Origin of the sequence: Escherichia sp. E3659, assembly GCF_005781135.1 — a bacterium.
Taxonomy (GTDB): Bacteria; Pseudomonadota; Gammaproteobacteria; order Enterobacterales; family Enterobacteriaceae; genus Escherichia.
Window position 1 is genome coordinate 1 of record NZ_VATQ01000028.1, and the last position, 56,560, is coordinate 56,560.

At 53.2% G+C, this 56,560-nt stretch carries 58 protein-coding genes and 5 tRNA genes (1 of these 63 cut by a window edge); 23 read left to right on the forward strand and 40 right to left on the reverse strand.

What is annotated here, in order from left to right; genetic code table 11:
- Positions 1–160 (forward strand): autotransporter outer membrane beta-barrel domain-containing protein (locus FEK47_RS18795; RefSeq protein WP_138183319.1); only part of this gene is annotated, 160 nt, incomplete at its 5' end.
- 109 nt (positions 161–269) lie between these two features.
- On the opposite strand, the gene luxS is transcribed toward FEK47_RS18795, so the two are convergent.
- The 14 genes from luxS to pncC form a co-directional block, all read right to left on the reverse strand.
- Positions 270–785 carry an S-ribosylhomocysteine lyase gene (gene luxS / locus FEK47_RS18800; protein WP_001130211.1) on the reverse strand — a complete coding sequence of 172 codons (516 nt, stop codon included), beginning with the start codon at positions 783–785 and terminating at the stop codon, positions 270–272.
- Positions 786–934: 149 nt separating this feature from the next.
- Positions 935–2,491 (reverse strand): glutamate--cysteine ligase, encoded by a 1,557-nt coding sequence (gene gshA / locus FEK47_RS18805; RefSeq protein WP_135487400.1) that lies wholly within the window; start codon positions 2,489–2,491, stop codon positions 935–937.
- A gap of 72 nt (positions 2,492–2,563) precedes the next feature.
- Positions 2,564–2,992, reverse strand: coding sequence for a YqaA family protein (locus FEK47_RS18810; RefSeq protein WP_064529936.1), 429 nt, complete (start codon positions 2,990–2,992; stop codon positions 2,564–2,566).
- Positions 2,989–3,555 (reverse strand): fructose-1-phosphate/6-phosphogluconate phosphatase, encoded by a 567-nt coding sequence (gene yqaB, locus FEK47_RS18815; protein ID WP_000273309.1) that lies wholly within the window; start codon positions 3,553–3,555, stop codon positions 2,989–2,991. Before yqaB ends, FEK47_RS18810 begins: the two co-directional genes overlap by 4 nt.
- Positions 3,556–3,833: 278 nt before the next feature.
- A tRNA-Arg gene (locus FEK47_RS18820) sits at positions 3,834–3,910 on the reverse strand.
- 62 nt (positions 3,911–3,972) lie between these two features.
- Positions 3,973–4,049 (reverse strand) — tRNA-Arg (locus tag FEK47_RS18825).
- 62 nt (positions 4,050–4,111) lie between these two features.
- Positions 4,112–4,188: transfer RNA gene (locus FEK47_RS18830), tRNA-Arg, on the reverse strand.
- A gap of 64 nt (positions 4,189–4,252) precedes the next feature.
- Positions 4,253–4,329: transfer RNA gene (locus tag FEK47_RS18835), tRNA-Arg, on the reverse strand.
- A gap of 3 nt (positions 4,330–4,332) precedes the next feature.
- A tRNA-Ser gene (locus tag FEK47_RS18840) sits at positions 4,333–4,425 on the reverse strand.
- 315 nt (positions 4,426–4,740) lie between these two features.
- Positions 4,741–4,926: a carbon storage regulator CsrA gene (gene csrA / locus FEK47_RS18845; RefSeq protein WP_000906486.1), complete on the reverse strand. Its 186-nt coding sequence runs from the start codon at positions 4,924–4,926 to the stop codon at positions 4,741–4,743.
- Positions 4,927–5,160: 234 nt separating this feature from the next.
- On the reverse strand, positions 5,161–7,791 hold the full coding sequence (alaS, locus tag FEK47_RS18850) for an alanine--tRNA ligase (RefSeq protein WP_135487399.1): 2,631 nt from the start codon (positions 7,789–7,791) through the stop codon (positions 5,161–5,163).
- 127 nt (positions 7,792–7,918) lie between these two features.
- On the reverse strand, positions 7,919–8,419 hold the full coding sequence (recX, locus tag FEK47_RS18855) for a recombination regulator RecX (protein WP_135487398.1): 501 nt from the start codon (positions 8,417–8,419) through the stop codon (positions 7,919–7,921).
- Between the two features lie 68 nt (positions 8,420–8,487).
- Positions 8,488–9,549: a recombinase RecA gene (recA, locus tag FEK47_RS18860; RefSeq protein ID WP_000963153.1), complete on the reverse strand. Its 1,062-nt coding sequence runs from the start codon at positions 9,547–9,549 to the stop codon at positions 8,488–8,490.
- Positions 9,550–9,628: 79 nt separating this feature from the next.
- Positions 9,629–10,126: a nicotinamide-nucleotide amidase gene (gene pncC, locus FEK47_RS18865; RefSeq protein WP_130214441.1), complete on the reverse strand. Its 498-nt coding sequence runs from the start codon at positions 10,124–10,126 to the stop codon at positions 9,629–9,631.
- A gap of 181 nt (positions 10,127–10,307) precedes the next feature.
- Here pncC and FEK47_RS18870 point away from each other — a divergent pair, with 181 nt between their 5' ends.
- On the forward strand, positions 10,308–10,547 hold the full coding sequence (locus FEK47_RS18870; protein ID WP_135487397.1) for a hypothetical protein: 240 nt from the start codon (positions 10,308–10,310) through the stop codon (positions 10,545–10,547).
- Between the two features lie 38 nt (positions 10,548–10,585).
- Here FEK47_RS18870 and mltB read toward each other — a convergent pair whose 3' ends face one another.
- Positions 10,586–11,671 (reverse strand): lytic murein transglycosylase B, encoded by a 1,086-nt coding sequence (gene mltB, locus FEK47_RS18875; RefSeq protein WP_135487396.1) that lies wholly within the window; start codon positions 11,669–11,671, stop codon positions 10,586–10,588.
- Between the two features lie 255 nt (positions 11,672–11,926).
- Here mltB and srlA point away from each other — a divergent pair, with 255 nt between their 5' ends.
- The 7 genes from srlA (at position 11,927) to gutQ (ending at position 16,874) form a co-directional block, all read left to right on the forward strand.
- Positions 11,927–12,490: a PTS glucitol/sorbitol transporter subunit IIC gene (srlA, locus tag FEK47_RS18880; RefSeq protein ID WP_000573324.1), complete on the forward strand. Its 564-nt coding sequence runs from the start codon at positions 11,927–11,929 to the stop codon at positions 12,488–12,490.
- Positions 12,487–13,446, forward strand: a complete 960-nt coding sequence (gene srlE / locus FEK47_RS18885; RefSeq protein WP_135487395.1) for a PTS glucitol/sorbitol transporter subunit IIB — start codon at positions 12,487–12,489, stop codon at positions 13,444–13,446. Before srlA ends, srlE begins: the two co-directional genes overlap by 4 nt.
- A 10-nt stretch (positions 13,447–13,456) precedes the next feature.
- Complete coding sequence (gene srlB / locus FEK47_RS18890) at positions 13,457–13,828, forward strand: PTS glucitol/sorbitol transporter subunit IIA (RefSeq protein ID WP_135487394.1); 372 nt, start codon at positions 13,457–13,459, stop codon at positions 13,826–13,828.
- Positions 13,829–13,831: 3 nt separating this feature from the next.
- On the forward strand, positions 13,832–14,611 hold the full coding sequence (gene srlD, locus FEK47_RS18895) for a sorbitol-6-phosphate dehydrogenase (RefSeq protein ID WP_001077351.1): 780 nt from the start codon (positions 13,832–13,834) through the stop codon (positions 14,609–14,611).
- A 105-nt stretch (positions 14,612–14,716) separates the two neighbouring features.
- On the forward strand, positions 14,717–15,076 hold the full coding sequence (gutM, locus tag FEK47_RS18900) for a transcriptional regulator GutM (RefSeq protein ID WP_135487393.1): 360 nt from the start codon (positions 14,717–14,719) through the stop codon (positions 15,074–15,076).
- Positions 15,077–15,142: 66 nt separating this feature from the next.
- On the forward strand, positions 15,143–15,916 hold the full coding sequence (srlR, locus tag FEK47_RS18905; protein ID WP_135487392.1) for a glucitol operon DNA-binding transcriptional repressor SrlR: 774 nt from the start codon (positions 15,143–15,145) through the stop codon (positions 15,914–15,916).
- Positions 15,909–16,874 carry an arabinose-5-phosphate isomerase GutQ gene (gene gutQ / locus FEK47_RS18910; protein WP_001287415.1) on the forward strand — a complete coding sequence of 322 codons (966 nt, stop codon included), beginning with the start codon at positions 15,909–15,911 and terminating at the stop codon, positions 16,872–16,874. The genes srlR and gutQ overlap by 8 nt, the downstream gene beginning before the upstream one ends.
- Here gutQ and norR read toward each other — a convergent pair.
- Positions 16,871–18,385, reverse strand: coding sequence for a nitric oxide reductase transcriptional regulator NorR (norR, locus tag FEK47_RS18915; RefSeq protein WP_135487391.1), 1,515 nt, complete (start codon positions 18,383–18,385; stop codon positions 16,871–16,873). The genes gutQ and norR overlap by 4 nt on opposite strands.
- Positions 18,386–18,571: 186 nt before the next feature.
- Between norR and norV the strand changes: the two genes are divergently transcribed.
- Both norV and norW read left to right on the forward strand, forming a co-directional pair.
- Complete coding sequence (norV, locus tag FEK47_RS18920; RefSeq protein WP_138183320.1) at positions 18,572–20,011, forward strand: anaerobic nitric oxide reductase flavorubredoxin; 1,440 nt, start codon at positions 18,572–18,574, stop codon at positions 20,009–20,011.
- Positions 20,008–21,141 (forward strand): NADH:flavorubredoxin reductase NorW, encoded by a 1,134-nt coding sequence (norW, locus tag FEK47_RS18925; protein WP_135487390.1) that lies wholly within the window; start codon positions 20,008–20,010, stop codon positions 21,139–21,141. The genes norV and norW overlap by 4 nt, the downstream gene beginning before the upstream one ends.
- A 420-nt stretch (positions 21,142–21,561) precedes the next feature.
- Here the strand turns inward: norW and hypF are convergent, their stop codons facing one another.
- The 3 genes from hypF to ascG form a co-directional block, all read right to left on the reverse strand.
- Entirely contained in the window at positions 21,562–23,814 is a 2,253-nt protein-coding gene (hypF, locus tag FEK47_RS18930; protein WP_135487389.1) for a carbamoyltransferase HypF, read from the reverse strand.
- Positions 23,815–23,966: 152 nt separating this feature from the next.
- Entirely contained in the window at positions 23,967–24,494 is a 528-nt protein-coding gene (gene hydN, locus FEK47_RS18935) for an electron transport protein HydN (protein ID WP_135487388.1), read from the reverse strand.
- Positions 24,495–24,642: 148 nt separating this feature from the next.
- Positions 24,643–25,653, reverse strand: coding sequence for a DNA-binding transcriptional regulator AscG (gene ascG, locus FEK47_RS18940; protein ID WP_167854661.1), 1,011 nt, complete (start codon positions 25,651–25,653; stop codon positions 24,643–24,645).
- 259 nt (positions 25,654–25,912) lie between these two features.
- Between ascG and ascF the strand changes: the two genes are divergently transcribed.
- Both ascF and ascB read left to right on the forward strand, forming a co-directional pair.
- Positions 25,913–27,370, forward strand: coding sequence for a PTS cellobiose/arbutin/salicin transporter subunit IIBC (ascF, locus tag FEK47_RS18945; protein WP_135487386.1), 1,458 nt, complete (start codon positions 25,913–25,915; stop codon positions 27,368–27,370).
- 8 nt (positions 27,371–27,378) lie between these two features.
- Positions 27,379–28,803: a 6-phospho-beta-glucosidase AscB gene (ascB, locus tag FEK47_RS18950; RefSeq protein WP_135487385.1), complete on the forward strand. Its 1,425-nt coding sequence runs from the start codon at positions 27,379–27,381 to the stop codon at positions 28,801–28,803.
- 157 nt (positions 28,804–28,960) lie between these two features.
- Here ascB and hycI read toward each other — a convergent pair whose 3' ends face one another.
- From hycI to hycA, 9 genes are all read right to left on the reverse strand, one after another.
- On the reverse strand, positions 28,961–29,431 hold the full coding sequence (hycI, locus tag FEK47_RS18955; protein ID WP_000132961.1) for a hydrogenase maturation peptidase HycI: 471 nt from the start codon (positions 29,429–29,431) through the stop codon (positions 28,961–28,963).
- Entirely contained in the window at positions 29,424–29,834 is a 411-nt protein-coding gene (gene hycH, locus FEK47_RS18960; RefSeq protein ID WP_135487384.1) for a formate hydrogenlyase assembly protein HycH, read from the reverse strand. Before hycH ends, hycI begins: the two co-directional genes overlap by 8 nt.
- Complete coding sequence (gene hycG, locus FEK47_RS18965; RefSeq protein WP_000067399.1) at positions 29,831–30,598, reverse strand: formate hydrogenlyase subunit HycG; 768 nt, start codon at positions 30,596–30,598, stop codon at positions 29,831–29,833. The genes hycH and hycG overlap by 4 nt, the downstream gene beginning before the upstream one ends.
- Positions 30,598–31,140: a formate hydrogenlyase subunit HycF gene (gene hycF, locus FEK47_RS18970; protein ID WP_000493785.1), complete on the reverse strand. Its 543-nt coding sequence runs from the start codon at positions 31,138–31,140 to the stop codon at positions 30,598–30,600. The genes hycG and hycF overlap by 1 nt, the downstream gene beginning before the upstream one ends.
- A gap of 9 nt (positions 31,141–31,149) precedes the next feature.
- Entirely contained in the window at positions 31,150–32,859 is a 1,710-nt protein-coding gene (hycE, locus tag FEK47_RS18975) for a formate hydrogenlyase subunit HycE (RefSeq protein ID WP_001288134.1), read from the reverse strand.
- 17 nt (positions 32,860–32,876) lie between these two features.
- On the reverse strand, positions 32,877–33,800 hold the full coding sequence (gene hycD, locus FEK47_RS18980) for a formate hydrogenlyase subunit HycD (protein ID WP_135487383.1): 924 nt from the start codon (positions 33,798–33,800) through the stop codon (positions 32,877–32,879).
- Positions 33,801–33,802: 2 nt separating this feature from the next.
- Entirely contained in the window at positions 33,803–35,629 is a 1,827-nt protein-coding gene (gene hycC / locus FEK47_RS18985; protein ID WP_135487382.1) for a formate hydrogenlyase subunit 3, read from the reverse strand.
- On the reverse strand, positions 35,626–36,237 hold the full coding sequence (hycB, locus tag FEK47_RS18990) for a formate hydrogenlyase subunit HycB (RefSeq protein WP_059268566.1): 612 nt from the start codon (positions 36,235–36,237) through the stop codon (positions 35,626–35,628). Before hycB ends, hycC begins: the two co-directional genes overlap by 4 nt.
- Positions 36,238–36,361: 124 nt before the next feature.
- Positions 36,362–36,823 carry a formate hydrogenlyase regulator HycA gene (gene hycA / locus FEK47_RS18995; protein ID WP_135487381.1) on the reverse strand — a complete coding sequence of 154 codons (462 nt, stop codon included), beginning with the start codon at positions 36,821–36,823 and terminating at the stop codon, positions 36,362–36,364.
- Positions 36,824–37,034: 211 nt separating this feature from the next.
- Here hycA and hypA point away from each other — a divergent pair, with 211 nt between their 5' ends.
- From hypA to flhA, 6 genes are all read left to right on the forward strand, one after another.
- Positions 37,035–37,385, forward strand: a complete 351-nt coding sequence (gene hypA, locus FEK47_RS19000; protein WP_130207634.1) for a hydrogenase maturation nickel metallochaperone HypA — start codon at positions 37,035–37,037, stop codon at positions 37,383–37,385.
- 3 nt (positions 37,386–37,388) lie between these two features.
- On the forward strand, positions 37,389–38,261 hold the full coding sequence (gene hypB / locus FEK47_RS19005) for a hydrogenase nickel incorporation protein HypB (protein ID WP_135487380.1): 873 nt from the start codon (positions 37,389–37,391) through the stop codon (positions 38,259–38,261).
- Positions 38,252–38,524, forward strand: coding sequence for a hydrogenase 3 maturation protein HypC (hypC, locus tag FEK47_RS19010; protein ID WP_000334874.1), 273 nt, complete (start codon positions 38,252–38,254; stop codon positions 38,522–38,524). The genes hypB and hypC overlap by 10 nt, the downstream gene beginning before the upstream one ends.
- Positions 38,524–39,645: a hydrogenase formation protein HypD gene (gene hypD, locus FEK47_RS19015; protein WP_130207636.1), complete on the forward strand. Its 1,122-nt coding sequence runs from the start codon at positions 38,524–38,526 to the stop codon at positions 39,643–39,645. The genes hypC and hypD overlap by 1 nt, the downstream gene beginning before the upstream one ends.
- Positions 39,642–40,652 (forward strand): hydrogenase maturation carbamoyl dehydratase HypE, encoded by a 1,011-nt coding sequence (hypE, locus tag FEK47_RS19020; protein WP_130207638.1) that lies wholly within the window; start codon positions 39,642–39,644, stop codon positions 40,650–40,652. Before hypD ends, hypE begins: the two co-directional genes overlap by 4 nt.
- Positions 40,653–40,723: 71 nt before the next feature.
- Entirely contained in the window at positions 40,724–42,802 is a 2,079-nt protein-coding gene (flhA, locus tag FEK47_RS19025; RefSeq protein ID WP_135487379.1) for a formate hydrogenlyase transcriptional activator FlhA, read from the forward strand.
- A gap of 36 nt (positions 42,803–42,838) precedes the next feature.
- Here the strand turns inward: flhA and FEK47_RS19030 are convergent, their stop codons facing one another.
- The gene (locus FEK47_RS19030) at positions 42,839–43,192 is read right to left on the reverse strand and encodes a nitrous oxide-stimulated promoter family protein (RefSeq protein ID WP_000015483.1); all 354 of its coding nucleotides are present in this window, start codon (positions 43,190–43,192) and stop codon (positions 42,839–42,841) included.
- A gap of 31 nt (positions 43,193–43,223) precedes the next feature.
- The gene (locus FEK47_RS25770) at positions 43,224–43,403 is read right to left on the reverse strand and encodes a hypothetical protein (RefSeq protein ID WP_135403790.1); all 180 of its coding nucleotides are present in this window, start codon (positions 43,401–43,403) and stop codon (positions 43,224–43,226) included.
- 75 nt (positions 43,404–43,478) lie between these two features.
- Between FEK47_RS25770 and mutS the strand changes: the two genes are divergently transcribed.
- Together mutS and pphB are read left to right on the forward strand one after the other, a co-directional pair.
- Positions 43,479–46,040, forward strand: coding sequence for a DNA mismatch repair protein MutS (mutS, locus tag FEK47_RS19040; protein WP_135487378.1), 2,562 nt, complete (start codon positions 43,479–43,481; stop codon positions 46,038–46,040).
- A gap of 105 nt (positions 46,041–46,145) precedes the next feature.
- Positions 46,146–46,802 (forward strand): protein-serine/threonine phosphatase, encoded by a 657-nt coding sequence (pphB, locus tag FEK47_RS19045; RefSeq protein ID WP_135487377.1) that lies wholly within the window; start codon positions 46,146–46,148, stop codon positions 46,800–46,802.
- A gap of 40 nt (positions 46,803–46,842) precedes the next feature.
- On the opposite strand, the gene FEK47_RS19050 is transcribed toward pphB, so the two are convergent.
- From FEK47_RS19050 to FEK47_RS19060, 3 genes are read right to left on the reverse strand one after another with little or no spacing between them, the layout of a single operon-like run.
- Positions 46,843–47,079 (reverse strand): non-oxidative hydroxyarylic acid decarboxylases subunit D, encoded by a 237-nt coding sequence (locus tag FEK47_RS19050; RefSeq protein ID WP_000562980.1) that lies wholly within the window; start codon positions 47,077–47,079, stop codon positions 46,843–46,845.
- A gap of 10 nt (positions 47,080–47,089) precedes the next feature.
- Positions 47,090–48,517: a non-oxidative hydroxyarylic acid decarboxylases subunit C gene (locus FEK47_RS19055; RefSeq protein ID WP_046081190.1), complete on the reverse strand. Its 1,428-nt coding sequence runs from the start codon at positions 48,515–48,517 to the stop codon at positions 47,090–47,092.
- Entirely contained in the window at positions 48,517–49,110 is a 594-nt protein-coding gene (locus tag FEK47_RS19060) for a non-oxidative hydroxyarylic acid decarboxylases subunit B (RefSeq protein WP_130221533.1), read from the reverse strand. The genes FEK47_RS19055 and FEK47_RS19060 overlap by 1 nt, the downstream gene beginning before the upstream one ends.
- A 146-nt stretch (positions 49,111–49,256) precedes the next feature.
- Here FEK47_RS19060 and FEK47_RS19065 point away from each other — a divergent pair, with 146 nt between their 5' ends.
- Both FEK47_RS19065 and FEK47_RS19070 read left to right on the forward strand, forming a co-directional pair.
- Complete coding sequence (locus FEK47_RS19065) at positions 49,257–49,661, forward strand: MarR family transcriptional regulator (protein WP_135487376.1); 405 nt, start codon at positions 49,257–49,259, stop codon at positions 49,659–49,661.
- 262 nt (positions 49,662–49,923) lie between these two features.
- Positions 49,924–50,673 carry a hypothetical protein gene (locus tag FEK47_RS19070; RefSeq protein ID WP_135487375.1) on the forward strand — a complete coding sequence of 250 codons (750 nt, stop codon included), beginning with the start codon at positions 49,924–49,926 and terminating at the stop codon, positions 50,671–50,673.
- A gap of 59 nt (positions 50,674–50,732) precedes the next feature.
- Here the strand turns inward: FEK47_RS19070 and rpoS are convergent, their stop codons facing one another.
- From rpoS to ispD, 7 genes are all read right to left on the reverse strand, one after another.
- Positions 50,733–51,725 carry an RNA polymerase sigma factor RpoS gene (gene rpoS / locus FEK47_RS19075; RefSeq protein ID WP_000081550.1) on the reverse strand — a complete coding sequence of 331 codons (993 nt, stop codon included), beginning with the start codon at positions 51,723–51,725 and terminating at the stop codon, positions 50,733–50,735.
- Positions 51,726–51,787: 62 nt separating this feature from the next.
- Positions 51,788–52,927 (reverse strand): murein hydrolase activator NlpD, encoded by a 1,140-nt coding sequence (nlpD, locus tag FEK47_RS19080; RefSeq protein ID WP_135487374.1) that lies wholly within the window; start codon positions 52,925–52,927, stop codon positions 51,788–51,790.
- A gap of 141 nt (positions 52,928–53,068) precedes the next feature.
- Entirely contained in the window at positions 53,069–53,695 is a 627-nt protein-coding gene (gene pcm, locus FEK47_RS19085) for a protein-L-isoaspartate O-methyltransferase (RefSeq protein WP_000254703.1), read from the reverse strand.
- The gene (gene surE, locus FEK47_RS19090; protein ID WP_001516955.1) at positions 53,689–54,450 is read right to left on the reverse strand and encodes a 5'/3'-nucleotidase SurE; all 762 of its coding nucleotides are present in this window, start codon (positions 54,448–54,450) and stop codon (positions 53,689–53,691) included. The genes pcm and surE overlap by 7 nt, the downstream gene beginning before the upstream one ends.
- Positions 54,431–55,480, reverse strand: coding sequence for a tRNA pseudouridine(13) synthase TruD (gene truD, locus FEK47_RS19095; protein WP_135487373.1), 1,050 nt, complete (start codon positions 55,478–55,480; stop codon positions 54,431–54,433). Before truD ends, surE begins: the two co-directional genes overlap by 20 nt.
- A complete protein-coding gene (gene ispF / locus FEK47_RS19100) occupies positions 55,477–55,956 on the reverse strand; it encodes a 2-C-methyl-D-erythritol 2,4-cyclodiphosphate synthase (RefSeq protein WP_001219242.1) in 480 nt (159 codons plus the stop codon). Before ispF ends, truD begins: the two co-directional genes overlap by 4 nt.
- Positions 55,956–56,560, reverse strand: the 3' portion of a protein-coding gene (ispD, locus tag FEK47_RS19105) for a 2-C-methyl-D-erythritol 4-phosphate cytidylyltransferase (RefSeq protein ID WP_135487372.1). The gene runs 106 nt beyond the window's last position; the window shows 605 of its 711 coding nt (coding positions 107–711); its start codon lies beyond the right edge, outside the window — the gene reads right to left on this strand; it ends in the stop codon at positions 55,956–55,958. The genes ispF and ispD overlap by 1 nt, the downstream gene beginning before the upstream one ends.

Consider the following 56,560-nt stretch of genomic DNA (forward strand, 5'->3'; position numbering starts at 1 on the left):
CGATGAGATCATCGGCGCGCGCAACACTGGCGAGTTAAAAGCGGGGGTGGAAGGTCAGATTACTCCGCGTCTGCAACTGTGGGGCAACGTCGCCCAGCAGTTAGGTGACAACGGTTACAGTGATACCCAGGGAATGTTGGGCATGAAATATCTCTTTTAATGCCACTTTGCCACCTGTCACGTACAGGTGGCATGCAACCAGATAAGCGTAGCGCACCAGGCAAGCCGGACGGTGCTGTTGCATCTCCGGCTGCTTCTGCACTAACCAACTAAATGTGCAGTTCCTGCAACTTCTCTTTCGGCAGCGCCAGTTCTTCATTGCTGTTGATGCGCACGTCACGTTCCAGAATGCTACGCGCAATATCCTGTGCTTCCTGCAAAGAGTGCATCTGGTAAGTTCCGCACTGATAGACGTTAAGTTCCGGGATCTGATTCTGATCCTGCACTTTCAGCACGTCTTCCATTGCCGCTTTCCAGGCATCAGCGACACGCTGCTCATCAGGCGTACCAATCAGACTCATATAAAAACCAGTGCGGCAGCCCATTGGTGAGATATCGATAATCTCAACGCCATTACCGTTAAGATGGTTACGCATAAAACCAGCAAACAGGTGCTCCAGGGTATGGATCCCTCTTTCTGGCATCACTTCTTTGTTCGGCACGCAGAAGCGAAGATCGAACACGGTGATTGCGTCGCCATGCGGGGTGTTCATTGTTTTCGCCACCCGAACTGCAGGCGCTTCCATCCGGGTATGATCGACTGTGAAGCTATCTAACAACGGCATTTAGCCACCTCCGGTAAATTTTTTTTAAATATTCTGAACTCTTTCTTCCCAGGCGAGTCTGAGTATATGAAAGACGCGCATTTGTTATCATCATCCCTGAATTCAGAGATGAAATTTTGGCCACTCACGAGTGGCCTTTTTCTTTTCTGTCAGGCGTGTTTTTCCAGCCACACCGCAAACGGTTCGGTATCAGCGGCTTCCATTTCCTGCTGACGGCGTTCAGACGCCTCGCGCTCGGCTACAAAATCCTCTTCGCGCAGAATTTCCAGCGGCTCTTCACGCAGCAGATTACGGTACGCTTCAGCAAACGCTTTGCCTGTTCCGCCAATACCAGTATCAATCATAGACCTTAAGATACGGGCAGAGAAAGTCAGATCAGGATTATCGAAGCAGGCGACCAGTTCATCACACACTTTCTGGTACGCTTCGCCGCCGTTAATGCTATCCAGCGTTTGCGCGACGCGTGTTAGATCGCGGAACAGATCTTTCCCCACCTGCGGCAACGGGAACTGCGCGGTTTCGCAACCGATACCCAGCGTCAGGCCCGGTTTGCGACCTTCGAGGATCACCCGGTTCCAGTTAACGCGTGTACAGGCAAGTTCGCTACTGCTCATTTCCGGTGCATCAGCCAGCGCACACCAGACCATAAACAGGTCGAGGAAACGCACCTGCTGTTCATCTACACCAATCGGCGAGAACGGGTTGATGTCCAGCGAACGCACTTCAATATATTCAATGCCGCCACGTAACAGCGCATCAGAAGGCGACTCTCTGCTGCGGGTAACGCGTTTTGGACGAATCGGCGCGTACAGTTCGTTTTCAATCTGCAGCACGTTGCTGTTGATTTGCAGCCTCTTACCGTCTTTCTCAATACCAATCTTCGCGTACTCTTCCGATGGCGTTTTGATTGCCTGTTTAAGGCCCGCTACGTACTCGTAAAGATCGTTGAAGGTAATACCAAGATTGCTTTGCGATTTGTTGGTATAGCCAAGATCGCTCAAACGAAGAGAGGTCGCATACGGCAGGTAATACATACCGCACTCGGTTTTCTCAAACGGCAGCGACGTTGGTTTTCCTTGCAGGAAAGAAGAACAAATCGCCGGAGACGCGCCAAACAGATAAGGAATGACCCAACCGAAACGATAGTAATTGCGGATAACGCGGAAATAGCCCGCAGAAATTTTCTCTTTGGCATCAGCGCCCGAGATATCACCGCACTTCGCTTGCCAGAATGCCATTGGCAAAGAGAAATTGTAGTGCACGCCGGAAATGGTTTGCATCAGCGCGCCGTAGCGATTTTTCAGCCCTTCACGGTACAGCGTTTTAAAGCGTCCGGTGTTAGAAGTGCCGTACTGTGCCAGTTCGATGTCCTGACCTTCTGCGATGTAGCATGGCATGCTTAACGGCCACATCCGCTCATCGCCCATATTGCGCGCCGTATAACGATGCAGATCGCGCATAAAGGTCAGCATATGTTCAATATCACCATCCACTGGTGTAATAAATTCCAGCAATGCTTCCGCAAAATCGGTGGTTATCCATTTATGCGTCAGTGCGGAACCTAATGCTTCAGGATGACCTGTTGTTGCCAGTGTGCCATCCGCATTAACACGCAAAGTTTCGCGCTCCAGCCCACGCTGTATCCCCTTTAACGCCTGAGGATGTTTTTCCAGCCAGGCCAGCGCCTGTGATACGTCCGGGATCAAATTGACCTCCCGCCTGTCAAAATCGTTTTATTTAGCATAACTGTAATGGTGGCCATGTGTGCAGGCCTACAATTAGTGCCACCACATCATGCCCTGAACGGTAGCTACTGCAATCGCAACATAGCGTAACGCTTTACCAAGGCACAAAAAAAAGATTACCGGTCCCCACGAGATGCGCATCCATCCCGCTAACAGACACAGTAAATCGCCAACCACGGGCATCCAGCTTAATAATAGTGTGATTGCACCATATCGTTTCAGCCAGCCGATGGCTTTCTCTTGCCAGCGCGATGTTTTGCGCAGTGGAAAGAAACGCCCAAGGATAACGTTAGTTAGCCCTCCAAGGCTATTACCCATTGTTGCTGTTAACACTAAAACCCAGGGGTGACTTACCCCGGAAAGTAACATTGCAACCAGGACGACTTCGGAATTACCGGGTAATAGTGTAGCGCTGAGGAAACTACTGGCAAACAACGAGAAAAGCGATAAAGCTTCACTCACAGCAAGCGAACATCCACTGCGTCCATGCCTGCAGCGCGAGCAGCCTGAATACCGAAATCAGCATCTTCAAAGACCACACACTGCGTTGGTTGCACGCCCATACGCTGTGCGCACAACAAAAATGTGTCTGGCGCAGGTTTATGGTGTTTGACGTGATCGGCGGCAACGACCGCATCAAAATAACGACGTAATCCCAGGTGCGCCAGCAATGCCTCAGCGATGGCGCTTTCACTCCCCGTTCCAACAGCCATTGGTCGACGTCCGTGCCAGCTTTTCACCACTTCAACAAGAGGAAGCGGTTCGACGCTATCCAGCAGCATACTTCTTACTGCTTCTGTTTTTTCACGCGCTAACGCATGCGGGTCGAGATCGGCCTGATTCAGCTCAATAATCGCCTGAGCAATACGCCAGGTGGGCGAGCCATTAAGCGCAATCATCGCCTGAACATCGTACTGAAGACCGTAATGCCCTAATACTTCGCGCCACGCTTTACGGTGCGTAGGTTCCGTATCCAGGATTGTGCCATCCATATCAAAAATTAAACCTGCATAACGCTCGTACATGGTCTTCTCGCAAGTCGAAAAATATGACGCTACTTTAGCGTAATTGCTTGATTTTGTCGCTGATGGCGAAAGGGAAGATTATTCAGGATATGGATAAAATAGTTATTTAGAAATGAGATATTTTTGAAGGAAATTTTTTGGAGAAGATGGTGCATCCGGGAGGATGACTCACTGGCGTTCGCCCTTCGGGCCGTTGCTGGCACAACGTTATCCTCCCTGGTGCATACATCAATATTGCAGACCGTGAAGATTATCAATCGTGAGTAATACAGAGAAGATGGTGCATCCGGGAGGATTCGAACCTCCGACCGCTCGGTTCGTAGCCGAGTACTCTATCCAGCTGAGCTACGGATGCATCGGGAAATTTATTTTACTGCTGACATTGATACCGCTACGAAAGCTATATCAAGTAAGATATGGTGCATCCGGGAGGATTCGAACCTCCGACCGCTCGGTTCGTAGCCGAGTACTCTATCCAGCTGAGCTACGGATGCATCGGGAAATTTGTTTTACTGCTGATATTGATACCGCTACGAAAGCCGTATCAAGTAAGAGATGGTGCATCCGGGAGGATTCGAACCTCCGACCGCTCGGTTCGTAGCCGAGTACTCTATCCAGCTGAGCTACGGATGCATCGGGAAACTTACTTTACTGCAGATTTTTTGATACTGCTACTAAAGCCGTATCAAGTAAGAGATGGTGCATCCGGGAGGATTCGAACCTCCGACCGCTCGGTTCGTAGCCGAGTACTCTATCCAGCTGAGCTACGGATGCAAATGGCGGTGAGGCGGGGATTCGAACCCCGGATGCAGCTTTTGACCGCATACTCCCTTAGCAGGGGAGCGCCTTCAGCCTCTCGGCCACCTCACCACACGCCTCTTACGAGTGCTTCGAAGAACTTGTTTATCGCTCATCGTCGCTGCGTGGCGCACATATTACTTTCTGAGACTTATAAGTCAAACAATTTTTCCCACACTTTTATCGTTTGCACACTTCGCGCTCAATTAGTCTGTAAAAACGTCAAAAAGAGTGTTTTATCAACAGAAAAACAGGCCTCTGACAGGTAGCAGTGATAGAGAACAATGAAGGCAAAAGTTAAATGAACGGGAGTAACGCGAAAAGAAAATGAAGTGAAGGAGAAATTTTGAGGGTGCGTCTCACCGTTAAAGATGAGACGCGGAAAGATTAGTAACTGGACTGCTGGGATTTTTCAGCCTGGATACGCTGGTAGATCTCTTCACGGTGAACAGAAACTTCCTTCGGGGCGTTTACGCCAATACGTACCTGGTTGCCCTTTACCCCTAAAACTGTCACGGTGACCTCATCCCCAATCATGAGGGTCTCACCAACTCGACGAGTCAGAATCAGCATTCTTTGCTCCTTGAAAGATTAAAAGAGTCGGGTCTCTCTGTATCCCGGCATTATCCATCATATAACGCCAAAAAGTAAGCAATGACAAACACATTACATCTAAGCAGTCATGGCATTACATTCTGTTAAACCTAAGTTTAGCCGATATACACAACTTCAACCTGACTTTATCATTGTCGATAGCGTCGATGCGAATGCCGTGAAGCAAGTCCACGGCATTGCCTGACACTTATATTATTGCAATTTCGCGCTGACCCAGCCTTTCACACTGGCTAACGCTGCAGGTAAGGCCGCAGCATCCGTACCACCGGCTTGCGCCATGTCAGGACGTCCACCACCCTTGCCGCCCACCTGCTGAGCGACCATACCAATCAGTTCCCCTGCTTTCACGCGATCTGTGACGTCCTTAGATACGCCTGCAATCAGAGAAACCTTACCTTCGGCTACCGTTGCCAGCACGATAATTGTCGACCCCAGCTGATTTTTTAAATCGTCAACCATGGTGCGCAACATTTTCGGCTCAACACCGCTAAGCTCACTAACCAACAGCTTAACACCATTAACATCAATTGCCTTACTGGAAAGATTTGCGCTCTCCTGTGCGGCAGCCTGTTCTTTAAGCTGTTGTAACTCTTTTTCCAGCTGACGCGTACGTTCCAGTACTGAGCGCACTTTATCAGCCAGATTATTGCTATCGCCTTTCAGCAGATGCGCGACTTCGCTTAAGCGATCGCTGTCTGCATGAACGGTGGCGATAGCACCTTCTCCGGTTACCGCTTCGATACGACGAATGCCTGCAGCAGTACCCGATTCAGAAATGATACGGAACAGACCAATATCACCGGTGCGGCTGGCGTGAGTACCACCACACAACTCGGTAGAGAAATCGCCCATGCTCAGCACGCGTACGCGCTCATCATACTTCTCGCCGAACAGCGCCATCGCACCTTTCGCTTTCGCCGCGTCGAGATCCATGATGTTGGTTTCGATAGGCAAGTTACGACGAATCTGCGCGTTCACCAGATCTTCGACAGCACGAATCTCTTCTGGTTTCATCGCTTCGTTATGCGAGAAGTCAAAACGCAGCGCCTTGTCATTAACCAGCGAACCTTTCTGGGAGACATGAGTACCCAGAACCTGACGCAGCGCAGCGTGCATCAGGTGCGTTGCGGAGTGATTCAGACGAATACGAGCGCGACGAGCTTCATCTACATCTGCCTGTACCGCGTCGCCCACTTTCAGAGAACCCGCAGCAAGTTTACCGATGTGACCAATCGCCTGGCCATATTTCTGCGTATCTTCCACCGCAAAGGAGAAGTTAGCGCCTTTCAGTTCGCCTTTATCGCCAACCTGACCGCCGGATTCTGCATAGAATGGCGTTTGATCCAGCACGACCACAGCTTCCTGGCCTGCATTGATGGCATCAACCGCTTTACCATCAACAAACAGCGCGGTCACTTTGCCGTTCAGTTCCAGATGGTCATAGCCTTTAAATTCAGATGCGCTATCAACACGGATCATCGCGTTGTAATCGGCACCAAAGCCGCTGGCTTCACGCGCACGACGACGCTGCTCTTCCATTGCTGCTTCAAATCCAGCTTCGTCAACTTTGATGTTGCGCTCACGGCAAACGTCAGCCGTCAGGTCAACCGGGAAGCCGTAGGTGTCGTACAGGCGGAAAGCAGTTTCGCCATCCAGCGTATCACCAGAAAGTTTTGCCAGCTCTTCATCCAGCAGCGCCAGACCGCGCTCCAGAGTACGGGCAAACTGCTCTTCTTCAGTCTTCAGCACCTGCTCAACCTGCGCCTGCTGGCGCTTCAGGTCTTCACCCGCAGAGCCCATAACGTCGATCAGCGGACCAACCAGTTTGTAGAAGAAGGTTTCTTTCGCGCCCAGCATATTGCCGTGACGCACTGCGCGACGAATGATACGACGCAGTACATAACCACGGTTTTCGTTGGACGGCATTACGCCATCCGCGATCAGGAACGCACAAGAACGAATGTGGTCAGCGATAACGCGCAGCGATTTATTGCTCAGATCGGTCGCGCCAGTCACCTTAGCCACCGCCTGAATCAGCGTACGGAACAGGTCGATATCATAGTTGGAGTTTACGTGTTGCAGCACGGCGGCAATACGCTCCAGCCCCATACCGGTATCTACAGACGGCTTCGGCAGCGGTTCCATCGTGCCATCTGCCTGGCGGTTGAACTGCATGAAGACGATGTTCCAGATCTCAATGTAGCGGTCACCGTCTTCTTCCGGGCTTCCCGGAGGGCCACCCCAAATGTGGTCGCCGTGATCGTAGAAGATTTCGGTGCACGGGCCGCACGGACCAGTGTCACCCATCTGCCAGAAGTTGTCAGATGCGTATGGCGCACCTTTGTTATCGCCGATGCGAATAATACGTTCGCGCGGGATCCCTACTTCTTTTTCCCAGATTTCGTAGGCTTCGTCGTCGCTTTCATAGACGGTAACCCACAGACGCTCTTTCGGCAGGGCAAACCATTTTTCGCTGGTCAGCAGTTCCCATGCAAACTGAATGGCATCGTGTTTGAAATAGTCGCCGAAGCTGAAGTTGCCCAGCATTTCGAAGAAGGTATGGTGACGCGCGGTGTAACCGACGTTTTCCAGGTCGTTGTGTTTACCACCCGCACGCACGCAGCGTTGGGAAGTGGTAGCGCGGGAATAATTACGCTTGTCGAGCCCAAGGAAGACATCCTTGAACTGGTTCATCCCGGCGTTGGTAAACAACAAAGTTGGGTCGTTATGGGGTACCAGGGAGCTGCTGGCAACTACCTGATGTCCCTTACTATGGAAAAAGTCGAGAAACGCCTGACGGATCTCAGCGGTGCTCTTGCTCATAATTATCCTGAAATCAAGCTAACGAAATATCGCCACCAGCTACAGCGTGTCTTAACCGCCGGGCTGGTAACTGAAAAGTGGGAATAAGATAAGTTTTCTTGACTGGGAAGTAAAATACCGTATGCGTTCAGTCGGCAAAATTTCGCCAAATCTCCTGGATATCTTCCATCAGATAGCCACGATAGAGCAGAAAACGCTGGATCTTAACTTTTTCTGAAAAGACAGTTGGCAAAGGTTCGCCATATTTTCGCGTCGCCTGATCGCGCGCCAGTGTGCACCAGTCGATGTCACATTCACGCATCGCTTTTTCTGTCGCTTCGCGGGAAATACCTTTCTGATTCAGTTCCTGACGAATACGCGCAGGTCCATAACCTTTGCGGCTACGGCTGGCGATAAAGCGCGCAACAAATCGGCTGTCATCGAGATAGCCATGTTCATGGCACCAGGCAATAACGCGCTCGTAATCTTCTGCCGTGGCATCAATCTCTTCCGGGCCATTTTTGCCCATAATCGGTGCCGCGAGTTTACGTCGCAGTTCTTGCTCACTGTGATCGCGCACCGCCAGAATGCGTACCGCTCGATCCAACAGGCGAGCATATGCCGGGCGACGGGATGTTGAGTCTGTCATGGCATATCCTTACAACTTAAAAAAGCAAAAGGGCCGCAGATGCGACCCTTGTGTATCAAACAAGACGATTAAAAATCTTCGTTAGTTTCTGCTACGCCTTCGCTGTCATCTACAGAGAAATCCGGCGTTGAGTTCGGGTTGCTCAGCAGCAACTCACGTACTTTCTTCTCGATCTCTTTCGCAGTTTCTGGGTTATCTTTCAGCCAGGCAGTCGCATTCGCTTTACCCTGGCCGATCTTCTCACCTTTATAGCTGTACCACGCACCAGCTTTCTCGATCAGCTTCTCTTTCACGCCCAGGTCAACCAACTCGCCGTAGAAGTTGATGCCTTCACCGTAGAGGATCTGGAATTCAGCCTGTTTAAACGGCGCTGCAATTTTGTTCTTCACCACTTTCACGCGGGTTTCGCTACCCACTACGTTTTCGCCCTCTTTCACCGCGCCGATACGACGGATGTCGAGACGAACAGAGGCGTAGAATTTCAGCGCGTTACCACCGGTAGTGGTTTCCGGGTTACCGAACATCACACCAATTTTCATACGGATCTGGTTGATGAAGATCAGCAGCGTGTTGGACTGCTTCAGGTTACCCGCCAGCTTACGCATCGCCTGGCTCATCATACGTGCTGCAAGGCCCATGTGAGAGTCGCCGATTTCACCTTCGATTTCCGCTTTCGGTGTCAGTGCCGCCACGGAGTCAACGACGATAACGTCTACTGCGCCAGAACGCGCCAGAGCGTCACAGATTTCCAGTGCCTGCTCGCCGGTGTCCGGCTGGGAGCACAGCAGGTTGTCGATATCGACACCCAGTTTACGTGCATAGACTGGGTCCAGCGCGTGTTCAGCATCGATAAACGCACAGGTTTTACCTTCGCGCTGGGCAGCGGCAATCACCTGCAGCGTCAGCGTGGTTTTACCGGAAGATTCCGGTCCGTAGATTTCGACGATACGGCCCATCGGCAGACCACCTGCCCCAAGCGCGATATCCAGTGAAAGCGAACCAGTAGAGATGGTTTCCACATCCATGGAACGGTCTTCACCCAGGCGCATGATGGAGCCTTTACCAAATTGTTTCTCAATCTGGCCCAGTGCTGCCGCCAACGCTTTCTGTTTGTTTTCGTCGATAGCCATTTTTACTCCTGTCATGCCGGGTAATACCGGATAGTCAATATGTTCTGTTGAAGCAATTATACTGTATAGTCATACAGTATCAAGTGTTTTGTAGAAATTGTTGCCGCAGCGTATTTAAGGCATAAGCCGTCGCCTTACGACGCACGGCATCGCGGTCGCCGCTAAAGCATTCCCGGCGGGTAATGCCTTCGCCGCGGGCTGTGGCAAAAGCAAACCAGACGGTGCCGACAGGCTTCTCTTCGCTGCCGCCATCCGGTCCGGCGATGCCACTGATAGCAACCGCATAATCAGCACGAGCCGCTTTCAGTGCGCCTATCGCCATTTCCACCACGACAGGTTCACTCACCGCGCCATGCTGCGCCAGCGTCTCTTCGCGTACGCCGATCATCTGCGCTTTGGCTTCGTTACTGTAGGTGACAAATCCGCGTTCAAACCAGGCGGAACTGCCGGCAATATCGGTAATCACTTTCGCTACCCAACCGCCAGTACAGGATTCAGCGGTTGTTACGGTTGCACCACGGGATTTCAGCGCCAGCCCTACCTGCTCGCTTAACTGCATCAGTTCACTGTCAGTCATCACAACCTCTGTCAGTCAAAAATTTATGCCGGACAAGATAGCACTTTCCCGCAGAAGATGGGGATCAGCGATTCATTTTACGAGTCGCGTTCCGAAATAAGACTGTTGCGGCCAGTCGGTAAAGAAAAAAGGCTACCATGCCGCGTTCACATTGATATGTATTCACAGGGAGAGAAAAGCAATGGCAACAAAGAAAACGGATACCCCCCCACAAAACGAGCTCAAACAGACCACGCAAATGCGCATGTGGGTCACCATTGGCGGCGTCAGCGCCCTGGTTGCAGTGGTATGTAAAATTTTATCTTCTGGCTATCTTGAACCTTTCGACTTCGGTCAGGCTGCGTTAGGCGTTGTCTGCCTGGGATATGCGATATCGCTGTCAAAAAAAATCAGGCAATTACGTCATTCGAATAAACAGTAAGAAAGCAGAGGGAAGTTTAACCTCCCTCTTGCAGATAGTTACTGTACGCGCGCCAGCGCCACGGCTTGTCCTAACTGCCAGACCGCCATTGCGTAATGGGTGCTGTGGTTATAACGGGTAATGGTGTAGAAGTTTGGCAGACCGTACCAGTACTGATAACCTGTTCCAACATCCAGACGCAGCAGGCTGGCCTGTTGATGGTTGCCCAGCGACTGCTGTGGCGTTAAACCTGCCGCGGCAAGCTGAGAAATGCTGTACTTGGTTTTGAAACCATGTGGCAAGCCTGGGGCCTGACCGTTTGCCATTACCGCGACCTGATCGCCTTTCACCCAGCCGTGCGCTTTGAAATAGTTCGCCACACTACCAATAGCATCAACCGGATCCCACAGGTTGATATGCCCGTCGCCGCTGAAATCTACCGCATATTGTTTGTAAGACGACGGCATAAACTGTCCGTAGCCCATCGCACCGGCAAAGGAACCTTTCAGATTGAGCGGATCGTCCTGCTCATCGCGCGCCATCAGCAGGAAAGTTTCCAGCTCGCCAGAGAAATACTCCGCGCGGCGTGGGTAGTTAAATGACAGCGTTGCCAGCGCATCGAGGATGCGGGTTTTCCCCATCACGCGCCCCCAGCGGGTTTCGACGCCGATAATCCCGACGATAATTTCCGGCGGTACACCATACACCTGCCACGCGCGATTCAGCGCATCTTCATACTGATTCCAGAAAACCACGCCGTTCTGCACGTTATCCGGCGTAATAAATTTTTTGCGATAGCGCAGCCATGCGCCGTTAGGACCGGATGGCGGTTTCACCGATGTGGTTGGTGCCTGGTTATCCATCAGCCGCAGTACCGAATCCAGACGTTTCGCCTGAGAGAGAATTTCCTGCAACTGCTGACGATCGAAACCATGTTTGTTCACCATTTTTTCGATGAACTGCTGCGCATTGGGGTTATTGGCGAAATCTCCGCCCATCTGCATCACATTGTGCTGCGGCTCAAGCAGGAAGCCGCCGGACGGCGTTCCGGTGGTTGTTTCAGTCTCAGTCGGTTTTGGCTTGCTGCTACAGGCGGCAAGTAACACAAAAAGGGGAAGCAATGTTACATAACGATGCTTGAACATGAGGAGTCCATTTAACAGATTCAACCAGGGGCAAGTATGGTAAAGCATCCCGCCCCGCACAAGGAAGCGGTAGTCGTACCCCGATACAGACTTTACATAACTTAAATCTTCTTCATCGATAAACCTTTATCTTAACTTTCAAAATAAAATATTTATCTTTCATTTTGCGATCAAAATAACACTTTTAAATCTTTCGATCTGATTAGATTAGGTTGCCGTTTGGTAATAAAACAATAAATACTGAAGGAGAGAACAATGATAGAAACCATTACTCATGGCGCAGAGTGGTTCATCGGGCTGTTCCAGAAAGGCGGAGAGGTATTTACCGGGATGGTGACCGGTATTCTTCCGCTGTTGATTAGCCTGCTGGTTATCATGAACGCACTGATTAATTTTATCGGTCAGCATCGTATTGAACGATTTGCTCAACGTTGTGCCGGTAACCCTGTTTCCCGTTATCTGCTGCTACCGTGCATTGGCACGTTCGTCTTTTGTAATCCGATGACCTTAAGTCTTGGTCGCTTTATGCCGGAAAAGTACAAACCCAGCTATTACGCGGCGGCCTCTTATAGTTGCCACTCAATGAATGGCCTCTTCCCCCATATCAACCCTGGCGAACTATTTGTTTATCTTGGCATTGCCAGCGGTTTGACAACGCTGAACCTGCCACTTGGTCCACTGGCGGTGAGTTATCTGCTGGTTGGTCTGGTCACCAACTTTTTCCGCGGCTGGGTGACCGATCTGACCACCGCCATTTTCGAGAAAAAGATGGGCATTCAACTTGAACAGAAAGTTCGCCTCGCAGGAGCGACATCATGACGCGTATTCGGATCGAAAAAGGGATGGGTGGCTGGGGCGGCCCGCTTGAACTGGATGCCATTCCGGGGAAAAAAATCGTCTATATCACCGCCGGTACACGTCCTGCGATTGTCGACAAACTGGCGCAACTTACTGGCTGGCAAGCTATCGACGGATTTAAAGAAGGTGAACCCACAGAAGCGGAAATTGGCGTTGCGGTAATCGACTGTGGCGGCACATTACGCTGCGGCATTTACCCGAAACGGCGTATTCCCACCATTAATATCCACTCGACGGGCAAGTCCGGTCCACTGGCGCAGTACATTGTGGAAGATATTTATGTCTCTGGCGTAAAAGAAGAAAACATCACTGTAGTAGGTGATGCGGCACCACAACCCTCTGTCGTGGGTCGTGACTATGACACCAGTAAGAAAATCACCGAACAAAGCGATGGTTTACTGGCGAAGGTGGGAATGGGCATGGGGTCCGCCGTTGCGGTGCTGTTTCAGTCTGGTCGTGACACCATCGACACTGTATTAAAAACCATTCTGCCGTTTATGGCGTTCGTCTCGGCGCTCATCGGCATCATTATGGCTTCCGGCCTTGGTGACTGGATTGCCCATGGTCTTGCTCCGCTGGCCAGTCATCCACTGGGTCTGGTGATGCTGGCGCTCATCTGCTCCTTCCCGCTGCTTTCACCTTTCCTCGGCCCAGGCGCAGTTATCGCACAGGTTATCGGCGTATTGATTGGTGTGCAGATTGGTCTCGGCAATATTCCGCCGCATCTGGCTTTACCTGCACTGTTTGCCATCAACGCGCAGGCGGCCTGCGACTTCATCCCGGTCGGTTTGTCGCTGGCGGAAGCCCGTCAGGACACGGTTCGCGTCGGTGTCCCTTCTGTACTGGTGAGCCGCTTTTTAACCGGTGCGCCGACTGTACTGATCGCCTGGTTTGTCTCCGGTTTTATCTATCAATAGAGGCTGAAACATGACCGTTATTTATCAGACCACCATCACCCGTATCGGCGCGAGTGCCACTGACGCCCTCAGCGACCAAATGCTCATCACCTTTCGTGAAGGCGCGCCTGCGGATCTCGAAGAGTATTGCTTCATCCATTGCCACGGCGAGTTGAAAGGTGAACTCCATCCTGGTTTGCAATTTACGCTCGGGCAGCATCGCTATCCAGTGACCGCCGTTGGCAGCGTGGCGGAAAACAACCTTCGCGAACTGGGTCATGTCACCCTGCGCTTCGATGGTTTAGACGAAGCGGAATTTCCAGGCACTGTCCATGTGGCAGGCCCTGTCCCCGACGATATCGCGCCGGGATCGGTTTTGAAGTTTGAATCTGTTAAGGAGTAAAAAATGAATCAGGTTGCCGTTGTCATCGGTGGTGGGCAAACCTTAGGCGCGTTCCTGTGCCACGGTCTGGCTGCCGAGGGGTATCGCGTCGCGGTTGTCGATATTCAGAGCGACAAAGCTGCAAATGTGGCGCAAGAAATTAACGCCGAATATGGTGAAGGAACAGCGTACGGTTTTGGTGCTGACGCCACCAGCGAGCAAAGCGTTCTGGCACTCTCTCGTGGGGTAGATGAAATCTTTGGTCGTGTGGATTTACTGGTCTACAGCGCCGGAATTGCAAAAGCAGCCTTTATCAGCGACTTCCAGCTCGGCGATTTTGACCGTTCGCTACAGGTGAATCTGGTGGGTTATTTCCTGTGTGCGCGTGAATTTTCGCGTTTGATGATCCGCGACGGGATTCAGGGGCGCATTATTCAGATCAACTCGAAATCTGGCAAAGTGGGCAGCAAACACAACTCTGGCTACAGCGCAGCGAAATTTGGTGGCGTCGGGCTGACTCAATCACTGGCGCTGGATCTGGCGGAGTACGGTATTACGGTTCACTCACTGATGCTCGGTAACCTGCTGAAATCGCCGATGTTCCAGTCACTGTTGCCCCAATACGCGACCAAGCTGGGTATCAAACCGGATCAAGTCGAGCAGTATTACATCGATAAAGTACCGCTCAAACGCGGCTGCGATTATCAGGACGTGCTGAATATGCTGCTGTTCTACGCCAGTCCTAAGGCGTCGTACTGCACTGGTCAGTCGATCAATGTCACCGGTGGTCAGGTGATGTTCTGATTAACAGCGGAGATCCGTTAAGGATCTCCGCGAGACTAATAAAATGCCTGATGCGCTACGCTTCTCAGGCCTACAGGACTTCCGCCACTACATTAAGGAGAAGTTATGGTATCCGCACTCATCACTGTCGCCGTTATCGCCTGGTGTGCGCAACTGGCCTTAGGCGGCTGGCAAATTTCTCGTTTTAACCGCGCCTTCGACGCACTTTGCCAGCAAGGGCGGGTTGGCGTGGGCCGTTCCAGCGGGCGCTTTAAACCGCGGGTCGTGGTCGCCATCGCGCTGGACGATCAGCAGCGCATCGTCGACACCTTGTTTATGAAAGGACTGACCGTCTTCGCCCGACCGCAAAAAATTCCCGCAATTAAGGGTATGTATCCTGGTGATTTAAAGCCCGATGTGATCTTTCCCCATGATCCACTATCACAGAATGCTCTATCATTGGCGCTTAAACTGAAACGTAGATAATTTCGTTGTGAATGTTACTTGCTTGCGAAGTTATCATTTTGAAACCTAAATCAGGTAATCACGCCCATGAAACCTCGTCAGCGTCAGGCCGCCATTCTGGAGTACCTGCAAAAGCAGGGTAAATGCTCGGTTGAAGAATTGGCGCAATACTTTGACACCACAGGCACAACCATTCGCAAAGATCTGGTCATTCTGGAACATGCCGGAACCGTCATTCGTACTTATGGCGGAGTGGTGTTGAATAAAGAGGAATCCGATCCGCCTATCGATCATAAAACACTCATCAACACCCACAAGAAAGAGCTGATAGCAGAAGCTGCCGTTGGTTTTATTCATGATGGCGATTCGATCATTCTTGATGCTGGCAGTACCGTTTTGCAGATGGTCCCCCTGCTCTCGCGCTTTAATAACATCACGGTGATGACCAACAGCCTGCATATCGTCAATGCGCTATCCGAACTGGATAACGAACAAACCATCCTGATGCCTGGCGGAACGTTTCGTAAAAAATCGGCCTCATTTCACGGGCAGCTGGCAGAGAATGCCTTCGAACATTTCAGTTTCGATAAATTGTTTATGGGCACCGACGGCATCGATCTCAATGCGGGCGTAACCACCTTCAACGAGGTCTATACCGTCAGTAAGGCAATGTGCAATGCCGCGCGCGAAGTGATTTTGATGGCGGATTCATCAAAGTTTGGCCGTAAAAGCCCCAACGTAGTTTGCAGTCTTGAAAGCGTCGATAAGCTGATTACCGACGCAGGTATCGATCCGGCGTTTCGTCAGGCGCTGGAAGAGAAAGGGATCGATGTGATCATAACCGGAGAGAGCAATGAGTGAAGCACTACTGAACGCGGGACGTCAGACGTTAATGCTGGAGTTGCAGGAAGCAAGCCGTTTACCGGAACGTCTGGGCGATGATTTTGTTCGCGCCGCCAATATCATCCTGCACTGCGAAGGCAAAGTGGTGGTTTCGGGTATTGGCAAATCGGGCCACATTGGTAAGAAAATCGCCGCAACACTTGCCAGCACCGGCACACCGGCTTTTTTTGTCCATCCGGCAGAAGCACTGCACGGCGATCTGGGGATGATTGAAAGCCGCGATGTGATGCTGTTTATCTCTTATTCCGGTGGCGCGAAGGAACTGGATCTGATTATTCCGCGTCTGGAAGACAAATCTATCGCGCTGCTGGCAATGACCGGAAAACCGACGTCACCGCTGGGCCTGGCGGCGAAAGCGGTGCTGGATATCTCCGTAGAACGCGAAGCCTGCCCGATGCACCTTGCGCCGACTTCCAGCACTGTGAATACCCTGATGATGGGCGACGCGCTGGCGATGGCGGTCATGCAAGCGCGCGGATTTAATGAAGAAGATTTTGCCCGCTCCCACCCTGCTGGAGCACTGGGCGCTCGCTTGCTGAATAAAGTACATCATCTGATGCGCCGTGATGACGCCATCCCGCAAGTGGCGTTAACCGCCAGCGTGATGGATGCGATGCTGGAACTCAGCCGCACCGGTCTGGGGCTGGTGGCGGTATGTGACGCTCAACAACAGGTACAAGGCGTCTTTACCGACGGCGATTTACGTCGCTGGCTGGTTGGCGGCGGCGCACTCACCACGCCAGTTAATGAAGCGATGACAACAGGCGGCACCACATTACAGGCACAAAGTCGCGCCATCGACGCCAAAGAGATCCTGATGAAGCGCAAAATCACTGCCGCACCGGTGGTAGATGAAAACGGCAAACTCACCGGCGCAATAAACCTACAGGATTTCTATCAGGCCGGGATTATTTAATCCTTCAATCCCAGACGTTTCGCCAGCCGATGCAGGTTGGCGACGTCAGTTTCCAGCATCCGCGCGCAGGCAGCCCAGTTGTGATGATTTTGTGCCAGTGCCTGGCGAATGGTTTCACGCTGGAACGCTTCTGTCGCTTCACGCAGATTTTGCTTAACAACGGGCACCGCCGCCGCTTCTGGCGTCGGCAACGTCACCTCAGGAAAAGCAAAATGTTGCGCCTCAAGAATCACTTCATCGCCGTTGCGGGTGGCTCTCGCCAGAACTACCGCCCGATGAATAGCATGTTCCAGTTCGCGCACGTTCCCCGGAAAACGATAGTGTTGCAGTAAATTTCGCGCTCCGGCACTTAATACCACGCGGGAGAGCCCCAGCCGCAAACGACACTGCTCGCAGAAATACCCCGCCAGCAGAATGACATCGTCGCCCCGCTCACGCAGCGGCGGCACCGAAAGTGGAAACACGCTCAGGCGATGAAACAAATCGGCGCGGAACCGCCCTGCCAGCACCTCTTCGCGTAAGTCGCGGTTAGTCGCCGCCAGCACGCGCACATCGACCCGCAAACTGCGGTCATCGCCAACGCGCTGAATATCGCCATACTGCAACACCCTCAGCAGCTTGGCCTGCAATGCCAACGACAACTCGCCGATCTCATCCAGAAACAGCGTGCCGTTATCCGCCATTTCAAACTTCCCGCTGCGGTTACTGATAGCGCCAGTAAACGCTCCTTTCACATGACCGAACAACTCACTTTCCGCCACACTTTCCGGCAGTGCGGCACAGTTGAGATAGACCAGCGGATTCACCGCCCGTGGCGAGGCTTCATGAATCGCTTTCGCTACCAGCTCCTTACCGGTTCCCGTCTCACCGCTGATCAGGACGTTGAGATCGGACGCCGCCACAATCTCAATCTCTTTTTTCAATTGCGTCATACCTGGCGACAGACCGATCATCTGCGTCTGTTTCACCGTTTCAAACGGCGCGGCATCGCCTGGCAGCATATTCTGGCTTTCCAGTTGTTCAATCAGCAACGCATTGCTTAACGCTCCCGCCGCCAGCGCGGCAATCAGGCGTAACTCTTCGTCGCTGAAAACATCGAACTGATCGGGCTGCATCCCGTCGAGCGTCAATGCGCCGATCAGGTTTTGCCCGGCAAACAATGGCAGACCAACGCAGGCGTGAACCTTCAGACTCTCCTGCCCTGGGATCAGTCCGTCATAGGGATCGGGCAATTCGCTGTCTGCGGGAAAGCGCACCACATCACCCGCGCGGGCAATCGCTTCCAGCCGTGGATGACCTTCCAGCGCAAAGCGTCTACCGAGTACATCCTTCGCCAGCCCGTCGATGGCAAGCGGAATAAACTGCCGCGAGTCGTAACGTAGCAACGCAGACGCATCGCACTCCAGCACCTGACGCAGCGTGGTGATCAGGCGCTGAAAACGATCCTGATGACCAATCCCACGCTGCAATTCGATAGCGATATTCGCCAGCACATCAACGGAAAAACTCATCTTTGCCTCACTGTCAATTTGACTATAGATATTGTCATATCGACCATTTGATTAATAGTCATTTTGACTACTCATTAATGAGCATAATTTTATTTATAGAGTAAAAACAATTAGATAAAAAACTGGCACGCAATCTGCAATTAGCAAGACATCTTTTTAGAACACGCTGAATAAATTGAGGTTGCTATGTCTATTGTGGTGAAAAATAACATTCATTGGGTTGGTCAACGTGACTGGGAAGTACGAGATTTTCACGGCACGGAATATAAAACGCTGCGCGGCAGCAGCTACAACAGCTACCTCATTCGCGAAGAAAAAAACGTGCTGATCGACACCGTCGACCATAAATTCAGCCGCGAATTTGTGCAGAACCTGCGTAATGAAATCGATCTGGCGGATATCGATTACATCGTGATTAACCATGCTGAAGAGGACCACGCCGGGGCGCTGACCGAACTGATGGCGCAAATTCCCGATACGCCGATCTACTGTACAGCCAACGCTATCGACTCGATAAATGGTCATCACCATCATCCGGAGTGGAATTTTAATGTGGTGAAAACTGGCGACACGCTGAATATCGGCAACGGCAAACAGCTCATTTTTGTCGAAACGCCAATGCTGCACTGGCCGGACAGCATGATGACTTACCTGACAGGCGACGCGGTGCTGTTCAGTAACGATGCTTTCGGTCAGCACTACTGCGACGAGCATCTGTTCAACGATGAAGTGGATCAGACAGAGCTTTTCGAGCAGTGCCAGCGTTACTACGCCAATATCCTGACGCCGTTCAGCCGCCTGGTAACGCCGAAAATTACCGAGATCCTGGGCTTTAACTTACCAGTCGATATGATAGCGACCTCTCACGGCGTGGTATGGCGCGATAACCCGACGCAAATTGTCGAGCTGTACCTGAAATGGGCGGCGGATTATCAGGAAGACAGAATCACCATTTTCTACGACACCATGTCGAATAACACCCGCATGATGGCCGATGCTATCGCCCAGGGGATTGCGGAAACCGACCCACGCGTGGCGGTGAAAATTTTCAACGTCGCCCGAAGCGATAAAAACGAAATCCTGACCAATGTCTTCCGCTCAAAAGGCGTGCTGGTCGGCACTTCGACGATGAATAATGTGATGATGCCGAAAATCGCCGGGCTGGTGGAGGAGATGACCGGTTTACGCTTCCGTAACAAACGCGCCAGTGCTTTCGGCTCTCACGGCTGGAGCGGCGGTGCGGTGGATCGTCTTTCCACGCGCCTGCAGGATGCGGGTTTCGAAATGTCGCTTAGCCTGAAAGCCAAATGGCGACCAGACCAGGACGCTCTGGAGTTATGCCGTGAACATGGTCGCGAAATCGCCCGTCAGTGGGCGCTCGCGCCACTGCCGCAGAGCACGGTGAATACGGTGGTTAAAGAAGAAACCTCTGCCACCACGACGGCTGACCTCGGCCCACGGATGCAGTGCAGCGTCTGCCAGTGGATTTACGATCCGGCAAAAGGCGAGCCAATGCAGGACGTTGCACCGGGAACGCCGTGGAGTGAAGTCCCGGATAACTTCCTCTGCCCGGAATGCTCCCTCGGCAAAGACGTCTTTGAAGAACTGGCATCGGAGGCAAAATGAGCAACGGCATTGTGATCATTGGTTCGGGCTTCGCCGCCCGCCAACTGGTGAAAAATATTCGCAAACAGGACGCCAGTATTCCATTAACCCTGATTGCCGCCGACAGCATGGATGAGTACAACAAACCTGACCTCAGCCATGTTATCAGCCAGGGGCAACGTGCCGACGACCTTACCCGCCAGACGGCAGGTGAATTTGCCGAGCAGTTTAATCTGCGCCTGTTTCCGCACACCTGGGTGACGGATATCGATGCCGAAGCCCATGTGGTGAAAAGCCAGAATAATCAGTGGCAATACGACAAGCTGGTGCTGGCAACCGGTGCCAGTGCCTTTGTCCCGCCAGTGCCTGGGCGTGAGTTAATGCTGACGTTAAATAGTCAGCAAGAGTATCGCGCCTGTGAAACGCAACTGCGAGATGCCCGACGCGTGTTGATTGTTGGCGGTGGTTTGATTGGTAGCGAACTGGCGATGGATTTTTGTCGGGCAGGCAAAGCGGTCACGCTAATCGACAACGCTGCCAGTATTCTGGCGTCGTTAATGCCACCGGAAGTAAGCAGCCGCTTGCAGCATCGGTTGACGGAGATGGGCGTTCATCTGCTGTTGAAATCTCAGTTGCAGGAGCTGGAAAAAACGGATTCTGGCATTCAGGCAACGCTGGACCGCCAGCGCAGTATCGAAGTGGATGCGGTAATTGCCGCCACCGGACTGCGCCCGGAAACAGCCCTGGCACGACGCGCCGGGCTGACGATTAATCGCGGCGTTTGCGTCGATAGTTATCTGCAAACCAGTAATGCCGATATTTATGCGCTGGGCGATTGCGCAGAAATTAACGGTCAGGTATTGCCTTTCCTCCAGCCGATTCAACTTAGCGCGATGGTGCTGGCAAAAAATCTTCTCGGCAATAACACGCCGCTGAAACTCCCGGCGATGCTAGTGAAAATCAAAACGCCGGAATTACCGCTGCATCTGGCAGGGGAAACCCAGCGTCGGGATTTGCGCTGGCAGATTTGTACCGAAAGCCAGGGAATGGTGGCACGCGGCGTTGACGGTGCCGACCAGCTTCGCGCCTTTGTGGTCAGTGAGGATCGGATGAAAGAGGCATTTGGATTGTTGAAAACGTTACCGGTGTAGGTGGGCTACTGTGCCTAAAATGTCGGATGCGACGCAGGCGCGTCTTATCCGACCTACGGGGAGCGCACGTGTAGGCCACATAATGCGTTCATGTCGCATCCAGCTACTGTGCCTAAAATGTCGGATGCGACGCTGGCGCGTCTTATCCGACCTACGGGGAGGCATGTGTTGGTCACATAATGCGTTCATATCGCATCCAGCTACTGTGCCCAAAATGTCGGATGCGATGCTGGCGCATCTTATCCAACCTACGGGGAGCGCATGTGTTGGTCACATAATGCGTTCATGTCGCATCCGCCTACTGTGCCTAAAATGTCGGATGCGACGCTGGTGCGTCTTATCCGACCTACGGGGACGCATGTGTAGGCCGGATAAGGCGTTTACGCCGCATCCGGCAATGGTGTCCAAATGCAACACGTTTTATCCGTTCTGGACTTCACCCGCTAACCAACGCGCCGCAGCAATAACCCCCTGCCCCAGAGACAAGCCGCCATCACCCGCCGGTAAACTCTGTGGAAAGAGCAATGTGAAATCAGCGAGATAATGCGCCAGACGTGCACGCAGCAAACGGTTATGAATAACCCCGCCGCTAAATACCAGCGTAGTGATACCACGCATCGTGGCCTGCTCACGCATCAACGCGGCAAAACCCTGCGCCAGCGCATCATGAAACGCCCACGCGCGTTGATTAACCGGTGCCTGCCAGTTCAGCCACTGCTGCCAGAAAGTGGCGAGATCCAGTTGATTGTCCACCAGCGGCATTGTCACCGGATGCGTCACTCCGTCGCATGAGGCTGCGAGCGCCTCCAGAGCACAAGCCGCTTCACCTTCATAACTTAACGTGGCTGGCGCACAGCCCAGTGCCGCCGCCACTGCATCGAACAAACGCCCACACGATGACGCCAGCGGCGCGTTAATTCCACGCTCAATGGCCCGCGCCAACACGCTCCAGTTTTGCTGTTGCACACTTGCCGTTTCAGAGTAATTCTGCCACTCCGGCACAAAGCGCAGGCACTGCGCCAGCAGGTTACGCCACGGCTGCTTCGCCGCCAAATCGCCACCCGGAAGCGCCACTGCAGGCAAGCCGCCCAGGTGCTCACATTCGCGATAGTTCACCCGCAGACACTCGCCGCCCCACAAAGCGCCGTTCTCCCCCATACCGATACCGTCGAGCGTCAAAGCAATGACATCACCGCCATCCAGCGGCCACTGATGCTCTGCCAGACACGCCGCTGCGTGGGCATGATGATGCAGCACCGTTTGCGTCGGCAGATTCATTTCGCGCGCCCACTGGCTGGAGACATAACCCGGATGCGCGTCATGCACAACGTATTGCGGAGTGAAATCGTAGATGTTTTGCATCAGGCGTAACGCTTCGCGCCACTGCATCTGGATGCCATCGTCACTTAAATCGCCCAGATGCTGACTCAACACCGCTTGCTCACCGCGCACCAGGCAGAAGGTATTTTTCAGATCCGCGCCGAGACACAGCACAGGCGGAACATTTTTAAAGCCCGGAGGCAAAGCCAGCGCATCCGGCACATACCCCCGCGAACGGCGCAGCATTTCGCCGCTTTCGCGCACCACCGAATCATCCATCCGCTGCACGATGTCGCGGTTATGTATCAAGAATCCGTCGGCAATGCCCTGCAAATCCGACAACGCCTGTTCGTTGCTGATAGCCGGTGGTTTACCGCTCAGATTGCCGGAGGTCATCACCAGCGGGCATTGCAGTTCCTGTAACAGCAAATGTTGCAGCGGATTAGCCGGGAGCATTACGCCCACTTCATTAAGGCCATGGGCGATATCATCACAAAGCTCAGGTACGTATTTTTTATCCACCAGCACAATCGGCGCGGCGGGCGTGGTAAGCAACTGGCGCGCAGCGTCTGGTAAACCTTCTGCCACTGGCAACATGACCGCCAGCGGTTTCGCCGGGCGATGTTTGCGCGCCCGCAGTGTCGCCACCGCGTTACTGTTACGTGCATCGCAGGCAAGATGAAATCCGCCAATCCCTTTGATGGCGACAATGTTGCCCATTTTTAACTGTGCGATAGCCTCCTGTAATGCCGCCTCCTGTTCCGCATGTTCACCATGACTTACCCATTCAAGATGTGGGCCACACTCCGGGCAGGCCACCGGCTGGGCGTGGAAGCGACGATCGAGCGGGTCGCGGTACTCTTTGTCACAGGCCGGACATAGCGGAAACGCCGCCATCACGGTAAACGGGCGGTCGTAAGGCATCGCGCGAATAATGGTGAAACGCGGGCCACAGTGAGTACAGTTGATAAACGGATAACGATAACGCCGTTCGCCTGGGGTATTCATTTCATCAAGACACGCTGGGCAAGTGGCAGCATCCGGGACAATTTGCGTATTCATGGTGCCGCCTGTGCTCTGGCGGATGGTGAACTCGGTGGGCGGCTGTGGCCAGATAAACGGCTCACGCTCGACGCTATCAATACGCGCCAGCGGCGGGCAGTGCTGATGCAATTGAACAAGAAACGTTTCCGGGTCTTCCAGCAGCCGGACTTCTACGCCATCGCCGTCATTACAGACATCGCCGTGAAGATTTAATTGCTGTGCCAGCTGCCAGACAAACGGACGAAAACCGACGCCCTGCACTTTGCCACGAATACGCAGTTGGACACCGCAAGATGTGTTTTTTGCCATTGAGTTATTCCCGCCATCATGAATTGCGTAACCCGCCCTGCCGGACACGACAGCGTCGCATCCGGCAGTCACAGGTCGGCGATACCGCCCGCTCCGTATTCTACGAATATTTCCGGGAATTCCTTTGATGCCAGAACAGTTCTGTAAGATTTTTAGAACATCAGCGCCGTACGGCGACGTTTTTCTGCGCTCAGTTGTTCAAGTTTATTACGATCGACACAAATCAGCGCATGGGTCGGGCAAGTCGCCATACACGCCGGGCCGTCTTCACGATGGTTGCACAGGTCGCATTTATTGGCTTCAGCTTTGTCAGCCCGTACATTCAGCCCCGCGCCGCTGTTGCGAATCACCGGACGTACCACCACTTCCATCGCGCCATACGGGCAAGCCACAACGCAGGTTTTGCAACCAATACAACGTTCCTGCATGACATGAACAAACCCTTTATCACGGCTGATAGCACCATTCGGGCAGACGTTAGCGCACGGTGCATCTTCACACTGACGGCAAACTGTCGCCGTGGAAATGTTCACACCTTTAATGACATGGATTCGCGGTAAAAATGTTTCCGGGGTCAGCGATGCACAGTCCTGATTTTCCTGATGAGAAACCACGCACGCCACTTCACAGGTACGGCAACCAATACATTTACTCGCGTCAGCAATGATGAAACGGTTCATCAAATTCTCCAGCAATGACAGTTAATGCGCCGATACATTCACAAATCATGCCAGTTTTTAATTCACTGTTATTTAAGGAAATTGATTTCTGCGAAGCAGGAAAAACGATGTCATCGACACTAGTGACGATGACATGTGATGACAATGTTTATCGCGAAAGAGCAATGAGTGAGTCGCGGCGGATCAGTTTTCCGCTGAAGGTTTTCGGCGGTGAGAAATCCCCGCCATCGAGCATAAAAATCAGCCGTCCAATAATTTCCTGAATCATCTCTGTTACCGGAATTTTTACGCTGGAGAGCGCCGGAACGGTGTAGGGGGCAATTGCGATATCATCGAATCCGATAACTGACACCTGCTCTGGCACCGCTACGCCGCGCTCGTGTAACGCTTTCATCGCACCTATCGCCATATCGTCGTTACTGGCAACTAACGCGCTAAATTTAGCCCCACGTTCGAGCAACGTTTCTACCCCTTCGGCCCCGCTGGCGGGCGTCCATTTACCGTTAGCGATAAGTTGTTCATTGAGCGCAATACCATGCTGCGCCAGCGCGTCTTTATACCCGGCAAGACGTTCAATGCTGGTGGGGGAATCCATCGAACCGGTAAGGAAAGCAATCTCCTGATGCCCGGCGTTTATCAACTCTGCCACGGCGTTAAAGCTGGTCTGTTTATGATCGCACCAGACGCTATGGCTGCTGTTTTTGCGCAGGCGGCGATTAAGCACCATTATCGGCTGACTGTGCGCGTCAATAATGTCATCAATCTCATCCACGCTTAAAAAACGCGGGTAAATCATGATGGCGTCGCAGCGCAAATCCAGCAGATACTGAATCGCCTGGCGCTCTTCTTCGGCGCTGTGTTTACCATCGGCCAATAGCAACTGCCGCCCTTTCTCTTCCGCCATTCGCGCGGCATGAAACAGTAATTCACTAAAATAAATGCCGTGGTAAAGCGTGTTGGTCACTACCAGCCCCAGCGTCTGCGTACTCTTCGCCGACAGATTGCGCGCCAGCAAGTTTGGACGGTAACCGCTCTCTTCTACCGCCTGAAACACGCGATCTTTAGTCTCCTGGCTGACGTAGCCATTACCAGAAAGCACGCGAGAAACGGTCGCTTTTGAAACCCCGGCGCGCTTCGCCACTTCCAGCATCGTCGTCATCATTTTCATCCCTTTACACGCAATCAACGCAGTGTACTGCACCGTTTGCCGATTGTCCTTGCGCAATCGGCGGGAAAAATATTCAGGTGACCGGTTTCACAAATATAAAAAATGAACAATTCACTCTCTTGCTTATTTTTTGACAACTATTCATGATTTTGTGAAACCGGTTTCTTGATTCCGTTTCAGCATCGGCATTTTTCCGTCACGTCGACTGATAACAACTACATCTACCCTACTGATAACAGGATAAAATCCGATGGCCAAAAATTATGCGGCGCTGGCACGCTCGGTGATAGCGGCACTGGGCGGCGTTGATAACATCTCGGCGGTCACCCACTGTATGACGCGTTTGCGCTTTGTTATCAAAGATAACCAGCTTATCGACAGCCCGACGTTAAAAACCATCTCCGGCGTGCTCGGCGTGGTACGTAGTGACAACCAGTGTCAGGTAATTATCGGCAATACGGTTTCGCAGGCCTTTCAGGAAGTCGTCAGCCTGCTGCCGGGAGATATGCAGCCCGCACAGCCCGTGGGTAAACCCAAACTCACGCTGCGTCGCATTGGTGCGGGGATCCTCGATGCGCTGATCGGCACCATGTCACCGCTGATCCCGGCGATTATCGGCGGATCGATGGTCAAACTGCTGGCGATGATCCTCGAGATGAGCGGCGTGCTGACAAAAGGATCGCCGACCTTAACCATTCTGAATGTGATTGGTGACGGTGCTTTCTTCTTCCTGCCGCTAATGGTCGCGGCATCTGCCGCCATCAAATTTAAAACCAATATGTCGCTGGCGATTGCCATCGCGGGTGTGCTGGTACATCCGAGTTTTATTGAACTGATGGCGAAAGCGGCCCAGGGTGAACATGTCGAATTTGCCCTGATCCCGGTCACCGCGGTGAAATACACCTACACGGTGATCCCGGCGCTGGTGATGACCTGGTGCCTGTCATATATCGAACGCTGGGTGGATCGCATTACACCGGCGGTGACGAAAAACTTCCTCAAGCCAATGCTGATTGTGTTGATTGCCGCACCGCTGGCAATCCTGCTGATTGGCCCGATTGGTATCTGGATCGGTAGCGCCATTTCGGCGCTGGTTTACACCATTCATGGTTATCTGGGCTGGCTTTCAGTCGCCATTATGGGCGCGCTGTGGCCTCTGCTGGTAATGACCGGGATGCACCGCGTCTTTACGCCAACCATCATTCAGACCATTGCCGAAACCGGCAAAGAAGGGATGGTCATGCCGTCAGAGATCGGCGCTAACCTGTCGCTGGGCGGTTCATCACTGGCGGTGGCGTGGAAAACGAAAAATCCGGAACTGCGCCAGACGGCGCTGGCTGCGGCGGCATCAGCCATTATGGCGGGGATTTCCGAACCGGCGTTATACGGCGTGGCGATCCGCCTGAAACGTCCGCTTATCGCCAGTCTTATCAGCGGTTTTATTTGCGGCGCGGTTGCCGGTATGGCGGGGCTTGCCAGCCACTCAATGGCAGCGCCGGGGTTATTTACCAGCGTGCAATTCTTCGATCCGGCGAATCCAATGAGCATCGTCTGGGTGTTCGCGGTCATGGCGCTGGCGGTGGTGCTGTCGTTTATCCTCACACTGTTGCTCGGCTTTGAGGATATTCCTGTTGAGGAAGCGGCTGCCGAGGCGCGAAAGCATCAGAGCGTACAACCGACCGTCGCCAAAGAAGTAAGTCTTAATTGAGGATGAAAATGTCAGTATTTCCGCAAGGTTTTTTATGGGGCGGCGCGCTTGCCGCCAACCAGTCTGAAGGCGCGTACCGTGAAGGCGGCAAAGGGCTGACCACGGTCGATATGATCCCACATGGCGAGCATCGAATGGCGGTGAAACTGGGGCTGGAAAAACGTTTTCAGTTGCGCGATGACGAGTTTTATCCCAGCCATGAGGCGACGGATTTTTATCATCGTTATAAAGAAGATATCGCCCTGATGGCTGAGATGGGATTCAAAGTGTTCCGTACCTCAATTGCCTGGAGCCGCCTCTTCCCGCAGGGCGATGAACTGACGCCTAACCAGCAGGGCATTGCTTTTTACCGTTCTGTCTTTGAAGAGTGTAAAAAGTACGGTATCGAACCGCTGGTCACGTTGTGCCACTTCGATGTGCCGATGCATCTGGTCACCGAATATGGCTCCTGGCGTAACCGCAAGCTGGTGGAGTTTTTCAGCCGCTACGCCCGGACCTGCTTTGAAGCATTTGATGGTCTGGTGAAATACTGGCTAACCTTCAATGAAATCAACATTATGTTGCATAGCCCGTTCTCCGGCGCGGGTCTGGTGTTTGAAGAAGGGGAAAATCAGGATCAGGTGAAATATCAGGCCGCGCATCACCAGCTGATTGCCAGTGCATTAGCCACCAAAATCGCCCATGAGGTTAACCCGCAAAATCAGGTGGGTTGTATGCTGGCGGGCGGTAACTTCTACCCTTACAGTTGCAAGCCGGAAGATGTCTGGGCGGCGCTGGAGAAAGACCGGGAAAACCTGTTTTTTATCGATGTGCAGGCGCGGGGCACGTATCCGGCTTACTCTGCCCGCGTATTCCGCAAAAAAGGGGTAACCATCGACAAAGCACCGGGCGATGATGAAATCCTGAAAAACACCGTCGATTTTGTCTCCTTCAGCTATTACGCCTCGCGCTGCGCCTCGGCGGAGATGAACGCCAACAACAGCAGTGCGGCGAACGTGGTGAAATCGCTGCGTAATCCGTATCTACAGGTGAGCGACTGGGGCTGGGGAATTGATCCACTCGGTCTGCGTATCACCATGAACATGATGTACGACCGCTATCAGAAGCCGCTGTTTCTGGTGGAAAACGGCCTGGGCGCAAAAGATGAATTTGCTGCCAATGGTGAGATTAACGATGACTATCGCATCAGCTATTTACGCGAACATATCCACGCAATGGGCGAAGCGATTGCAGACGGCATTCCGCTGATGGGCTACACCACCTGGGGCTGTATTGATTTAGTTTCCGCCTCTACGGGTGAAATGAGCAAACGCTACGGTTTTGTCTACGTAGACCGTGACGACGCAGGCAACGGTACGCTGACGCGCACACGTAAGAAATCGTTCTGGTGGTATAAAAAAGTGATTGCCAGTAATGGTGAGGATTTAGAGTAAGTAACAGTGCCGGATGCGGCGTGAACGCCTTATCCGGCCTACATAGTTCGTGCGACATGTAGGCCCGATAAGCGCAGCGCATCGGGCAATCTGGCGTTTGCTATCAGTTCTGATTCCCTCATCAAGAACATCCCTGTCCTGATTCCTTACTGAAAAACTACTCTTCTTCCACCGCTAATTGCGCGAATCCGCCATTCCCTTCCCAGCCTTCCAGTCGTTGATAAACGGTTTCTACCGCATCTTTAATCGGCTGAGTCATCGGGTAGTAAAAGCCGACGATATCCGGCTGAATGCCGAGGAAAATCACTTCGCCAATATCTTCTTTCAACTGGTCGATAAGGTAGTTCAACGGCATGTTATGGGTAGTCATCATAAACATCTCAGCGATATCATCCGGGTCGATGATGCGGATTTCGCCGGGGTTTAGCCCCATATCCGTGGCGTCGACAATCAGTAACCGCGTAGGGCGCAGTTCACGGATGGCGACGATATCGTTTTCCGGTGCGCTACCGCCGTCAATCACTACCCAGTTACCTTTCGGCGCGGCGGCGCACTTTTCCGCCAGCAGCGGGCCTGCGCCATCATCGCCCATCATGCTATTGCCAACACAGAGTAAAACGTCAGTCACGCAGTCTCCTCACCATCAAATAGATGGCGTTTTCCTGATGAATATCATGCAGCATACTTAGCAGCATTGTACTCCATTCCTGCTGCTGCGAAGTTTGCGCTGCCCGGGCTTTATCGAATGCATTGGCCAGCATCGGCACATGGTTAATGTCGATGACGATCTCACCGTATTTCGGCACGCCTTCCATTTTGCGGCGGGCTTCGCTGCCCGCCTCCAGTGTGGCAATCCATGCCAGATATTCATCCCACGGGCAGGTGAGCGCCGCTTCCAGGCAATCGATAACCCCAAGGTGGTGACCAATCGCCAGGCTGTAATAGACCACCTGCTGCGCCTCGGCGGGCATGGCATCGCTCTCATCAATAAATTTACGGCTCAGTTGACTGAACACCACCTTTTCACTCATCGGATACGCGCCTCTTCAACAACATGATTCAGATGGCTGACAATCTCGTTCAGACGCGGATCGTTTTCCGCCTCCAGCCAGCGTGCAACCTGTTCTTCGCCCTGCCCTAACTGTGTCAGGAAGTCATCGGCAATCTGGCGACCGTAACGGTAACCCGCCAGGCGGCGTGCTTCGCGATCCACTTTCACGCGTAGCGGCTGCACCATATCGCCATGCAGGATCTCTGCCGGTTGTTCATCCTGCTCACCCGGCCCACGGGCGTGAATTTTCTGCTCCAGCAGACCGAGTGCCATTGCAAAGCCGTATAGCGTGGCGGCTGGCGTTGGCGGGCAGCCAGGGATGTAGACATCCACCGGGACGATTTTATCCGTACCGCCCCACACGCAGTAGAGATCGTGGAAAATGCCGCCGCTGTTACCGCAGGCACCGTAGGAGATACAGATTTTCGGGTCCGGCGCGGACTGCCACGCACGCAGCGCAGGGGATCGCATTGCACGGGTGACCGCGCCGGTAAACAGTAAAATATCCGCATGACGCGGTGAAGGAACGACTTTAATGCCGAAGCGTTCTGCATCAAACAGCGGCGAAAGCGTGGCGAAAATTTCGATTTCGCAGCCGTTGCAGCCGCCGCAGTCCACGCGGTAAACATAGGCAGAACGTTTGATTTTTTTCAGTAACGACGCCTTCATGCTGGCGATGGATTCATCCACCGTCATCGGGACCGGAATGCCGTTGGCGTCACGGGGGCCTAATAAATTGCTCATCAGATGGCCTCTTTCATATGGCGAGTCAGTTCAATACGGTCGGACGGCACCAGGCATTTCTGGCGCTTACATTCCGGGCAAGTCTCAAAGCTTTCGCGGTGGTTTTCCGCGCGGCTGTCGCCGTTGTGCTTAAGCAGCGCAATGGCGTAGTCGATCTCTTTCTGGACGGCGAAAGGACGATTGCAGACGCGGCAGTTGCACAGCGCAAAGCGGGACTGTTGCAGGAAGTCTTCTTTCTTCCACACCGCCAGTTCGTACTCTTGCGACAGTTTGATCGCCGCCGTCGGGCAAACTTCTTCGCAGCGTCCACAGAAGATGCAGCGCCCGAGATTAAACTCCCAGGCAAGCTCTCCTGTGGCGAGGTCAGTTTCAACTGTTAAGGCGTTTGACGGGCAGGCATTGACGCAGGCCGCGCAGCCGATGCACTGCTGCGGGTTCTGCTCTGGCTTACCACGGAAGTTTTTATCAACCGCAATCGGCTCCAGCGGATAAGACGAGGTCGCCGTGCCGGTTTTGATAACTTTTTTGATAAAGGTAAACATGGCGATTCCTTATTTCAGCGGCGAGTTTTTACGCTCAATGCTGTAGCGCTCGAGTTCTTTATACGGCACCACTTTGCTCTTCTTCTTACGGACATCGACCACGGTCATGCGGTCGGTACAGGAGTAGCAAGGGTCTAGGCTACCGATAATCAGCGGCGCATCGGAAACAGTGTTGCCACGCAGCATGTAGCGCAGGGTCGGCCAGTTCGCGTAGGTCGCGGCACGGCAGCGCCAGCGGTACAGCTTCTGGTTGTCGCCAGTCATGCTCCAGTGGATATCATCACCGCGCGGCGCTTCGGCAAAGCCCAGCGCGAAACGGTGCGGAATGTAGGTAAAGCCTTCCACCATCAGCGGGCCGCCCGGCAGGTTATCCAGACCGTAGTCGATCATGTTCAGCGCGGTATAGACCTCGTTGATTCGCACTTTCAGACGGGAAATAACGTCGCAGCCCTGCTCGCTGTGGACTTCCATTGGCAGCAGGCCATAACCGACAAACGGGTGATCGGCACGGGTATCGCGGGCGTGACCGCTGGCGCGGACCATCGGGCCAACGTTACTGAAATCGCGGGCGATTTCCGGGTCCAGACGACCAATGCCGACGGTGCGCTGTTCCATGTTCGGCGTACTCAGCAGCACATCAACCAGCTCCTGTACTTCACGACGCATCTGCTGTGCCAGTTGACGGGTCTGGATCATGTCATCTTTCAGCAGATCGCGACGAATCCCGCCGATCAGGTTCAGGCCGTAGGTTTTACGCGCACCGGTGAGGATCTCTGCCATTTTCATGGAGGTTTCACGCACGCGGAAGAACTGCATAAAGCCGGAGTCAAAGCCGGTAAAGTGGCAGGCGAGGCCGAGGTTGAGCAGATGCGAGTGCAGGCGTTCTACCTCCAGCAGAATGGCGCGGATCATCTGCGCACGTTCTGGCACCTGAATACCCATCGCGTTTTCCACCGACGTGGTGTAGGCGGTGCTGTGAGCAAAGCCGCAGATCCCGCACACACGGTCAGAGAGGAAGGTCACTTCGTTATAACCCATGCGGGTTTCCGCCAGTTTTTCCATACCGCGATGAACGTAGAACAGGCGGTAGTCGGCGTCGATAATGTTTTCGCCATCGACGAACAGACGGAAGTGGCCCGGTTCGTCGGAAGTGACGTGCAGCGGACCAATCGGCACGACATTGTTTTTCTTGTCGCCCAGTTCGTTGATGAACTCGTAGGTTTCAGCATCGGTGGTCGGCGCCGGGCGCTGACGATAATCCATACTGTCTTTACGCAGCGGGTAGAGTTCATCCGGCCAGTCATCCGGCAGCACCAGACGGCGTTCATCCGGAAGCCCTACCGGAATCAAACCGTACATATCGCGCACTTCACGCTCGCCCCACACCGCTGCCGGAACGCGCGGCGTCACGGACGGATATTCCGGTTTGTTGGCGTCAACTTCGACGCGAACCGTTACCCAACACTTGGTGCCCTTCTCCATCGACAGCACGTAATAAACGGCGTAATGACCATTCAGTTTGCGTTCGTCGTTACCAAACAGCACCGACAGCCAGCCACCCTGTTTGTAGTAAAGAAACTCCACCACTTCCGGCAGGTAGTTCACCTTTACGGTGACAGTCAGCTGATCTTTGGTCTGCCAGGCGTGGTCCAGCACGACGCCCGGAAATGCCTCATTCAGCGCGGCGAGATAATGTTGACCTAATTTTTCTTCAGACATGCTCAAACTCTCTTTAATCACGCCGCCAGCAAGGAGACGAACGCTAAAAATGCAAAGCCAAACCCAGCCCAGGTAATGCGCGGAGTAATATCAAGACGCAGACGGGCCATGCTGTTTTCGAACAGCGCGATAACCAGGACGCCGACCACCAGTTTGACGATGGCAGTCACCAGCGCCAGCAGCAGCCCACCAGCGGTGAAGGTTTCCATTTGTCCCCACGGAATAAACACCCCGACGAACATCTGCAACACCACCAGCTGTTTCAGGCTGATACCCCATTTCATGACGCCAAAGCCGCTGCCGCTGTACTCAGAGAGCGGACCTTCCTGCAGCTCCTGCTCGGCTTCCGCCAGGTCGAACGGCAGTTTGCCCATTTCGATAAAGGTGGCGAACGCACAGGCACAAAGCGCCAGTACCAGCGGGATGCTTTTGCTCAGCGGCCAGTGATAAACGGTATCGGTGATGTTGCTGATATTGGTGGAACCGGTAACCTGCGCGGCGACCCACAGACCAAGCAGCAACATCGGCTCGACCAGCACACCCAGCATCGCTTCACGGCTCGCGCCGATAGCAGTAAACGGGCTACCGGTATCCAGACCGGAAATGGCAAAGAAGAAACGCGCAATGGCAAAGAGATACAGTAAGGTGATCAAATCGCCCAGTTGCGGCAGCGGAGAACCGACGGTCACCACCGGCAGCGCGGTAGCGATAGTCAGCATGACGCCCACCATCACATACGGCGTCAGGCGGAACACCCAGCCGGAGGCATCCGGGCCAACGCTCTGACGCCCCAGCAGTTTGATAATGTCGCGATACTCCTGCAACACGCCCGGCCCGCGACGGTTATGTAAGCGGGCTCGCGCCACGCGGGTTATACCGGAGAGCAGCGGCGCAACGGCAAATAACACCAGCGCCTGAATTAACGGATATAAAACACTCATTCTCAGGCTCCTCGTGAAACAATAATCACCACCAGTACCGCCAGTTCAACCAGCGCCATCCGGCGGAACAGCAACGCACTGCCTTCGCACTGCCAGCCCGGCACCAGCGACACCGGATTCAGCCATTTGCGCAGTTTCAGCACTGGTGCAAACGCCTGTTTCACAGGCATGGCAAAACCGTGAGCGGTAATCACCATTGATTTTTCGTGGTCGTAGCCGCACACCCAGGCCGCACCGCGGGAACGCGACGGCAAACGATCGCCTTTGCAAATCGCCATAATGATGAATGGCAGCAGCGGGCAGGCAATCAGCAGCAATGTGATCATTGGTTGAGAAACGGTGGTGTTAGCAGGCTCCAGCGGCAGAGGTACAGCAGCAGACAGCATCGGCAGTAGCCACGGCGCAGCAACACCGCCAATTACGCAGCAAATCGCCAGTGCCACTACGCTGACGCTCATCAGGAGCGGCGCACAGGTGGCGTTTTCGGCTTCTTTGGTACGCGGCGCACCGAGGAACGTGACGCCATAGACTTTCGCCATACACATCACCGCCAGCGCACCGGTAATTGCCAGACCCACAGCGAGCAGCGGCCCCAGCAGACGGGCAACAAACGCGCCACTATTGCTCAATTTGAAGAAGGATTGATAGATAACCCATTCCCCGGCAAAACCGTTCAGCGGCGGCAGCGCAGCCATTGCCATCAGCCCGACTAACATGGCGATGGAGATAACCGGCATTTTCTTGCCAATACCACCGAGTTTTTCGATATCGCGATGACCGGTACGGAACCAGACGCTCCCCGCCCCGAGGAACAGTACGCTTTTGAACAGGCTATGGTTAAGCAAATGGTACAGACCACCGACCAGACCAAGGGCAATCAGCGCCGGTTGTTCGAGCGCGATACCCGTTACGCCAGCGCCCAGCCCCAGCAGGATGATGCCGATATTTTCCAGGGTGTGGTAAGCCAGCAGGCGCTGGATGTTGTGCTCCATCAGCGCATACAGACCACCGACGAACGCGGTGATCATGCCGAGCACCAGCAGCGCGATCCCCCACCACAGCGGTGCGTTACCGCCCAGCAGCGACAGGGTTAAAATGCCCAGCAGGCCAATTTTCATGACTACCGTGGAAAACAGCGCGGCAGCTGGCGCAGAGGCGTTCGCATGTGCCTGCGGCACCCAGCCGTGCAGCGGGATAATCCCGGCCAGCAGGCCAAAACCAATCACGCCGAGCAGCCAGATATCGGAACCGAGCGATAGTTGCTGCACGCGCATATCCAGCAGGCGCAGATCCAGCGTGCCGTAACGCTGCCACAGTAGCCAGCAAGCAATCGCCAGCAGCAGAGTGCCAAGACGCCCCAGCGCAAACCACAGTTTGCCCTCTTTGCTGTTGCTGGTGAGGAACACCGCGCACAGGGCCATGATTTCGGCCATTACCACGAACATGCCGATGTTGCTGGCGATGACGGCGCAGACGGCGGCAGCCATCAACATATTGATTTGCAAGCCGTTGCACTTCACCTGCGCGTGGCGATGCCAGTCAATGTTGTAGAGGCTGACAAACAGGCCGCACAGGCCGAGCGTAATCAGCCATATTGCGTTAAGTGGAGAGATTTGCACATCGTAGCTTACCAGCGACAGCGCACCGCTCACGCCGACCGCGCCAGTCAGCACAGTGAAGCCCGCTGCTGCCGTGTACAGGCTACCGACTGCGCCACCAATTCCGGCAATCCAGCCGCTTAGTGCCTTATGAAAAGAAAAGAGAAATGCCAGAACAGCGGCGGCGGCAAACCACGCCACGCCGCTATTGATCAGGGAAATTGCGCTCATTTAGCCTCTCCACTTTGAGCCTGCTGAAACAAGGTGAGATCGCCAAAGTCCGTGTTAAAGGTCAGCTCACGCTTACGTTTGCTAACGCGGGCGATATCGGTGTTATCCACCAGATGCAGGGCTTTGGTTGGGCACATCCGCACGCAGGCCGGACCTTGTTCATCAAAGCTACAAAGGTCACATTTGACAGCGATCGCGCGAATACCCGGCACCCAGTCAAGCAATGTGCTGACACGCGCCGGAGCAGGCGGTGCCGGTGGCGCTTTCGGGGTATTGGCATTTGCAGGAATATCCAGCGGACGGCTACCGGAAAATTCGATTGCGCCGAACGGACAGGCGATGCCGCACAGTTTGCAGCTTACGCACAGGCTTTCATTCAGCTGCACGGCCCCATCAACACGAGTGATAGCATTAACCGGGCAGACTACCGCACAAGGTGCATCTTCACAGTGGTGACAGAGCTGCGGCGCAGATTCTTTATCATTAAGCATCACTCTCAGGCGCGGCATTGATTGCAGGCCGTGCTGGCGATGCGTCTCTGAACAGGCGGCCTCACAGGTGTGGCAGCCGATACAGAGCGTGGAGTCAGCAATTACAAAACGATTCACCGGGCATTCCTCAGGTGATTGTCATTTTTGACGAAAACATGCCGATGAAATGTCATTTTCGACACTCATCGACACGCCCATCCCCAAACAGGCATGATGCCTGCAAACCGGACAAAGCCTCAGCTCATGCTGCTGAGCTTTGTCCCTTTACCAGTTGGCTTAAATTCACCGGCGTGTTGTTCTCAATGGCGGTGTATAAGTTGTCGTAAACACCAGCGATTTTTTCGAGATAGTGTTCCAGAACCTGTTCGCGATTGCGGATGTTGACCTTGCCATCAATCATGCCGTCAATGCTTAACTGAGCCTGTGCAATCATCTGTTTGTCTTCGCCGTCTTTCGTTTCGACGTAGTACTCGATGGTGTGGCTGTTAAAACCATCCGCCAGGGTGACGTAGATGCGAAAATGTTCAAAAAGTACGAAACAGAGTTCTTTATCTGGCGCGCAACTCATGGCGTGGTGCAGACGCGCTTTTGATAACGTGATCCCCTGAACCAGCGAATTGCAGTAGATATGCCACTGGTCCTGTAGGCGACGATGCCGCTGTGCGATGTAATCGGCTTTCTCGCTTATTTCCCAAATAGTCATTGTCAGGTTACCCGTTTAACAGAGATGCCTGCCTTAAGCATTTTTTGTGCCAATTTTTATCTCATTGTTATTTATGTATTTTTCATAAGACAACCGACTTTCGACGCCATGACGACGTGTCATTTCGACATCATCGACATTGTTCACATCAGGGATAATCAACACTGGCATAATTATTGCTTGTCACGGGCAACAGTTAATGGGAGGCGATATGCACGAAATAACCCTCTGCCAGCGGGCACTGGAATTGATCGAACAGCAGGCCATACAGCACGGCGCAAAACGCGTAACTGCGGTCTGGCTCAAAATTGGCGCATTTTCTTGTGTCGAAACCAGCTCTCTTGCCTTTTGTTTTGATCTGGTTTGCCGCGGCAGCGTGGCAGAAGGTTGTAAACTGCACCTCGAAGAACAAGAGGCCGAGTGCTGGTGTGAAACATGCCAGCAGTATGTGACGCTACTGACCCAGCGCGTCCGCCGCTGTCCACAGTGTCATGGCGACATGCTGCGCATTGTGGCAGACGACGGTTTACAGATTCGGCGGATAGAAATAGACCAGGAGTGAGCGATGTGTACAACATGCGGTTGCGGTGAAGGCAACTTGTATATCGAGGGTGATGAACATAACCCTCATTCCGCGTTTCGTAGCGCGCCATTTGCCCCGGCGGCACGGCCGAAGATGAAAATCACCGGCATTAAAGCGCCTGAATTTACCCCCAGCCAGACTGAAGAAGGCGACCTGCATTACGGTCATGGCGAAGCGGGCACTCACGCACCGGGCATGAGCCAGCGACGGATGCTGGAAGTTGAAATTGACGTGCTGGACAAAAACAACCGTCTGGCTGAACGCAACCGCGCGCGCTTTGCTGCTCGCAAGCAACTGGTGCTCAACCTGGTTTCCAGCCCTGGTTCCGGTAAAACCACCCTGCTGACGGAAACCTTAATGCGCCTGAAAGACAGCGTTCCGTGCGCGGTTATTGAAGGCGACCAGCAAACCGTGAACGATGCCGCCCGCATTCGCGCTACCGGCACACCAGCGATTCAGGTGAATACCGGTAAAGGCTGCCATCTCGATGCCCAGATGATCGCTGATGCCTCACCGCGCCTGCCACTGGCCGATAACGGTATTCTGTTTATCGAAAACGTTGGCAACCTGGTATGCCCGGCCAGCTTCGATCTCGGTGAAAAACACAAAGTGGCGGTGCTTTCCGTTACCGAAGGTGAAGACAAACCGCTGAAATATCCGCATATGTTTGCCGCCGCCTCGCTGATGCTGCTCAACAAAGTTGACTTGCTGCCGTATCTCAACTTTGACGTTGAGAAGTGCATCGCCTGCGCCCGCGAAGTCAATCCAGAAATTGAAATCATCCTTATTTCCGCCACCAGCGGCGAAGGGATGGACCAGTGGCTGAACTGGCTGGAGGCACAGCGATGTGCATAGGCGTTCCTGGCCAGATTCGCACCATTGACGGCAACCTGGCGAAAGTCGACGTCTGTGGCATTCAGCGCGATGTCGATTTAACGCTAGTCGGCAGCTGCGATGAAAACGGTCAGCCACGCGTGGGCCAGTGGGTACTGGTTCACGTTGGCTTTGCCATGAGCGTAATTAATGAAGCCGAAGCGCGTGACACTCTCGACGCCTTACAAAATATGTTTGATGTTGAGCCGGATGTCGGTGCGCTGTTGTATGGCGAGGAAAAATAATGCGTTTTGTTGATGAATATCGCGCGCCGGAACAGGTGATGCAGTTAATTGAGCATCTGCGCGAACGTGCTTCACATCTTTCATACACCGCCGAACGCCCTCTGCGGATTATGGAAGTGTGCGGCGGTCATACCCACGCCATCTTTAAATTCGGCCTCGACCAGTTACTGCCGGAAAACGTTGAGTTTATCCACGGACCTGGTTGCCCGGTGTGCGTTCTGCCGATGGGCAGAATCGACACCTGCGTGGAGATTGCCAGCCATCCTGAAGTCATCTTCTGTACCTTTGGCGACGCCATGCGCGTACCGGGGAAACAGGGGTCGTTGTTGCAGGCAAAAGCACGCGGTGCTGATGTGCGCATCGTCTACTCGCCAATGGATGCGTTGAAACTGGCGCAGGAGAATCCAACTCGTAAAGTGGTGTTCTTCGGCTTAGGGTTTGAAACCACCATGCCGACCACCGCAATCACGCTGCAACAGGCAAAAGCCCGCGATGTGCAGAATTTTTACTTCTTCTGCCAGCACATTACGCTGATCCCCACGCTGCGCAGTTTGCTGGAACAGCCGGACAATGGCATCGACGCGTTCCTCGCGCCGGGCCACGTCAGTATGGTAATTGGCACCGACGCCTATAATTTTATCGCCAGCGATTTTCATCGTCCTCTGGTGGTCGCTGGTTTCGAACCACTTGATCTACTGCAAGGCGTGGTGATGCTGGTAGAGCAGAAAATAGCGGCCCACAGCAAGGTAGAGAATCAGTACCGGCGAGTGGTGCCAGATGCGGGTAATTTGCTGGCACAACAGGCGATTGCTGACGTCTTCTGCGTCAATGGCGACAGCGAATGGCGCGGCTTAGGCGTGATTGAATCTTCTGGTGTGCACCTGACGCCGGATTATCAACGATTCGATGCCGAAGCACATTTCCGCCCGGCACCGCAGCAGGTTTGTGATGACCCGCGCGCACGTTGTGGTGAAGTATTGACCGGCAAATGTAAGCCGCATCAATGCCCGCTGTTTGGTAACACCTGTAATCCTCAAACCGCGTTCGGCGCACTTATGGTTTCCTCCGAAGGAGCATGTGCCGCATGGTATCAGTATCGTCAGCAGGAGAGTGAAGTGTGAATAATATCCAACTCGCCCACGGCAGCGGCGGCCAGGCGATGCAGCAATTAATCAACAGCCTGTTTATGGAGGCGTTTGCTAATCCGTGGCTGGCAGAACAGGAAGATCAGGCTCGTCTTGACCTGGCGCAATTAATGGCAGAAGGCGATCGTCTGGCTTTCTCCACTGACAGCTACGTCATCGACCCGCTGTTCTTCCCTGGCGGTAATATCGGCAAGCTGGCGATTTGCGGCACGGCCAATGACGTTGCGGTCAGCGGCGCTATCCCACGTTATCTTTCCTGTGGATTTATCCTCGAAGAAGGATTGCCGATGGAGACGTTGAAAGCGGTAGTGACCAGCATGGCAGAAACCGCCCGCGCGGCAGGAATCGCCATCGTCACTGGCGACACTAAAGTGGTACAGCGTGGGGCGGCAGATAAACTGTTTATCAACACCGCAGGCATGGGTGCGATCCCGGCGAATATTCACTGGGGAGCACAAACTCTCACCGCAGGCGATGTTCTGCTGGTTAGCGGTACGCTCGGCGACCACGGAGCAACTATCCTTAACCTGCGCGAGCAGCTGGGGCTGGACGGCGAACTGGTCAGCGATTGCGCGGTACTGACGCCGCTGATTCAGACGCTGCGCGACATTCCCGGCGTGAAAGCGCTGCGCGATGCTACCCGTGGTGGAGTGAACGCGGTAGTTCATGAGTTCGCCGCAGCCTGCGGTTGCGGTATTGAACTTTCAGAAGCAGCGCTGCCGGTTAAACCTGCCGTGCGTGGCGTTTGCGAATTGCTGGGCCTGGATGCCCTCAACTTTGCCAACGAAGGTAAGCTGGTGATTGCTGTAGAGCGTAACGCGGCAGAGCAAGTGCTGGCGGCGCTGCGTTCCCACCCACTGGGACAAGATGCAGCATTAATTGGCGAAGTGGTTGAGCGTAAAGGTGTTCGTCTCGCTGGGCTTTATGGCGTGAAACGAACTCTCGATCTACCACACGCCGAACCACTACCTCGTATATGCTAAAAAAAATCTAGCCCCTGGAATTTGTCATTTACCTTTTGCACCGCTTAGCGGTGCTTTCCTGGAAGAACAACATGTCGTATACACCGATGAGTGATCTCGGGCAACAAGGGTTGTTCGACATCACTCGGACACTATTGCAGCAGCCCGATCTGGCCTCGCTGTGTGAGGCTCTTTCGCAACTGGTAAAGCGATCTGCGCTCGCCGACAACGCAGCTATTGTGTTGTGGCAAGCGCAGACTCAACGTGCGACTTATTACGCGTCGCGTGACAAAGACAATCCCATTAAATACGAAGACGAAACCATTCTGGCACATGGTCCGGTGCGCAGCATTTTATCGCGCCCTGACACACTGCACTGCAGCTACGAAGAATTTTGTGACACCTGGCCGCAACTGGCTACGAGTGGGCTATACCCCAAATTTGGTCACTATTGCCTGATGCCGCAGGCCGCAGAAGGACATATTTTTGGCGCCTGTGAATTTATTCGTTATGACGATCGCCCGTGGAGCGAAAAAGAGTTCAATCGACTGCAAACATTTACGCAGATTGTTTCTGTTGTCAGCGAGCAAATTCAGAGTCGCGTCATCAACAATGTCGACTACGAACTGCTATGCCGGGAACGGGATAACTTCCGCATTCTGGTTGCCATCACCAACGCGGTACTTTCTCGCCTGGACATGGACGAGCTGGTCAGCGAAGTGGCTAAAGAAATCCACTACTACTTCGATATCGACGATATCAGCATCGTTTTACGCAGCCACCGCAAAAACAAACTCAACGTTTACTCCACTCACTATCTCGATAAACAGCATCCCACTCACGAACAGAGTGAAGTTGATGAGGCCGGAACCCTCACCGAGCGCGTATTTAAAAGCAAAGAGATGCTGCTGCTTAATCTCCACGAGCGAGACGATTTAGCCCCCTACGAACGCATGTTGTTCGACACCTGGGGCAACCAGATCCAGACACTGTGCCTGCTACCGTTGATGTCTGGCAACACCATGCTGGGCGTGCTGAAACTGGCGCAGTGCGAAGAGAAAACCTTTACCACCACTAACCTGAGTTTGCTGCGCCAGATTGCTGAACGTGTGGCGATTGCCGTGGATAACGCCCTCGCCTATCAGGAAATCCACCGTCTGAAAGAGCGCCTGGTTGATGAAAACCTTGCTCTGACCGAACAGCTCAATAATGTGGATAGCGAATTTGGCGAGATTATTGGTCGCAGCGAAGCCATGTATAGCGTGCTCAAGCAGGTTGAGATGGTAGCGCAAAGCGACAGTACCGTACTCATTCTCGGTGAAACGGGGACGGGTAAGGAACTGATTGCCCGCGCGATCCACAATCTTAGCAACCGCAATGGTCGGCGAATGGTGAAGATGAACTGCGCCGCCATGCCTGCCGGATTACTGGAAAGTGACCTGTTTGGTCATGAGCGTGGTGCCTTTACTGGTGCCAGCGCTCAGCGCATTGGTCGTTTTGAACTGGCGGATAAAAGCTCGCTGTTCCTCGATGAAGTGGGCGATATGCCGCTGGAGTTACAGCCGAAGTTGCTGCGCGTATTGCAGGAACAGGAATTCGAACGCCTCGGCAGCAACAAAATCATTCAGACGGACGTGCGTTTAATCGCCGCGACTAACCGCGATCTGAAAAAAATGGTCGCTGACCGCGAGTTCCGTAGCGATCTCTACTACCGCCTGAACGTCTTCCCGATTCATCTGCCGCCGCTGCGCGAGCGCCCAGAAGATATTCCGCTGCTGGCTAAAGCCTTTACATTTAAAATTGCCCGCCGCCTGGGTCGTAATATTGACAGCATTCCTGCCGAGACTCTGCGCGCATTGAGCAATATGGAATGGCCAGGTAACGTGCGCGAACTGGAAAACGTCATTGAGCGCGCGGTGTTGCTGACTCGCGGTAACGTTCTACAACTCTCTTTACCCGATATCCCTCTTTCAGAGCCTGAAACACCGCCGGCCGCGACGGTCGTCGCCCAGGAAGGCGAGGATGAATATCAACTGATTGTCCGCGTATTAAAAGAGACTAATGGCGTGGTTGCCGGGCCAAAAGGCGCTGCACAACGTCTGGGGTTAAAACGCACCACCCTGCTGTCACGGATGAAACGGCTGGGGATTGATAAAGCGGCATTGGTTTAACTGCAAATTGCCGGACAGATCTGCCTGTCCGGCATACTATTCACGAGGTTTTTTCGGACGATATTTTTCCGGCAGTTCTGGCACTGGGCGTTTGTCATCAATCAGATGACGCACGGTTAAGATCGGATGACGCCACAGCATTCGCGGCCCGGCCCACCGCATAATCTGCTTCATCTCTTCACGCTTCGCAGGCTGGTAACAGTGCACCGGACACTGTTTACAGGCGGGTTTCTCTTCGCCAAACACACATTTATCCAGCCGTTTTTGCGCGTAAGCAAACAACGCCTCGTAATGCTCCGGCTCCGCTGACGCCTGCGGGCATTTCGCTTGATAAAGATCGATCATTTTTTTAATCGTCAGTTTTTCACGAGAGATACGCTTGCCGGACATGCTGCCTCCATACTCTTAAGGTGCATTTATATTACAACTTAATTTTAAAGGGGACTATGGCTCTGAAGGAGGAGGTTTCTTCAACCGATGTAATTTTGCGATCTTGTTTCATAGTCATCACGCAAAAGCTGCAAAGCAGCATTTTTCGCGGAACCGGCATCAAGAACTCACCTTTCGCGTCTTCCCCTGAAATGATTAACTCCGGTATCATGTGCGCCTTATGTGATTACAACGAAAATAAAAACCATCACACTACATTTAACATCAGGGAACCGGATCTAATTCCATGAGTGTAATAGAAAATTTCGACGCCCATACACCAATGATGCAGCAGTATCTCAAGCTGAAAGCCCAGCATCCGGAGATCCTGCTGTTCTACCGGATGGGTGACTTTTACGAGCTGTTTTATGACGACGCAAAACGGGCGTCACAGCTGCTGGATATTTCGCTGACCAAACGCGGCGCGTCTGCGGGCGAGCCGATCCCGATGGCGGGTATTCCCTACCATGCAGTGGAGAACTATCTCGCCAAACTGGTGAATCAAGGTGAGTCGGTTGCGATTTGTGAACAAATCGGTGATCCGGCGACCAGCAAAGGTCCGGTTGAGCGCAAAGTTGTCCGTATCGTTACGCCAGGCACCATCAGCGATGAAGCCCTGTTGCAGGAGCGTCAGGATAACCTGCTGGCGGCTATCTGGCAGGACAGCAAAGGTTTCGGCTACGCGACGCTGGATATCAGCTCCGGGCGTTTTCGTCTGAGCGAACCGGCTGACCGCGAAACGATGGCGGCAGAGCTGCAACGCACCAATCCGGCGGAACTGCTGTATGCAGAAGATTTCGCCGAGATGTCGCTGATTGAAGGTCGTCGCGGCCTGCGTCGTCGCCCGCTGTGGGAGTTTGAAATCGACACCGCGCGCCAGCAGTTGAACCTGCAATTTGGCACTCGTGATCTGATTGGTTTCGGCGTCGAGAATGCGCCACGCGGGCTTTGTGCTGCCGGTTGCCTGTTGCAGTATGCGAAAGATACCCAACGCACGACCCTGCCGCATATTCGTTCTATCACCATGGAACGTGAGCAGGACAGCATCATTATGGATGCCGCGACGCGTCGTAACCTGGAAATCACCCAGAACCTGGCGGGCGGTGCGGAGAATACGCTGGCTTCAGTGCTCGATTGTACCGTCACGCCGATGGGCAGCCGTATGCTGAAACGCTGGCTGCATATGCCAGTGCGCGACACCCGCGTGTTGCTTGAGCGCCAGCAAACTATTGGCGCATTGCAGGATTTCACCGCCGAGCTGCAGCCGGTACTGCGTCAGGTGGGCGATCTGGAGCGTATTCTGGCACGTCTGGCTTTACGAACTGCTCGCCCACGCGATCTCGCCCGTATGCGCCACGCTTTCCAGCAACTGCCGGAGCTGCGTGCGCAGTTAGAAAATGTCGATAGTGCACCGGTACAGGCGCTACGTGAGAAGATGGGCGAGTTTGCCGAGCTGCGCGATCTGCTGGAGCGAGCAATCATCGACACACCGCCGGTGCTGGTACGCGACGGTGGTGTTATCGCATCGGGCTATAACGAAGAGCTGGATGAGTGGCGCGCGCTGGCTGACGGCGCGACCGATTATCTGGAGCGTCTGGAAGTCCGCGAGCGTGAACGTACCGGCCTGGACACGCTAAAAGTTGGCTTTAACGCGGTTCATGGTTATTACATTCAGATCAGCCGTGGACAAAGCCATCTGGCACCAATCAACTACATGCGTCGCCAGACGCTGAAAAACGCTGAACGTTACATTATTCCAGAGCTGAAAGAGTACGAAGACAAAGTCCTCACTTCAAAAGGCAAAGCACTGGCACTGGAAAAACAGCTTTATGAAGAGTTGTTCGACCTGCTGTTGCCGCATCTGGAAGCGCTGCAACAGAGCGCGAGCGCGCTGGCGGAACTCGACGTGCTGGTGAACCTGGCGGAACGGGCCTATACCCTGAACTACACCTGCCCGACCTTTATTGATAAACCCGGCATTCGCATTACCGAAGGCCGCCATCCGGTGGTTGAACAGGTACTGAATGAGCCGTTTATCGCTAACCCGCTGAACCTGTCGCCACAGCGTCGGATGTTGATTATTACCGGTCCGAACATGGGCGGTAAAAGTACCTATATGCGCCAGACCGCACTGATTGCGCTGATGGCCTATATCGGCAGCTATGTACCGGCACAAAAAGTCGAGATTGGCCCGATTGACCGTATCTTTACCCGTGTGGGCGCGGCGGACGATCTGGCATCCGGGCGTTCAACCTTTATGGTGGAGATGACCGAAACCGCTAATATTCTGCATAACGCCACCGAGTACAGTCTGGTGTTGATGGATGAGATCGGGCGCGGGACGTCCACTTACGATGGTCTGTCGCTGGCATGGGCGTGTGCGGAAAATCTGGCGAATAAGATTAAGGCATTGACGCTGTTTGCCACCCACTATTTCGAGCTGACCCAGCTACCGGAGAAAATGGAAGGCGTCGCCAACGTGCATCTCGATGCGCTGGAGCACGGCGACACCATTGCCTTTATGCACAGCGTGCAGGACGGCGCGGCGAGCAAAAGCTACGGCCTGGCGGTTGCCGCTCTGGCGGGCGTGCCGAAAGAGGTGATTAAGCGCGCACGGCAAAAACTGCGTGAGCTGGAAAGCATTTCGCCGAACGCCGCCGCGACGCAGGTAGATGGTACGCAGATGTCTTTGCTATCAGTACCAGAAGAAACTTCGCCTGCGGTCGAAGCTCTGGAAAATCTTGATCCGGATTCACTCACCCCGCGTCAGGCGTTAGAGTGGATTTATCGGTTGAAGAGTCTGGTGTAAAAATAATTCCCGATAGTCTTTTGCTATCGGGAATATTAACGACAACTGACGAATCAAATAAAAATACCCTGTATAATAGGAAAGCTTATTTTACAGGGTAAAACCATGCCATCTACACGCTATCAAAAAATCAATGCCCATCACTATCGCCATATATGGGCCGTTGGTGATATTCATGGGGATTATCAATTATTACAATCCCGTTTACATCAATTATCTTTTTGTCCCGAAACTGACTTGCTTATTTCAACAGGCGATAACATTGATCGTGGGCCGGAGAGTCTTAATGTGCTGCGCCTGTTAAACCAGCCCTGGTTTAACACCGTAAAAGGCAACCACGAAGCGATGGCGCTTGATGCGTTCGCTACAGGTGATGGTAATATGTGGTTAGCCAGCGGCGGCGACTGGTTTTTTGATTTAAATGATACGGAACAACAAGAGGCAATAGATCTGTTATTGAGATTCCATAAACTTCCGCATATTATTGAAATTACCAACGACATAATAAAATATGTCATCGCACATGCGGATTATCCGGGTGATGAATATCTCTTTGGTAAAAAAATAGCGGAAAGTGAATTACTCTGGCCTGTTGATCGTGTGCAGAAATCGCTTAATGGCGAGTTACAAAAAATAAACGGCGCTGACTATTTTATATTTGGACATATGATGTTTGATAACATTCAGACGTTCGCTAACCAGATTTACATTGATACCGGATCGCCGAAAAGCGGACGCCTGTCGTTTTATAAAATTAAATAACGTAGCCGGGTAAAGTAAAGCCTTTACCCGGCATATTTTATTAACGCTTATCTGCCGCCAGCAGCGGCGGAATGCTCGGCACCATCGGCGCGTCATCAATATCTTTCTGCGTCATACGAAACGCCTCCGGATAATGTTCACGGCTGGTGCGGCGTAGCGGTTCGGTATCGCGCCAGGTATAAAGGCAGTGCTGGCACTGATATACCGTCCAGACATCTTTCACCGGTGATTTCGCCATCACTTCAATCTGTTCATCGGCACAACGTGGACAAATCATCTTGTTCTCCTTATTTACGTGCGGCCAGCATAGCGGTCAGTTTTTCAGCCCAGGCTTTGGTTTCCGGCAAATCCACCACCGGCTGGCTGTAGTGACCACGGTTGTCCGGGGCGACAGGCGTGGTGGCGTCAATAATCAACTTGTCGGTGATCCCCGCCGGGCTTGAGCCTGGGTCGAGTTCCAGCACGGACATATTCGGCAACTGCACCAAATCCCCTGCCGGGTTCACTTTCGAGGAGAGCGCCCACATCACCTGCGGCAGGTTGAACGGATCAACGTCTTCATCGACCATAATCACCATCTTCACATAGCCCAGACCGTGCGGCGTGGTCATCGCACGCAGGCCCACCGCGCGGGCAAAGCCGCCGTAGCGTTTTTTGGTGGAGATAATCGCTAGCAGGCCGTGGGTGTACATGGCGTTTACCGCCTGTACTTCCGGGAACTCAGCTTTCAGTTGCTGATACAGCGGCACACAGGTGGCTGGCCCCATCAGGTAGTCGATTTCGGTCCACGGCATACCGAGATAGAGCGATTCGAAAATCGGTTTTGTGCGGTAAGAGACTTTATCGATGCGCACCACGGTCATGTTGCGCCCGCCGGAGTAGTGGCCGGTAAACTCACCGAACGGCCCTTCAATCTCGCGTTTGCGGCTTTCGATAACCCCTTCGAGGATTACTTCCGAGCCCCACGGCACATCAAAACCGGTCAGCGGGGCGGTGGCGATCGGGTATGGGCTTTCGCGCAGTGCGCCCGCCATTTCGTACTCAGACTGATCGTATTTCAGCGGTGTAGCGCCCATCAGCGTGATGATCGGATCGTTACCAAGGGTGATGGCTATCGGCAAATCTTCGCCACGCTCTTCCGCTTTATGCAGATGCAGGGCGATATCGTGCATTGGCACCGGTTGCAGGCCGAGCTTACGCTTGCCCTTCACTTCCATACGGTAGATGCCGACATTCTGCTTGCCGAAGTTATCCGGGTCGAGCGGATCGCGGGAAACCACGCAGGCTTTATCGAGATAGAAACCGCCATCGCCATCGTTCAGGCGAAACAGCGGCAGAATATCGAACAGGTTAATCTCTTCGCCATCGACAGTGTTCTGCGCCCAGGCTGGATTTGCGCGGCGCTCCGGGGCAATCGGGAAGTTATCCCAGCGGCGGATAAACTCATCAATCTGTTTTTTAACCGGCGTGTTCGGCGGCAGGCCGAGGGAAATCGCGTGGTTCTGCCAGGAACCGATGGTGTTCATCGCCACTCGCGCATCGGTAAAGCCGCGAATATTATCAAACCACAGCGCGGGTGCGCCGTCGCCGATACGCCCGGTGGCGTTGGCAGCAGCGGCCAGATCTGGCTCGGCGTTAACCTCTTCACTGATTTTCAGCAATTGCCCCTGGTCGTCGAGTGCCTGTAAAAAGCTGCGTAAATCATCAAAAGCCATTATTCATTCTCCAGAGAAAAACTCCCGGACTGCGGCAATCCTTGCCAGCGCCTGGCTTGAGGATGTTCGAGGCCAAACTGATCCATCACGCGGGCAACCACGTGGTGGACAATGTCATCTACCGTTTCGGGATGGTTATAGAAGGCAGGCATGGGTGGTATCATCGCCACGCCCATACGGGAAAGCGCGAGCATATTTTCAAGGTGGATAGTACTGAGCGGCATTTCACGCGGCACCAGCACCAGCTTGCGCCCTTCTTTGAGAACAACATCAGCAGCGCGCCCCACCAGCCCATCGGCATAGCCAGCACGGATACCAGCCAGCGTCTTCATGCTGCACGGAATAACGATCATGCCATCGGTACGAAAGGAACCTGAGGAGATAGTCGCCGCCTGATCCGCCGGGTTATGGCAATAGTCTGCCAGGGCCGCGACATCGTGGACGCTGTAGGGCGTTTCCAGTTCAATGGTAGTTTTCGCCCACTTCGACATCACGAGATGTGTTTCAACACCGGGCATCTTCTTTAGTGCTTGCAGTAATGCCACACCAAGAGGCGCACCTGTAGCCCCAGTCATCCCGACGATCAGTCTCATTTTTTATTCCCTTAATTGTTCGTACACGAACGTTATTATTAACATACCCTTCTATTCACGTAGCGGCAAGTGCAGAAAAGTAACAACATCCCCTTCGTCACTGAAAAACAGCTATGATAGCGACAGAAAGTTAGCCCGGAGTTTACATGGCGTTACGAAATAAAGCGTTCCATCAGTTACGACAGCTTTTTCAGCAACACACGTCTCGCTGGCAGCATGAGCTACCTGACCTGACTAAACCGCAGTACGCGGTAATGCGCGCTATTGCTGAACAACCCGGTATAGAGCAGGTTGCGCTGATAGAAGCAGCTGTCAGCACTAAGGCTACGCTGGCGGAAATTCTGGCAAGAATGGAAAATCGTGGCCTGGTCAGACGAGAGCATGACACCGTCGATAAGCGACGGCGCTTTGTCTGGCTGACTGCGGAAGGGGAAAAGGTACTCGCGGCGGCTATCCCCATTGGTGACGGCGTGGATGAAGAATTTTTGGGGCGCTTGAGTAGAGATGAGCAGGAGCTGTTTGTGCAGTTGGTACGCAAGATGATGGTGTGAAAGTTCCCCGCAGTAAATACCGAGGATTCCCCACCTATCAGCACAAAGCCGGATTTACGCAGCCTGGATGGGCTTGACGACGTTCCCCACGCAATAAGGGTACTATCCCTTCTGGTTCTGGTAATTAATCAAACTTGAGATCTTTTCCAGCCAACACCAGGAATAACCATGGTAAACATTGAGGTGCATATTTATACTTATCAAACTAATAGAATAAAAACGAAATCATTTTCAACCTTACGACATTGGTTTGGTATATTTAATGACTCCTATTCAACTTCCTCGCCCTGTGTTATTTCTTGATTTTTTTGTTCGGGAAGTCAGTTTTCAAGGCAAAGGAACTGTTCGTACAACATTGCCCGCTGATGCGTTTTTCTATACTGGCGAATCAAAAGCAACGTCTTATCTTTTTTGGCAGCAAAACAGTCATGCTGCACAGCAAATGGGTATCAACCGTTGGCAAAAAAAACACCTGACATCAATACCGCGCTTACTCTCTTTTATTGATGGACGCCCCGTCATCTCCACTTTAGCAATAGACCAGGGCAAGGATCAGCTCTGGTTCAAACCCGATATTGCCGCTATTGCCAATATTGGTCATGAATTTCTTCATGAAAATACCTGGTTTCGTACACCAGATGAAGTTGTGACACATCGCTATTGCGGAAAGGAAGACTGTTTTCGTTACGTTAATCTGCACGAAATTCTTCCCTGGGGATTCTTCGGCCCGATGTTGGATGTTGATGATGCGGGGATAATATGGCGTAGTGGCACAACACCATGGCCGGTAAAACTTATTGCACCTGGCGAAACTCATTGCCATCTCTGGAGAACAACAGAAACCTCTCACAAAAAACCAAATCGCAATATGGTGATGTTTATTAAAAACTACGGACTACATCAGACTGTACGATGTGTCACGCCAATGGACGCGGGACAATACGATAGTAGTCATCTATGCCGGGAAAAATTTACCGTCAGAGATGGACGTTACCATCAACGTGTAGATTGAGCTGACAAAAGAAAAAAGGCCAGCCTCACTTGAGACTGGCCTTTCTGACAGATGCTTGCTTATTCGCGGAACAGCGCTTCGATATTCAGCCCCTGAGTCTGCAAAATCTCACGCAGACGGCGCAGGCCTTCAACCTGAATCTGGCGAACACGTTCACGGGTGAGGCCAATTTCACGACCTACATCTTCCAGTGTTGCCGCTTCGTACCCCAGCAAACCGAATCGACGTGCCAGCACTTCACGCTGCTTGGCGTTCAGTTCGAACAGCCATTTGACGATGCTTTGTTTCATATCGTCATCTTGCGTGGTGTCTTCCGGACCGTTCTCTTTTTCATCGGCCAGGATATCCAGCAACGCTTTTTCGGAATCACCACCCAATGGGGTGTCTACCGAGGTAATGCGCTCGTTAAGACGAAGCATACGGCTGACGTCATCAACTGGCTTATCCAGTTGCTCTGCGATCTCTTCCGCACTCGGTTCGTGGTCCAGCTTATGGGACAACTCACGTGCGGTTCGCAGGTAAACGTTCAGCTCCTTTACGATGTGAATCGGCAAACGAATAGTACGGGTTTGGTTCATAATGGCCCGTTCGATCGTCTGGCGAATCCACCAGGTTGCGTAAGTTGAGAAGCGGAAACCACGTTCCGGGTCAAACTTCTCAACCGCGCGGATCAGCCCCAGGTTACCCTCTTCGATAAGGTCCAGCAGCGCCAGACCACGATTGCCATAACGGCGGGCAATTTTTACCACCAGACGCAAGTTACTCTCGATCATCCGGCGGCGAGAGGCGACATCACCACGCAGTGCGCGACGCGCAAAATAAACTTCTTCTTCGGCCGTTAACAGTGGCGAATAACCAATCTCACCAAGATAAAGCTGAGTCGCGTCCAGCACACGCTGTGTTGCGCCCTGCGATAACAGCTCCTCTTCGGCCAAATCGTTATCACTGGGTTCCTCTTCAACTAAGGCCTTTTCGTCAAAAACCTCAACTCCATTCTCATCAAATTCCGCGTCTTCATTTAAATCATGAACTTTCAGCGTATTCTGACTCATAAGGTGGCTCCTACCCGTGATCCCTTGACGGAACATTCAAGCAAAAGCCTGGTTCCGCCGATTTATCGCTGCGGCAAATAACGCAGCGGGTTTACGGATTTCCCCTTGTAACGAATTTCAAAATGCAAGCGTGTTGAACTGGTTCCGGTGCTACCCATGGTCGCTATTTTTTGCCCCGCCTTAACTTCTTGTTGTTCCCGGACCAGCATTGTGTCGTTATGGGCGTAGGCACTCAGGTAATCATCATTATGTTTGATGATAATCAGATTACCGTAGCCGCGCAGCGCATTACCGGCATAAACAACGCGGCCATCTGCGGTCGCGATAATTGCCTGTCCTTTGCTACCTGCGATATCAATCCCCTTGTTGCCTCCCTCAGAAGCGCCAAAGGTTTCAATCACTTTGCCCTCAGTCGGCCAGCGCCAGGTGGAGATCGGCGTACTGGTTGTTGTACTGCTGACAGTTGGCTCGGTTGTGCTTGCTGTTGGTACCGTTACAGGCGCTGTGACCGTGGTCGCAGTTGGCTTGTTGTTCGGCAACATTTTGTTAGCACTCTGTTCACCCGAAGATTCAGAATACGTAATTGTCGGTTGCGACGCAACAGCAACGGTGGAATTTTGTGCAGGCTTGATCACAACTCCTTGCTCTGCTGCATCGGCCTGGGTAATGGCATTTCCGCCAGTGATTGGCGTACCGGAAGCATTCCCCACTTGTAAGGTCTGACCTACGTTCAGAGCGTAAGGCGCCTGAATATTATTGCGTTGGGCAAGGTCACGGAAATCGTTGCCGGTAATCCAGGCGATATAGAAAAGCGTGTCGCCTTTTTTCACGGTGTAAGTACTGCCGCTATAACTGCCTTTCGGAATATTCCCGTACTGACGGTTATAGACGATGCGTCCGTTTTCCATTTGCACAGGTTGTTGGGCAACAGGCTGTACCGGTTGGATTTGCGGCTGTTGAGCCGATTGAATTTGTGGCTGTTGTACCGGCTGAATTTGCGGTTGCTGCGTTGTAGACGTCGTCCCCATCTTCGGTGGCGGCGTAATCAACATACCAGAATTAGTATTTGCAGGCGCATTGCCATTGACGGAGCTGACCGGTGCCGGTGGATTTGAAGTGTCAGAACAGCTAGCCAACCATAACGAAACCAGTGACAAAGCCGCAATACGGCGAACGGTGAATTTTGGGCTTCCCGCGCTCATTTATCCCCCAGGAAAAAATTGGTTAATAACCAGTGACATAATTACCGTGCAAGGCACCCTACTGAACACTGGAAAAGATGTTCACGATACGCTGACCTGCTGCAAAATAACCAGGAAAATTCCAGGTATTTTCCTCACGCGCTAAGCCAGCTCCCCCTTTACTAAGGGAACAAAGCGCACAGCCTCCACGGTGTCGATAATAAATTCGCCTCCCCGACGACGCACCCGCTTTAAATACTGGTGCTCTTCCCCTACGGGTAAGACGAGAATGCCGCCTTCATCCAGTTGCGTCATTAACGCTGTCGGGATTTCGGGCGGTGCAGCCGTTACAATGATAGCGTCAAACGGCGCACGTGCTTGCCAACCTTGCCATCCATCGCCGTGACGGGTTGAAACATTGTGTAAATCAAGATTTTTCAGACGTCTGCGCGCCTGCCACTGCAATCCTTTAATCCGCTCGACCGAGCATACATGCTGGACAAGATGTGCCAGAATTGCTGTTTGATATCCTGAACCAGTGCCGATCTCCAGCACTCGCGACTGCGGCGTCAGTTCAAGTAATTCAGTCATTCGCGCCACCATATACGGCTGCGAAATTGTCTGCCCCTGACCTATCGGCAACGCGATATTGTCCCAGGCTTTTTGTTCAAACGCTTCATCGATGAATTTTTCACGCGGCACGGCAGCAAGTGCATTAAGCACCTGCTCATCCTGAATACCTTGCGCACGTAATTGATCCAGAAGTGCTTGTACGCGTCTGCTTACCATTGCGTGCCAACTCCCACGCTGTTTAACCAGTCTGAAACCACATCTTGCGCGTTGTGCGCGGTTAAATCTACATGCAGCGGCGTGATGGAGACGTAGCCTTCATCTACCGCAGCAAAATCGGTCCCCGGACCGGCATCACACTTACCGCCCGGCGGGCCAATCCAGTACAGCGTATTACCGCGCGGATCCTGCTGCGGAATCACTTGATCTGCCGGATGTCGTGTACCGCAGCGAGTCACGCGGATACCTTTAATCTGATCCAGCGGTAAATCAGGTACGTTGATATTGAGAATACGTCCGGTACGCAGCGGCTCTTTACACAGTGCGCGCAAAATGGAACAGGTGACCGCTGCAGCAGTGTCGTAATGTTTATGCCCGTCAAGTGAAACGGCCAGCGCCGGAAAGCCTAAATGACGGCCTTCCATCGCGGCGGCTACCGTGCCGGAATAAATAACATCATCCCCCAGATTCGGCCCGGCGTTAATACCCGAAACCACAATATCCGGGCGCGGACGCATCAGAGCATTCACGCCAAGATAGACACAATCGGTCGGGGTTCCCATTTGCACGGCGATATCACCATTTTCAAAGGTAAACGTGCGCAGGGAGGATTCCAGCGTCAGGGAATTTGAAGCGCCGCTGCGATTACGATCGGGGGCGACCACCTGAACGTCAGCAAACTCACGCAGAGCTTTCGCCAGCGTTTGTATACCGGGCGCATGTACCCCGTCATCATTACTCAGCAATATGCGCATAATCACCTGTTGTGTTGATAAGTTCCCTGACAACGCTGGTTGCAAAGCTTCCTGCCGGAAGCCAGAAACGGATTTCGACGGTGACGTCATCCCACCAGTTCCAGCTTAATTGTTGCGGATATAACAGCATCGCTCTGCGCGCCGCCTCAACTTTTTCGCGCACCAGTAAGGCTTGTAATTCAGTTTCTTCGGCGACAGCTGCTTGTTCGAATGCCAGCGCCTCACGCTGGGTTCCCCATTCGCCGCTACCCGGCATTGCAGCTGTAATTAACAGCTCTTTATCGTTCACGCGACGCTGTAATTCCACCAGTTCTTCGTTAGTGGCAACAAACCAGCTGCCGCGCCCGGCTAATTGTAGCGCATCACCGTCAACAACCTGATTAACTTCTGCTTTTTTGAGACGCTCAGCAACAATCTGATTAAACAACGCACTACGAGCTGCCGACAACCAAAAACTACGCTTATTGCGATCGCGCACCGGAGTATTGGTTTGCGCCCAGCGCAACGCGCCCTGCAAATTACTACCACCAATACCAAAACGTTGCGCGCCAAAGTAATTCGGTACACCTTTCACGCAAATATCGATCAGTCGCTGTTCTACGTCATCACGATTGCTCACTTCTCGCAGCACCAGGGTAAAGGCATTGCCTTTCAGCGCCCCTAAACGCAGTTTACGTTTGTGGCGCGCATACTCCAGTACCTGGCAGCCTTCCAGTTGAAACGCGCTCAGATCAGGCATCTCTTTGCCCGGTACCCGAGCGCATAACCATTGTTCCGTAACGGCATGTTTGTCTTTTTGCCCAGCGAAGCTGACTTCACGGGCATGAATTTTCAGGAATTTCGCCAGTGCGTCGGCCACAAAACGGGTATTGCAACCGTTTTTGAGGATTCGCACCAGGATATGCTCACCTTCACCATCAGGCTCAAAGCCTAAATCTTCCACCACCACAAAGTCTTCCGGGTTGGCTTTCAGCAGCCCGGTTCCTTGCGGTTTGCCGTGGAGGTAAGTGAGATTATCAAATTCAATCATTTTGTTGCCTTAATGAGTAGCGCCACCGCTTCACAGGCAATCCCTTCCCCACGTCCGGTAAATCCGAGTTTTTCCGTAGTAGTGGCTTTCACGTTAACATCATCCATATGGCAGCCGAGATCTTCGGCAATAAACACGCGCATTTGTGGAATATGTGGCAGCATCTTCGGTGCCTGAGCGATGATAGTGACATCGACGTTGCCGAGGGTATAGCCCTTCGCCTGAATGCGTCGCCAGGCTTCGCGTAGCAGCTCTCGGCTGTCAGCGCCTTTAAATGCCGGATCTGTATCCGGGAATAGCTTGCCGATATCCCCCAGCGCCGCTGCACCAAGTAATGCATCGGTCAGCGCGTGCAGCGCCACGTCGCCATCAGAATGTGCCAGCAGCCCTTTTTCATAAGGGATGCGCACGCCACCAATGATAATTGGGCCTTCGCCGCCAAAGGCGTGAACATCAAAACCGTGTCCAATTCGCATTATGTATTCTCCTGATGGATGGTTCGGGTGAGGTAAAATTCGGCAAGCGCCAAATCTTCCGGGCGCGTGACTTTAATGTTATCCGCTCGGCCTTCGACAAGCTGCGGATGAAAACCGCAGTATTCCAGCGCTGAGGCTTCGTCAGTAATGGTAGCGCCTTCATTTAAAGCGCGTGTCAGGCAGTCATGTAACAGCTCACGAGGGAAAAATTGCGGCGTAAGCGCGTGCCATAAGCCGTTGCGATCAACGGTGTGAGCAATGGCATTTTTGCCTGGCTCGGCGCGTTTCATCGTATCGCGCACCGGCGCGGCGAGGATCCCTCCCGTGCGGCTGGTTTCGCCCAACGCCAACAGACGCGCGAGGTCATCCTGATGCAGACAAGGGCGAGCGGCGTCATGCACCAGTACCCACTGCACATCGCCAGCGGCTTTCAGACCTGCCAGCACGGAATTAGCACGCTCTTCACCACCATCAACAACAGTGATTTGCGGATGATTCGCCAGAGGAAGTTGAGCAAAGCGGTTATCGCCAGGGCTTATTGCAATGACGACACGCGTCACCCGGGGATGCGCCAGCAGCGCATGCACCGAGTGTTCAAGAATGG

Bases quoted from the DNA above. Each gene is read 5' to 3' on its own strand.
- luxS (WP_001130211.1), bottom strand. From the start codon at position 785: ATGCCGTTGTTAGATAGCTTCACAGTCGATCATACCCGGATGGAAGCG.
- yqaB (WP_000273309.1), bottom strand. From the start codon at position 3,555: ATGTACGAGCGTTATGCAGGTTTAATTTTTGATATGGATGGCACAATC.
- csrA (WP_000906486.1), bottom strand. From the start codon at position 4,926: ATGCTGATTCTGACTCGTCGAGTTGGTGAGACCCTCATGATTGGGGAT.
- alaS (WP_135487399.1), bottom strand. From the start codon at position 7,791: ATGAGCAAGAGCACCGCTGAGATCCGTCAGGCGTTTCTCGACTTTTTC.
- recX (WP_135487398.1), bottom strand. From the start codon at position 8,419: ATGACAGACTCAACATCCCGTCGCCCGGCATATGCTCGCCTGTTGGAT.
- recA (WP_000963153.1), bottom strand. From the start codon at position 9,549: ATGGCTATCGACGAAAACAAACAGAAAGCGTTGGCGGCAGCACTGGGC.
- pncC (WP_130214441.1), bottom strand. From the start codon at position 10,126: ATGACTGACAGTGAACTGATGCAGTTAAGCGAGCAGGTAGGGCTGGCG.
- FEK47_RS18870 (WP_135487397.1), top strand. From the start codon at position 10,308: ATGGCAACAAAGAAAACGGATACCCCCCCACAAAACGAGCTCAAACAG.
- mltB (WP_135487396.1), bottom strand. From the start codon at position 11,671: ATGTTCAAGCATCGTTATGTAACATTGCTTCCCCTTTTTGTGTTACTT.
- srlA (WP_000573324.1), top strand. From the start codon at position 11,927: ATGATAGAAACCATTACTCATGGCGCAGAGTGGTTCATCGGGCTGTTC.
- srlE (WP_135487395.1), top strand. From the start codon at position 12,487: ATGACGCGTATTCGGATCGAAAAAGGGATGGGTGGCTGGGGCGGCCCG.
- srlB (WP_135487394.1), top strand. From the start codon at position 13,457: ATGACCGTTATTTATCAGACCACCATCACCCGTATCGGCGCGAGTGCC.
- srlD (WP_001077351.1), top strand. From the start codon at position 13,832: ATGAATCAGGTTGCCGTTGTCATCGGTGGTGGGCAAACCTTAGGCGCG.
- gutM (WP_135487393.1), top strand. From the start codon at position 14,717: ATGGTATCCGCACTCATCACTGTCGCCGTTATCGCCTGGTGTGCGCAA.
- srlR (WP_135487392.1), top strand. From the start codon at position 15,143: ATGAAACCTCGTCAGCGTCAGGCCGCCATTCTGGAGTACCTGCAAAAG.
- gutQ (WP_001287415.1), top strand. From the start codon at position 15,909: ATGAGTGAAGCACTACTGAACGCGGGACGTCAGACGTTAATGCTGGAG.
- norR (WP_135487391.1), bottom strand. From the start codon at position 18,385: ATGAGTTTTTCCGTTGATGTGCTGGCGAATATCGCTATCGAATTGCAG.
- norV (WP_138183320.1), top strand. From the start codon at position 18,572: ATGTCTATTGTGGTGAAAAATAACATTCATTGGGTTGGTCAACGTGAC.
- norW (WP_135487390.1), top strand. From the start codon at position 20,008: ATGAGCAACGGCATTGTGATCATTGGTTCGGGCTTCGCCGCCCGCCAA.
- hypF (WP_135487389.1), bottom strand. From the start codon at position 23,814: ATGGCAAAAAACACATCTTGCGGTGTCCAACTGCGTATTCGTGGCAAA.
- hydN (WP_135487388.1), bottom strand. From the start codon at position 24,494: ATGAACCGTTTCATCATTGCTGACGCGAGTAAATGTATTGGTTGCCGT.
- ascG (WP_167854661.1), bottom strand. From the start codon at position 25,653: ATGACGACGATGCTGGAAGTGGCGAAGCGCGCCGGGGTTTCAAAAGCG.
- ascF (WP_135487386.1), top strand. From the start codon at position 25,913: ATGGCCAAAAATTATGCGGCGCTGGCACGCTCGGTGATAGCGGCACTG.
- ascB (WP_135487385.1), top strand. From the start codon at position 27,379: ATGTCAGTATTTCCGCAAGGTTTTTTATGGGGCGGCGCGCTTGCCGCC.
- hycH (WP_135487384.1), bottom strand. From the start codon at position 29,834: ATGAGTGAAAAGGTGGTGTTCAGTCAACTGAGCCGTAAATTTATTGAT.
- hycG (WP_000067399.1), bottom strand. From the start codon at position 30,598: ATGAGCAATTTATTAGGCCCCCGTGACGCCAACGGCATTCCGGTCCCG.
- hycF (WP_000493785.1), bottom strand. From the start codon at position 31,140: ATGTTTACCTTTATCAAAAAAGTTATCAAAACCGGCACGGCGACCTCG.
- hycE (WP_001288134.1), bottom strand. From the start codon at position 32,859: ATGTCTGAAGAAAAATTAGGTCAACATTATCTCGCCGCGCTGAATGAG.
- hycD (WP_135487383.1), bottom strand. From the start codon at position 33,800: ATGAGTGTTTTATATCCGTTAATTCAGGCGCTGGTGTTATTTGCCGTT.
- hycC (WP_135487382.1), bottom strand. From the start codon at position 35,629: ATGAGCGCAATTTCCCTGATCAATAGCGGCGTGGCGTGGTTTGCCGCC.
- hycA (WP_135487381.1), bottom strand. From the start codon at position 36,823: ATGACTATTTGGGAAATAAGCGAGAAAGCCGATTACATCGCACAGCGG.
- hypA (WP_130207634.1), top strand. From the start codon at position 37,035: ATGCACGAAATAACCCTCTGCCAGCGGGCACTGGAATTGATCGAACAG.
- hypB (WP_135487380.1), top strand. From the start codon at position 37,389: ATGTGTACAACATGCGGTTGCGGTGAAGGCAACTTGTATATCGAGGGT.
- hypC (WP_000334874.1), top strand. From the start codon at position 38,252: ATGTGCATAGGCGTTCCTGGCCAGATTCGCACCATTGACGGCAACCTG.
- hypD (WP_130207636.1), top strand. From the start codon at position 38,524: ATGCGTTTTGTTGATGAATATCGCGCGCCGGAACAGGTGATGCAGTTA.
- flhA (WP_135487379.1), top strand. From the start codon at position 40,724: ATGTCGTATACACCGATGAGTGATCTCGGGCAACAAGGGTTGTTCGAC.
- FEK47_RS19030 (WP_000015483.1), bottom strand. From the start codon at position 43,192: ATGTCCGGCAAGCGTATCTCTCGTGAAAAACTGACGATTAAAAAAATG.
- FEK47_RS25770 (WP_135403790.1), bottom strand. From the start codon at position 43,403: ATGATACCGGAGTTAATCATTTCAGGGGAAGACGCGAAAGGTGAGTTC.
- mutS (WP_135487378.1), top strand. From the start codon at position 43,479: ATGAGTGTAATAGAAAATTTCGACGCCCATACACCAATGATGCAGCAG.
- pphB (WP_135487377.1), top strand. From the start codon at position 46,146: ATGCCATCTACACGCTATCAAAAAATCAATGCCCATCACTATCGCCAT.
- FEK47_RS19050 (WP_000562980.1), bottom strand. From the start codon at position 47,079: ATGATTTGTCCACGTTGTGCCGATGAACAGATTGAAGTGATGGCGAAA.
- FEK47_RS19055 (WP_046081190.1), bottom strand. From the start codon at position 48,517: ATGGCTTTTGATGATTTACGCAGCTTTTTACAGGCACTCGACGACCAG.
- FEK47_RS19060 (WP_130221533.1), bottom strand. From the start codon at position 49,110: ATGAGACTGATCGTCGGGATGACTGGGGCTACAGGTGCGCCTCTTGGT.
- FEK47_RS19065 (WP_135487376.1), top strand. From the start codon at position 49,257: ATGGCGTTACGAAATAAAGCGTTCCATCAGTTACGACAGCTTTTTCAG.
- FEK47_RS19070 (WP_135487375.1), top strand. From the start codon at position 49,924: ATGACTCCTATTCAACTTCCTCGCCCTGTGTTATTTCTTGATTTTTTT.
- rpoS (WP_000081550.1), bottom strand. From the start codon at position 51,725: ATGAGTCAGAATACGCTGAAAGTTCATGATTTAAATGAAGACGCGGAA.
- nlpD (WP_135487374.1), bottom strand. From the start codon at position 52,927: ATGAGCGCGGGAAGCCCAAAATTCACCGTTCGCCGTATTGCGGCTTTG.
- pcm (WP_000254703.1), bottom strand. From the start codon at position 53,695: ATGGTAAGCAGACGCGTACAAGCACTTCTGGATCAATTACGTGCGCAA.
- surE (WP_001516955.1), bottom strand. From the start codon at position 54,450: ATGCGCATATTGCTGAGTAATGATGACGGGGTACATGCGCCCGGTATA.
- truD (WP_135487373.1), bottom strand. From the start codon at position 55,480: ATGATTGAATTTGATAATCTCACTTACCTCCACGGCAAACCGCAAGGA.
- ispF (WP_001219242.1), bottom strand. From the start codon at position 55,956: ATGCGAATTGGACACGGTTTTGATGTTCACGCCTTTGGCGGCGAAGGC.